General features: G+C 36.9%; 53 protein-coding genes (2 of these 53 running past the window's edge). 40 read left to right on the top strand and 13 right to left on the bottom strand.

Features of this window, described 5'->3' with window-relative positions; all coding sequences use genetic code 11:
* The 5 genes from nagA to J7E77_RS07490 form a co-directional block, all read left to right on the top strand.
* Nucleotides 1–555: the 3' end of an N-acetylglucosamine-6-phosphate deacetylase gene (nagA, locus tag J7E77_RS07510; RefSeq protein WP_214713326.1), read on the top strand. It extends 645 nt beyond the left edge of the window; the window shows 555 of its 1,200 coding nt (coding positions 646–1,200); the start codon falls outside the window, past its left edge; the stop codon is at nt 553–555.
* Nucleotides 552–1,307 (top strand): glucosamine-6-phosphate deaminase, encoded by a 756-nt coding sequence (nagB, locus tag J7E77_RS07505; protein ID WP_214713325.1) that lies wholly within the window; start codon nt 552–554, stop codon nt 1,305–1,307. Before nagA ends, nagB begins: the two co-directional genes overlap by 4 nt.
* A 24-nt stretch (nt 1,308–1,331) precedes the next feature.
* Nucleotides 1,332–2,054 carry a GntR family transcriptional regulator gene (locus J7E77_RS07500; protein ID WP_214713324.1) on the top strand — a complete coding sequence of 241 codons (723 nt, stop codon included), beginning with the start codon at nt 1,332–1,334 and terminating at the stop codon, nt 2,052–2,054.
* Nucleotides 2,055–2,075: 21 nt separating this feature from the next.
* Entirely contained in the window at nt 2,076–2,813 is a 738-nt protein-coding gene (locus J7E77_RS07495; RefSeq protein ID WP_214713323.1) for an SIS domain-containing protein, read from the top strand.
* 156 nt (nt 2,814–2,969) lie between these two features.
* The gene (locus J7E77_RS07490) at nt 2,970–3,971 is read left to right on the top strand and encodes a CAP domain-containing protein (protein WP_308160461.1); all 1,002 of its coding nucleotides are present in this window, start codon (nt 2,970–2,972) and stop codon (nt 3,969–3,971) included.
* Nucleotides 3,972–4,016: 45 nt separating this feature from the next.
* Here J7E77_RS07490 and J7E77_RS07485 read toward each other — a convergent pair whose 3' ends face one another.
* Together J7E77_RS07485 and J7E77_RS07480 are read right to left on the bottom strand one after the other, a co-directional pair.
* Nucleotides 4,017–5,084: an ATP-binding protein gene (locus tag J7E77_RS07485; RefSeq protein WP_308160459.1), complete on the bottom strand. Its 1,068-nt coding sequence runs from the start codon at nt 5,082–5,084 to the stop codon at nt 4,017–4,019.
* A gap of 330 nt (nt 5,085–5,414) precedes the next feature.
* A complete protein-coding gene (locus tag J7E77_RS07480; protein WP_214713321.1) occupies nt 5,415–6,941 on the bottom strand; it encodes a diguanylate cyclase domain-containing protein in 1,527 nt (508 codons plus the stop codon).
* A gap of 484 nt (nt 6,942–7,425) precedes the next feature.
* On the opposite strand from J7E77_RS07480, the gene J7E77_RS07475 reads away from it, so the two are divergent.
* Nucleotides 7,426–8,835, top strand: a complete 1,410-nt coding sequence (locus tag J7E77_RS07475; RefSeq protein ID WP_214713320.1) for an MFS transporter — start codon at nt 7,426–7,428, stop codon at nt 8,833–8,835.
* 370 nt (nt 8,836–9,205) lie between these two features.
* Entirely contained in the window at nt 9,206–10,588 is a 1,383-nt protein-coding gene (locus J7E77_RS07470) for a glycoside-pentoside-hexuronide (GPH):cation symporter (protein WP_214713319.1), read from the top strand.
* A 73-nt stretch (nt 10,589–10,661) separates the two neighbouring features.
* On the opposite strand, the gene J7E77_RS07465 is transcribed toward J7E77_RS07470, so the two are convergent.
* Nucleotides 10,662–11,855, bottom strand: coding sequence for an ROK family transcriptional regulator (locus J7E77_RS07465; protein ID WP_214713318.1), 1,194 nt, complete (start codon nt 11,853–11,855; stop codon nt 10,662–10,664).
* Nucleotides 11,856–12,114: 259 nt separating this feature from the next.
* On the opposite strand from J7E77_RS07465, the gene uxaC reads away from it, so the two are divergent.
* From uxaC to J7E77_RS07430, 7 genes are all read left to right on the top strand, one after another.
* A complete protein-coding gene (gene uxaC / locus J7E77_RS07460; RefSeq protein WP_214713317.1) occupies nt 12,115–13,518 on the top strand; it encodes a glucuronate isomerase in 1,404 nt (467 codons plus the stop codon).
* 73 nt (nt 13,519–13,591) lie between these two features.
* Nucleotides 13,592–15,004: an NADP-dependent phosphogluconate dehydrogenase gene (gene gndA / locus J7E77_RS07455; protein WP_214713316.1), complete on the top strand. Its 1,413-nt coding sequence runs from the start codon at nt 13,592–13,594 to the stop codon at nt 15,002–15,004.
* 237 nt (nt 15,005–15,241) lie between these two features.
* Entirely contained in the window at nt 15,242–16,177 is a 936-nt protein-coding gene (locus J7E77_RS07450; protein WP_214713315.1) for an AraC family transcriptional regulator, read from the top strand.
* Nucleotides 16,178–17,065 (top strand): sugar phosphate isomerase/epimerase family protein, encoded by an 888-nt coding sequence (locus tag J7E77_RS07445; RefSeq protein ID WP_214713314.1) that lies wholly within the window; start codon nt 16,178–16,180, stop codon nt 17,063–17,065.
* Between the two features lie 2 nt (nt 17,066–17,067).
* Nucleotides 17,068–18,228, top strand: coding sequence for a Gfo/Idh/MocA family protein (locus J7E77_RS07440; RefSeq protein WP_214713313.1), 1,161 nt, complete (start codon nt 17,068–17,070; stop codon nt 18,226–18,228).
* Nucleotides 18,229–18,295: 67 nt separating this feature from the next.
* Nucleotides 18,296–19,300, top strand: coding sequence for a Gfo/Idh/MocA family protein (locus J7E77_RS07435; RefSeq protein WP_214713312.1), 1,005 nt, complete (start codon nt 18,296–18,298; stop codon nt 19,298–19,300).
* 2 nt (nt 19,301–19,302) lie between these two features.
* Entirely contained in the window at nt 19,303–20,163 is an 861-nt protein-coding gene (locus tag J7E77_RS07430; protein WP_214713311.1) for a sugar phosphate isomerase/epimerase family protein, read from the top strand.
* Nucleotides 20,164–20,668: 505 nt separating this feature from the next.
* Here the strand turns inward: J7E77_RS07430 and J7E77_RS07425 are convergent.
* Nucleotides 20,669–21,850 carry an ROK family transcriptional regulator gene (locus J7E77_RS07425; protein WP_214713310.1) on the bottom strand — a complete coding sequence of 394 codons (1,182 nt, stop codon included), beginning with the start codon at nt 21,848–21,850 and terminating at the stop codon, nt 20,669–20,671.
* 232 nt (nt 21,851–22,082) lie between these two features.
* On the opposite strand from J7E77_RS07425, the gene J7E77_RS07420 reads away from it, so the two are divergent.
* From J7E77_RS07420 to tkt, 8 genes are all read left to right on the top strand, one after another.
* On the top strand, nt 22,083–23,351 hold the full coding sequence (locus J7E77_RS07420) for a nickel pincer cofactor-dependent isomerase, group 22 (protein WP_214713309.1): 1,269 nt from the start codon (nt 22,083–22,085) through the stop codon (nt 23,349–23,351).
* 22 nt (nt 23,352–23,373) lie between these two features.
* Entirely contained in the window at nt 23,374–24,144 is a 771-nt protein-coding gene (locus J7E77_RS07415; RefSeq protein ID WP_168245983.1) for an SDR family oxidoreductase, read from the top strand.
* Between the two features lie 88 nt (nt 24,145–24,232).
* Nucleotides 24,233–25,036, top strand: a complete 804-nt coding sequence (gene larE, locus J7E77_RS07410) for an ATP-dependent sacrificial sulfur transferase LarE (RefSeq protein ID WP_214713308.1) — start codon at nt 24,233–24,235, stop codon at nt 25,034–25,036.
* A gap of 152 nt (nt 25,037–25,188) precedes the next feature.
* Nucleotides 25,189–26,661 carry a gluconokinase gene (locus tag J7E77_RS07405; protein WP_214713307.1) on the top strand — a complete coding sequence of 491 codons (1,473 nt, stop codon included), beginning with the start codon at nt 25,189–25,191 and terminating at the stop codon, nt 26,659–26,661.
* A 24-nt stretch (nt 26,662–26,685) separates the two neighbouring features.
* Nucleotides 26,686–27,444, top strand: a complete 759-nt coding sequence (gene larB / locus J7E77_RS07400) for a nickel pincer cofactor biosynthesis protein LarB (protein ID WP_214713306.1) — start codon at nt 26,686–26,688, stop codon at nt 27,442–27,444.
* Complete coding sequence (larC, locus tag J7E77_RS07395; RefSeq protein ID WP_214713305.1) at nt 27,441–28,286, top strand: nickel pincer cofactor biosynthesis protein LarC; 846 nt, start codon at nt 27,441–27,443, stop codon at nt 28,284–28,286. The genes larB and larC overlap by 4 nt, the downstream gene beginning before the upstream one ends.
* 47 nt (nt 28,287–28,333) lie before the next feature.
* On the top strand, nt 28,334–28,810 hold the full coding sequence (gene larC2, locus J7E77_RS07390) for a nickel pincer cofactor biosynthesis protein LarC2 (RefSeq protein WP_168242344.1): 477 nt from the start codon (nt 28,334–28,336) through the stop codon (nt 28,808–28,810).
* Between the two features lie 65 nt (nt 28,811–28,875).
* Complete coding sequence (gene tkt, locus J7E77_RS07385; protein ID WP_214713304.1) at nt 28,876–30,888, top strand: transketolase; 2,013 nt, start codon at nt 28,876–28,878, stop codon at nt 30,886–30,888.
* A gap of 49 nt (nt 30,889–30,937) precedes the next feature.
* On the opposite strand, the gene J7E77_RS07380 is transcribed toward tkt, so the two are convergent.
* The 3 genes from J7E77_RS07380 to J7E77_RS07370 all read right to left on the bottom strand — a co-directional run bounded on the left by J7E77_RS07380 (nt 30,938) and on the right by J7E77_RS07370 (nt 33,771).
* Nucleotides 30,938–31,216, bottom strand: coding sequence for a hypothetical protein (locus J7E77_RS07380; RefSeq protein ID WP_214713303.1), 279 nt, complete (start codon nt 31,214–31,216; stop codon nt 30,938–30,940).
* Nucleotides 31,217–31,226: 10 nt separating this feature from the next.
* Nucleotides 31,227–32,507: an ArsB/NhaD family transporter gene (locus J7E77_RS07375; RefSeq protein ID WP_214713302.1), complete on the bottom strand. Its 1,281-nt coding sequence runs from the start codon at nt 32,505–32,507 to the stop codon at nt 31,227–31,229.
* A 157-nt stretch (nt 32,508–32,664) separates the two neighbouring features.
* A complete protein-coding gene (locus J7E77_RS07370; RefSeq protein WP_214713301.1) occupies nt 32,665–33,771 on the bottom strand; it encodes a metallophosphoesterase in 1,107 nt (368 codons plus the stop codon).
* Nucleotides 33,772–34,009: 238 nt separating this feature from the next.
* Here J7E77_RS07370 and J7E77_RS07365 point away from each other — a divergent pair, with 238 nt between their 5' ends.
* Nucleotides 34,010–34,351 carry a cupin domain-containing protein gene (locus J7E77_RS07365; RefSeq protein ID WP_214713300.1) on the top strand — a complete coding sequence of 114 codons (342 nt, stop codon included), beginning with the start codon at nt 34,010–34,012 and terminating at the stop codon, nt 34,349–34,351.
* Between the two features lie 36 nt (nt 34,352–34,387).
* Here J7E77_RS07365 and J7E77_RS07360 read toward each other — a convergent pair whose 3' ends face one another.
* Complete coding sequence (locus tag J7E77_RS07360) at nt 34,388–36,547, bottom strand: MMPL family transporter (RefSeq protein WP_214713299.1); 2,160 nt, start codon at nt 36,545–36,547, stop codon at nt 34,388–34,390.
* Between the two features lie 284 nt (nt 36,548–36,831).
* On the opposite strand from J7E77_RS07360, the gene J7E77_RS07355 reads away from it, so the two are divergent.
* The 10 genes from J7E77_RS07355 to J7E77_RS07310 all read left to right on the top strand — a co-directional run bounded on the left by J7E77_RS07355 (nt 36,832) and on the right by J7E77_RS07310 (nt 47,021).
* Nucleotides 36,832–37,773, top strand: a complete 942-nt coding sequence (locus J7E77_RS07355) for a DNA-binding transcriptional repressor DeoR (RefSeq protein ID WP_214713298.1) — start codon at nt 36,832–36,834, stop codon at nt 37,771–37,773.
* A 130-nt stretch (nt 37,774–37,903) separates the two neighbouring features.
* Entirely contained in the window at nt 37,904–38,578 is a 675-nt protein-coding gene (gene deoC / locus J7E77_RS07350) for a deoxyribose-phosphate aldolase (protein ID WP_214713297.1), read from the top strand.
* A gap of 24 nt (nt 38,579–38,602) precedes the next feature.
* A complete protein-coding gene (locus J7E77_RS07345) occupies nt 38,603–38,773 on the top strand; it encodes a DUF1427 family protein (protein ID WP_214713296.1) in 171 nt (56 codons plus the stop codon).
* Nucleotides 38,774–38,798: 25 nt separating this feature from the next.
* Nucleotides 38,799–39,197: a cytidine deaminase gene (locus tag J7E77_RS07340; protein ID WP_214713371.1), complete on the top strand. Its 399-nt coding sequence runs from the start codon at nt 38,799–38,801 to the stop codon at nt 39,195–39,197.
* 115 nt (nt 39,198–39,312) lie between these two features.
* Complete coding sequence (locus J7E77_RS07335; protein ID WP_214713295.1) at nt 39,313–39,825, top strand: DUF3189 family protein; 513 nt, start codon at nt 39,313–39,315, stop codon at nt 39,823–39,825.
* A 13-nt stretch (nt 39,826–39,838) separates the two neighbouring features.
* Entirely contained in the window at nt 39,839–40,642 is an 804-nt protein-coding gene (gene proC, locus J7E77_RS07330; protein ID WP_214713294.1) for a pyrroline-5-carboxylate reductase, read from the top strand.
* Nucleotides 40,643–40,889: 247 nt separating this feature from the next.
* On the top strand, nt 40,890–41,312 hold the full coding sequence (locus J7E77_RS07325) for a response regulator (RefSeq protein ID WP_214713293.1): 423 nt from the start codon (nt 40,890–40,892) through the stop codon (nt 41,310–41,312).
* A 1-nt stretch (nt 41,313) separates the two neighbouring features.
* Complete coding sequence (locus J7E77_RS07320; protein WP_214713292.1) at nt 41,314–42,351, top strand: HEAT repeat domain-containing protein; 1,038 nt, start codon at nt 41,314–41,316, stop codon at nt 42,349–42,351.
* 3 nt (nt 42,352–42,354) lie between these two features.
* Nucleotides 42,355–43,767: a glycosyltransferase family 2 protein gene (locus J7E77_RS07315; protein WP_214713291.1), complete on the top strand. Its 1,413-nt coding sequence runs from the start codon at nt 42,355–42,357 to the stop codon at nt 43,765–43,767.
* Nucleotides 43,764–47,021: a hypothetical protein gene (locus tag J7E77_RS07310; protein WP_214713290.1), complete on the top strand. Its 3,258-nt coding sequence runs from the start codon at nt 43,764–43,766 to the stop codon at nt 47,019–47,021. Before J7E77_RS07315 ends, J7E77_RS07310 begins: the two co-directional genes overlap by 4 nt.
* 42 nt (nt 47,022–47,063) lie before the next feature.
* On the opposite strand, the gene J7E77_RS07305 is transcribed toward J7E77_RS07310, so the two are convergent.
* The 3 genes from J7E77_RS07305 to J7E77_RS07295 form a co-directional block, all read right to left on the bottom strand.
* Nucleotides 47,064–47,651, bottom strand: a complete 588-nt coding sequence (locus J7E77_RS07305; protein ID WP_214713289.1) for a YitT family protein — start codon at nt 47,649–47,651, stop codon at nt 47,064–47,066.
* Between the two features lie 134 nt (nt 47,652–47,785).
* A complete protein-coding gene (locus tag J7E77_RS07300) occupies nt 47,786–48,793 on the bottom strand; it encodes an inorganic phosphate transporter (protein WP_214713288.1) in 1,008 nt (335 codons plus the stop codon).
* Between the two features lie 11 nt (nt 48,794–48,804).
* Entirely contained in the window at nt 48,805–49,422 is a 618-nt protein-coding gene (locus tag J7E77_RS07295; RefSeq protein WP_088085931.1) for a DUF47 domain-containing protein, read from the bottom strand.
* A gap of 326 nt (nt 49,423–49,748) precedes the next feature.
* Between J7E77_RS07295 and J7E77_RS07290 the strand changes: the two genes are divergently transcribed.
* Complete coding sequence (locus tag J7E77_RS07290) at nt 49,749–50,006, top strand: GlsB/YeaQ/YmgE family stress response membrane protein (protein WP_214713287.1); 258 nt, start codon at nt 49,749–49,751, stop codon at nt 50,004–50,006.
* A 57-nt stretch (nt 50,007–50,063) separates the two neighbouring features.
* Here J7E77_RS07290 and J7E77_RS07285 read toward each other — a convergent pair whose 3' ends face one another.
* Entirely contained in the window at nt 50,064–50,987 is a 924-nt protein-coding gene (locus J7E77_RS07285; protein WP_214713286.1) for an RluA family pseudouridine synthase, read from the bottom strand.
* 107 nt (nt 50,988–51,094) lie between these two features.
* Between J7E77_RS07285 and J7E77_RS07280 the strand changes: the two genes are divergently transcribed.
* Nucleotides 51,095–51,481 carry a YhcU family protein gene (locus J7E77_RS07280; RefSeq protein ID WP_214713285.1) on the top strand — a complete coding sequence of 129 codons (387 nt, stop codon included), beginning with the start codon at nt 51,095–51,097 and terminating at the stop codon, nt 51,479–51,481.
* A gap of 204 nt (nt 51,482–51,685) precedes the next feature.
* Nucleotides 51,686–53,428, top strand: a complete 1,743-nt coding sequence (locus tag J7E77_RS07275; RefSeq protein WP_214713284.1) for a phospho-sugar mutase — start codon at nt 51,686–51,688, stop codon at nt 53,426–53,428.
* A gap of 148 nt (nt 53,429–53,576) precedes the next feature.
* On the opposite strand, the gene J7E77_RS07270 is transcribed toward J7E77_RS07275, so the two are convergent.
* Entirely contained in the window at nt 53,577–53,831 is a 255-nt protein-coding gene (locus J7E77_RS07270; protein ID WP_088085936.1) for a YhdB family protein, read from the bottom strand.
* A 149-nt stretch (nt 53,832–53,980) separates the two neighbouring features.
* On the opposite strand from J7E77_RS07270, the gene J7E77_RS07265 reads away from it, so the two are divergent.
* The 4 genes from J7E77_RS07265 to ribD all read left to right on the top strand — a co-directional run.
* A complete protein-coding gene (locus J7E77_RS07265) occupies nt 53,981–54,967 on the top strand; it encodes a M14 family zinc carboxypeptidase (protein ID WP_214713283.1) in 987 nt (328 codons plus the stop codon).
* A 92-nt stretch (nt 54,968–55,059) separates the two neighbouring features.
* Nucleotides 55,060–56,475 (top strand): SpoVR family protein, encoded by a 1,416-nt coding sequence (locus J7E77_RS07260; protein WP_214713282.1) that lies wholly within the window; start codon nt 55,060–55,062, stop codon nt 56,473–56,475.
* A 127-nt stretch (nt 56,476–56,602) separates the two neighbouring features.
* On the top strand, nt 56,603–57,355 hold the full coding sequence (locus tag J7E77_RS07255) for a GTP cyclohydrolase II (protein WP_214713281.1): 753 nt from the start codon (nt 56,603–56,605) through the stop codon (nt 57,353–57,355).
* Nucleotides 57,348–57,671, top strand: partial view of a bifunctional diaminohydroxyphosphoribosylaminopyrimidine deaminase/5-amino-6-(5-phosphoribosylamino)uracil reductase RibD gene (ribD, locus tag J7E77_RS07250; RefSeq protein ID WP_214713280.1) — the beginning only. It continues 783 nt past the right edge of the window; 324 of the gene's 1,107 nt are visible here — the first part of the coding sequence; its start codon is at nt 57,348–57,350; the stop codon falls past the right edge of the window. Before J7E77_RS07255 ends, ribD begins: the two co-directional genes overlap by 8 nt.

Raw genomic sequence — 57,671 nt, 5'->3', positions numbered from 1 at the left:
GAAGCCATTGATGCTGGTGCAAACCACGTAACCCATCTTTTTAATCAAATGAGGGGGCTGCATCACCGTGAACCCGGTGTCGTGGGTGCAGCTTTTTTACGAGATGAATTAAAAGCTGAAATTATCGTGGATGGGGTGCATGTTCGTCCGGAAATGGTAAAACTTGCTTTCAAACAAAAGCAAAGTGAAGGGTTAATCTTAATAACCGATTCCATGCGGGCGAAATGTTTGAAAAATGGTAAATATGATCTTGGTGGTCAAGAAGTAACAGTAAAAAATGGAAAAGCAGTCCTTGAGGACGGAACTCTTGCTGGAAGTATTTTGAAAATGGGGCATGCAGTAAAAAATATTATTGCTTATACTGGCTGTCCACTTGAAGATGCAATTGAAATGGCTTCCGTGAATCCAGCAAAGCAGTTGAATATTTATGATCGGAAAGGCAGTATTGCTGTTGGAAAAGATGCAGACATTGTCATTCTTGATGAAGAAATGGAAGTTTATATGACACTTTGCCATGGGTCGCTTGCATTTAAAAGGGAGGAAAACTCAAAATGAGGATTATTGAAGTAAAAGATTACCAACAAATGAGTAATAGAGCGGCTGAATTTATCATTGAAAAGGTAGTTCAGAATCCAAGTATTAAACTTGGATTGGCAACAGGTGGGACACCAATCGGAACCTATAAAAGTCTAATCGAGGATCACAAAATGAATGGGACCTCTTATCAGAAAGTAACCACTTTTAATTTGGATGAGTACATGGGACTATCAGGTGATAATAAGAACAGCTACCGGTATTTTATGAATAACCAACTTTTTAATTATATTGATATGAATAAAGCTAAAACAAATATTCCAAGCGGAATTGCTGCTGATTTTCAAGAAGAATGCAATCGTTATGAAGATTTAATTGCTAAGCATGGTGGCGTTGATTTACAAATTCTCGGAATTGGCAGTAATGGGCATATTGGATTCAATGAACCAGGAACTTCCTTTGGTTCCAAAACGCATATTGTAAAGTTAGCACCTTCGACCATTCAAGCAAATGCAAGATTTTTTAACCGAATCGAAGAGGTTCCTACTAAAGCGATTACGATGGGGATTTCAACCATTATGAAAAGCAAAGAAATTCTTCTACTGGTTTCAGGTGATAAGAAAAAAGAAGCACTTTTTAGACTCTTAAACGGCGAAATTAATGAAAGTTTTCCTGCATCCGTGTTGAAAAATCACCCTTGTGTTACAATTATTGCAGATAAAGAGGCAATAGCAGATCTAAAGGTTCACTATAGCGCAAAGGTGCCAATGTAAAGGAAAGGATGCAGTTGGAGGAAAATGATTAATAAGAATTCTCCCATTCCAATTTATTATCAACTTGAAGGATATATCAAAGAGTTAATTGAAAACGGCGAATTGCGACCTGGTGATTCTCTTCCTCCTGAGAGAGAATATGCGGAGAAATATCAAATTAGCCGGATGACCGTTAGACAGGCCTTTACACAGTTAGTAAATGAGGGCTATTTATATCGTTTGCAAGGAAAAGGAACATTTGTTGCAGAAAGAAAAATCGAACAGCCCCTTCAGGGATTAACAAGTTTCACAGAAGATATGAAGGCAAGAGGATTGGAACCAGGGAGCCAATTAATCCACTTTGAAATTATTCCGGCGACAAAACAAATAGCAGGTCAGCTTTTGATTTCTGAATATGGACCCGTATATGAAATCAAACGGATTCGTATGGCAGATAGTGTCCCAATGGCCTTAGAAACAAATTATATTTCAGCAAATCTCGTTAAAGGACTTACGGAACAAATTGTAAATAAATCCCTATACGCACATATTGAAGGACAGTTAGACTTAAAAATTGATAGCGCTTCTCAGATTATTGAATCATCAATTGCCAGCCAAAGTGAGGCAAATTATTTAAAGATCACCAAAGGGTCACCAGTTATGTTAATCCAAAGAAATACTTTTCTTAAAGATAATACCCCGGTTGAATTTGTTAAATCTGTATATCGTGCGGATCGTTACAAGTTTATGATTCAGATGAAACGCTGAAAACAAAGGAGATTATTTACCTTGTTCAATCTTTATTTTTCTAAGCTTAAAGAATTATTAAGTTTAATCGAAAAAGATGAAAATGAAAACCTCAAAACAGCTGCAGAGAAAGTGGCCCAGTGCATCCAAAAGGATGGGATTGTTCATGTTTTTGGTTGCGGACATTCCCATATGCTTGGGGAAGAACTATTTTACCGAGCTGGAGGATTGGTTCCAATTAATCCAATCCTAATAGAAGATTTAATGCTGCATAAAGGGGCGGTTCGCTCCTCTCAATTAGAAAAAGAAAATGATTTTGCAGAACAATTCATGAAAAATGTTAAGATTCAACCTCAAGATATTGTCATTGTCGCATCAACCTCTGGCAGGAATCCTGTGCCAATTGATGTGGCCGAGATTGCTAAAAATAAAGGTGCATTTGTCATTAGCGTCACATCGTATGTTTATACAAAAACCGTGAAGTCAAGACATAAAAATGGTAAATATTTGTATCATACGGCTGACCTTTCCATTGATAATCATATTAAAGTGGGTGATGCATTAATGGAGCACGAGTCAATTGGTGTAAACTTTGGTTCAGGTTCAACGGTTGTAGGGACAGCAATTGTTAACGGAATAATGGTTGAAGCCATCAGCCTAATGATTGAAAATAATTTTGAACCGCCAATCTTTAAAAGTGGCAATGCAGATGGTGCCGAAGAACATAATCGAGATCTTATTAACAAATATAAAGGCCGAATTCCGATGCTGGAAAATTGACCCTTAAAAACAAGCCGACAGTTTCAATAGTTGGTTTTTTTTGTGGAAAATTGTTATTATGCCCGATTATTAAATACGTTTATTTTCCATCAATACTTTCTTTGAAAAACATTAACACTATAAAAGTAATATGAATTTCAGAAGGAGGTATTTCGATTGATAAAAAAACCAGTTGGGTTACTGTTAACAGCGGTCTTAACAATGGGCCTTGCTGCTTGTAATAACAATGATAATAAAGAGATAAATGATCAAGGGTCAAATCGTATAGGAATGAACACGAATAACAGAAACAATACCCCTTATATGGATGTACGTAATGGGAGAGATGATGGGATCGACCACAATGGTCCTTTAACTGAGGATTATACGAACAATAATAACAGCGAATCTGATTCTGATGTAAATTTTTATAACAATAAACGAAAAAACAAGAAGAATTACAACAACAATGATGATATGATTTCTGCATATCAAACAAATTTGAACAGTAATCAATACCCTCATACAAGAGCGGTATTAATCCGAGATGCAAAGTACCAGTTTATTCGTCTCGATCCTAGACTAGGTAATTTGGCACTCCAACAGATCCAACCTTATATTCAGCAGCAAAGACCGAATGGACAAGCACCAGTCCAACAACAACCGGCACCAATTCAACAGCAACCAGCACCAATTCAACAGCAACCAGCACCGAAGCAACAACGGCCAGCACCACCACAAGCCCAACCGGCACCAAAACAGCCAGCTGCTACACAAAATAATGCACCTGCCACTGGGACAGTTAGTCAATACGTACAACAAGTAATTGACTTAACAAATGCCCAACGCAGTAAAAACGGACTTCCAGCTTTAAAGGCGGACACACAGTTAAACAGTGTTGCACAGAAAAAATCGTTGGATATGCAGCAAAAAAATTATTTTTCACATACAAGCCCTACCTATGGATCACCATTTGACATGATGAGAGACTTTGGCGTGACTTATAAATCTGCAGGTGAAAATATCGCACAAGGACAACGAACGCCACAAGAAGTAGTAACTGCTTGGATGAACAGTGAAGGGCATCGTAAAAATATCTTAAGTTCAAATTTTACTCATATTGGGGTAGGATTTGAAGCGACAGGCAAACACTGGACCCAAATGTTTATTGGTAAATAAAGTGAAAACAAACCGACAAAAGTTAATCTTCTGTCGGTTTGTTTTTTAAATGATAATATTTTCTTTTTTCATTATCGACGAAATCGTTGGAAATTTAAAATGAAAAGTGGTTCCCATTCCCACTTCACTTTCAGCCCAAACCGTACCATCCATTGCACGTGCAATGCTGTAAACCACCATCATACCTAAGCCTGTTCCATTTTTTCCTTTTGTGGAATAAAATGGTTCTCCTAATCGCTCCAGCTGTTCTATGGTCATTCCAACACCTGTGTCCTTCACACTAATGGTTACATTGTTTTTACTATACTCCGTTGTGACAGTTAAATAACCTCCATTAGGCATTGCTTCAATCGCATTTTTGAGGACATTCACAAAGCATTGCCGGAATTTCTGGCCATCCCCTTTTATGAATCCAATCACTGAAAAGTCTGTGCTAATCTCGACTGAATTTTGATTGGCTAAGGGCTGAAGTATATTTATTAATTGCCGTAATTCACTTTTTACATTTAGTTCCTCAAATGCCTCAAGCGATGGTTTTGCAAAGGTTAAATAATCTTGGATAACCCGTTCAGCCGAAATTAACTCCTCTTTTACAATCGATAAATATTCTTTCCGTTTTTGCCTTGAAAGGTAATCATCTTGAAGGAGCTGAACAAACCCGCTAGCTGCAGTTAGTGGATTACGAATCTCATGGGAAATGGCCGCTCCCATTTGTTCGACTGCTTTTAATTTTTCAGCTTTAATCAGCTGTTGCTGCATTTCATTATTTCTTCTAACAAATTCAATCCCATAGGAAATGATCCCAATTCCGAGAGAGGGAATGAATAAGAACGCAGTCCATGCATCCAGCCAATAGGAATGGGGATGGGCGAAGCTCATCCCAATGACTGTCACTATGCCGAGGATCATTCCCAAACATACTGTCACGAAAATGCGGCGTGCTGGCACTTGCTTTAAAAACCAAGGATATAATCGCCAAAATACTACTGTGAGAGGTACATAAAACATAATGGTTTGAAAAAAGCCTGAATCAAAGCCATAGAAACCCCGTATGATAATAATTGCTCCTATAAGAATCGGGCCAATTCCAACATAAAGGGCCCCCAAAACCAAAGGAATAATCCTTAAATCATATCTGGCATAAGGAATCGGATTGTATGAGAAATTGATACATAACCATAACATAGCAATAAAAAAAATCGTAAGTGAGGGTTTGGATAGGGTGAATTTTCTAAAATTATCGAAAAAAATTAAACAAAAAAACAATAAAATAATATATATTGAGAGGTTTAAGAAAAGATGTTTCGTAATTTCCATTGTCTCACCATCCAAAAAGGGCTGATAGGAAAATTTTACATGTATTTTCCGCATTATACAACAAAATTTGCATAATATTTAGAAAAATATGTTTTGAATTGATAAAAAAAGGAAGGCTTGTATTATTTACAAGCCTTCCATGCTTAAATGAGAAGATGAAATTGTATTTCTACCTTTTGTCTTAGATAAATATAATGCCGAATCAGCCATTTGAATTAATGCTTGCGGTTTTTCTAAAGTTGTTGGAACCATTGTGGCAAATCCAATACTTAACGTAACAATATCAGCAATGTCAGAACTAATATGAGGAATTTTAAGTAACTTAATTGTCTCCTGAATTTGATAAGCAATTTTCATCCCTTCCTCCATGGTGGTAGAAGGAGAGATGAGAGCAAATTCCTCACCTCCATAACGGCAAAAAGTATAATGAGAGTTAACAGCCATTTGATTGTTAATAGCTTGTGCAATTGATTGTAAGCAAAAATCTCCAGTTAGATGGCCGTATGTATCATTGTATTTTTTAAAGTAATCAATATCAAACATAATTAATGTGATTGGCGTATGACTTATAGAAGAATTAGCCCATGCTTTATTAAGTGTTTCGTCAAAATATCTTCTGTTGGCAATCCCTGTTAGTCCATCTAAGTAGGATAGTTGATTGAGTAATTGATTTGCCTCTTGTAGTTTTTGTTCGGTAAGTTTTCGATCAGTAATATTTCTTGATACAATAATGACTTTCTTACTTCCATCTTCTTCGAAATGAACGCTTTTTAAAGTAGATTCAATCCAAACATAATCTCCTATATTCGTACGGTACCTGTAGGTTGATTCAGCCCCACCCTCATGAAGTGCTTTTTCAAACATGTCTTTTGTTTGTACAACATCATCTGGATGAATAAAAACCTCCATTTTTTTTCCGAGAAGTTCAGGATACTCAAAATGAATAATTTCTTTTACAGCGGGTGAAATATAAATATATTCGGCTTTTTCGTTGTGCATTGTAATCATGTCACTTGAATATTCAGCTATGAGGCGAAAACGTTCTTCTGTTTCCTTCAATTTCATGACATTATGCTTTAATTGATTTTGTACTTCGTATGACTTCACCACGAAAACAAAAAAATGATAAGCAAAAAAACCACCAATGAGAGAAATTAAATAATGTATGGTTAAAACACTTTTGAGCATTTGGAAGTTATCAATTCTGATAATGAAAATGATTGAAACAATTAATAAACCAATCAGATTCATTATGAAAGCCTTTAAAGTTCTGGAATAGTTTAATGTTGCGATTCCACCACAGAGGATGCCTGTTAATACAGCCCCGATTGCTCCCAATAAGGAAGATTCATTCATACCAAAAAGAAGGATTCTTCCTGCTGCAATAAGAACAGCAGCCAATAATGCTGGGATATACCCACCGAAAGTTGCTGCGATCACTATTGCCAAATGGCGTAGATCAGCAATCGTGTTTACGTTAATTTGAATGCTAAACGACATTAAGATATTCCCTAGAACTCCAAAACAAAATCCCCAATATAATTTTGAGGATAGCGGAGAGGAAGAATTAATTGGCTTATCTTTAAATAACACTCCCATAATAGAAAAGGAAGCAATTAATAGTGAGGCATTTGAAACAAAATCTTTTAACATGCATACTCTCCTGGAATAGTGAATAAAGTTCTTAGAGCTATTGTGCAATATTATTTCATAAATTATTTGCATCTTTCCAATTATACTATGAATTAGATATTTATGACAAAGTTAGATTAAAAAAGGCTCCCTTGTGACGTTCTTGAACAGTTAGTGTCAATTTTTTTTTAATTACATCAATATACTACTTCTGACTACAAACTATCTTAAGCACTTAATCACGTAAGAGAAGGGACCTTAATATTTGGAAAAATTTTTTATTAAACGCTTACAAAAATCTGTTGACTGAGTAAATAGTCGATGATAAGATACAACTATACTAATTAATTAGTTCAATAAACTAATTAAAAGAAATGCACTAATATTTTTTTAATAATCTTTGAAAGGGATTTCAAAGTACTGAAGGTTCAAAAAGTTTTAAGGATTTAAAGGTATAGGTAATCGGGTTAGATTAAAAACTAAATGCATAATGGAGGGGTCAAAAATGAGTCAAACTGCAAAAAAAGCCGCTGTAGTACAAGGTTCTGCAAATGAATTTAGAAAGTTTGGAATGAAAGACAAACTTGGTTATATGTTTGGTGATTGGGGGAACGATTTCTTCTTTGTTCTAGTTGCCGCATTCTTAATGGTTTTTTATACAGATGTCTTTCATATTAATCCTGCAGCAGTCGGTGGATTATTCTTACTTGCCCGTTTGTGGGATGCAGTAGCAGACGTATCATGGGGCCGTTTTATTGATACAAGAAAAGCAGGGAAAAATGGCAAATTCAGGCCTTGGATTTTTAGAATGTCTTTCCCGCTTGTTATTTGTGGTGTTTTAATGTTTGTTCACATTCCAGGAATGTCAGATGGATTTTATCTTGCTTATGCTTACGTAACATATATTATTTGGGGAACACTATATAGTACAGTTAATATTCCTTACGGATCAATGGCTTCAGTTATCACAGGCGATCCTGTTGAACGTACAGCACTATCAAGCTGGAGAACATTAGGTGGAAACTTGGCTGGTTTAATTATTAACGTGGTTGGCCCTATGATTTTGTTTGTTAACAACAAACCAGATGCTAATCGCTTCATATTAGCTGCATTAATTTTCGGTGGACTTGCACTTGCTTGTTATATGGCTTGTTATAAATTATCGGTTGAACGAATTGTAATGGATGAAACAACTAAACCAAAAGTGAATTTGGGACAAACAATGAAAGGTCTTGGAAAAAACAAACCATTAATTTGGTTCCTCATTGCTTCATTATTGTTCTTGGTTTGCTTTATGCTAATTGGTGCAGTAAACGTTTATCTATTTAAAGATTACTTCGGAAATGCGAAAGCACTAAGTATGGTTGGTCTTCTTCAAGCTATTGCAGTATTTGTAGGTATGCCATTTGTTAAACCATTAGTTGCGAAATTTGGTAAAAAAGAAGTGGCTTCTGGTGGCTTATTAATAGCAACAGTTATATATGCGATTTTGTACTTCCTTCCAAATTTAACTGGAACACAATTTATTGGTGTATTAACAATTGGGATGTTTGGTTATGGAATTTTCAACCTTGTCATTTGGGCTTTTGTTACTGACGTTATTGATTATCATGAGTATTTAACTGGTTTACGTGAAGATGGAACCGTTTACTCGATTTATTCTATGGCACGTAAAGTTGGTCAAGCAGTAGCTGGCGGCGTTGGTGGTGCAGCAATCGCAGCTGTTGGTTATAATCCAACTCTTAAAGCACAAACAGCTGATACGCTTCAAGGAATTCATACACTTGGAACTCTAGTACCTGCAATCATACTTGCTGTTGTGTTCCTAATTATTGTATTCTGTTATCCATTAAACAAAAAACGTACAGCGCAACTTACAGCTGATTTAGCTGAAAGGAGAAAAGGCAAACATTAATTCAATATTACCAGAAGGAAGATAGCTAACATCTGTTAGCTATCTTTTTTCATTATAAGATATCGTACTAGGTAATATTGGCTCCGATTTCATGCGAATCGGAGCCTTTTTTGTTATTTCATGAACTTCCTCCTTGATCTTTGCTGGATAAATGTTTATAAATGGGTTGGACAGGATGATAAACGCTTACAAATTATTATTGACGAAATTTGTCGACGGTGGTATTCTATCAATGAAGTTAATTTGTTAGTTTAATAAACAAATTAAAGAAACCTTTTTCAAGTTTAATATTCCAACCATATAGTCTTTGTAGTTTTGAAAAGGGTTACAGGTAAAACACATTTAATTAATATAAAAGGAAGAGGGAGACATGATGGAGAATAGTGCCCAAAAAAAATTAACCTTAAAAGAAAAAATCTCCTATGGTTTAGGTGATGTGGGTAATGGATTTATGTTTGATATGGGGCAAATTTATTTGCTTAAGTTCTATACAGATATTTTAGGAATATCTGCTTATTGGGGCGGCCTCGTATTTTTAGTATCAAAGATTTTTGATGCATTTGCAGATTCCTCAGTAGGTGCTTTTGTGGATAAACGGAAGGTAGGTAAACGAGGTAAGTTCCGGCCGTTCATCTTATTTGGATCGATTCCGCTTGCCATTATGACTGTCATTTCTTTCATGGCACCTGACTTTTCAGATACAGGAAAAATTGTTTTTGCTTTTATAACCTATATGGCCTTTGGGTTGTCGTATTCCATTGTTAATATTCCTTATGGATCACTCGCAGCTTCCATGACCCAAGATTCTGTGGATCGGGCATCTCTTGGATCCTTCAGAGCTATTGGCAGCCAATTTGCAATGCTTATTTCTGGGATGGTTGTTATCCCAATTGTTTTATATTTTCCAGATCAAAAATTAGGATATACCGTGGGAATCGGTTCGATGGCGTTAATTGGGGTCATATTCCATTATATTTGCTATCGTAATACAAATGAAAATGTGATTAGGGTGCCTAAAAAAGAAGAAGAAAAGCTTCCGATGTCGAAACTCTTCAAATTATTGCTAAGTAATAGACCGCTAATTGCTCTATGTTTCGTTTGTTTGTTTATGGTTGCAGGGAGTAACCTACGCACGGCTGTTCAGTTATATTACTTACAATATAATTTAGGAAATCCAGGTCTTATGTCTTTGCTTTCATTTACTAGTATTGGAATCGCTGTCATTGGTTCATTTTTTATTCCAGCACTTGTTAAAAGACTTGGAAAAAAGAAAACATTTATTATCGGTCTTTTTATTGGAGTTGCCGCGGATGTTGCGAACTTTGTTCTACCAGCTAACGTACCGACTTTCCTTATATTACTTACCATTGGAAGCTTAGGTCTTAGCTTTGCACTAGGTTTACCATGGGTAATGGTTGCGGATGCAGTGGATTATCACGAATGGAAAACAGGACAACGGACAGAAGGGATTGTATATTCAAGTTACAGTTTCTTCCGTAAACTAGCACAGGCGTTAGCTGGTTTTATTCCTGGCGTTGCCCTTGGATTAATCGGTTATGTTCCAAATGCAGAGCAAACTGCTGGCGCACTCCTTGGTATAAAAGGGCTAATGTTCCTCGTTCCAGCCGGACTAAACTTAATTGCTGCGGTTATCTTAATTGTTCTGTATAATTTAACAGAGGATCTTTATAAAAAGATTGTTGATGAACTTAAAGAAAAACAAAAGGTGAATGATAGTTTAAAAAGTGCGTAATGAACATCGATAAAAACCCCTTTTAGCACTAGCTAAAAGGGGGTTTTTCCTTGAAAGAAGGGGTAATCAAGTTCTAAATGAGTACGCTTCCAATTCGATTGGATTTTATCTCATAAGGTAAATTTAACATCGGGACATCAAGAAAATGTTTGATAGCAAGTGCACATGCCCCAAGGACACAAGATTCTTTCCCGATAGTAGAGATCATTAATTCCCGGTAATGACTAATTGAAGAATTTAGATTTCCACTAATTTTATCGAGAGAGTCCGGATACATACGCAGCAGTTCACTATCAAGCACGAGTACGTCTGGATTATACATGTTAATCATATTATTCAATCCAATGGAAAGATAGAAAAGGAATTGTTCCATCAATTCGTGCACTTCCACATCGCCTTCATTAAGCCACTTTTGAATATGTTCGTAAGTTAGATTCTTTATTTGTCGTTTTTCAGATAAATGTTCAAAAATGACCGATTCCGAAGCATATTTTTCCCAGCAACCCTTATTTCCACAATTGCATGGTTTACCTTGTGGAACAACAATCATATGACCTATTTCACCAGCATATCCGTCATTTCCTCGGAAAAACTCATTGTTCATCATCATACCTAGGCCGATCCCAGAATAGAGGGTGGCACATAACAAGTTGTCTGTTTCATGGTGCGCAAAGACCCTTTCGGCAAAAGAACTTAGATTTGCATTATTTTCAAGGTAGATAGACGTATCAAATTCTCTTTCTAAATCACGCTTGAGATTAATATCATGCCAATTAAACCGTGGAACATAGTGGATCTCTTCGTCTTTTGTGACCAGACCATGGATGGCAATAACAATTCCTACAATACCATAGCGGCTCGTAGTGCAATCTGTTTTGAACTTTTTGATTTGTTGAATTAAAAGAGGAAGAATCTCTGCATAATTTGAAGTATTTATTTCGATAATATTAGATGAAACAGGACAGCCAAGAAGGTCTGATAATGTAAATGATATTTGACCATAATCAAGGTCAATACCAAGTGCATAGCCAACTTGTCCGTTCAATGAGAGCATAATCGGCTTTCTTCCAACCGAAAAATGCTCAAGCTGTGTCTCTATAATAAGCCCTTCTTCTAATAAGTCTGCAACTTGTGCTGAGATGGTTGCTCTTGTTAAGTTAGTGGCTTTGGATAGATCTGCTCTCGAAATCATTCCTTCTTTAACAATTTCTCTAAGGATTAAAGAGCGATTAATTTTTTTTATATATGCCGCATCACCCGTAACCATTTTTATCCTCCATTTCGTGCATTCCTTTGTTTATATTCTTATTATATCAGTTCTTTCATTAAAAGGTCGTTATTATTCTATTAATTCCTAAATAGTTAATTGACTAAACATATTAAACATGATAAATTAGGAATGTAATTAATTTGTTTAATAAACAAATTAAAAGAGAACGATCTGATAACAAATACTTATATATTTCTGTAAGGGGTTACAGATGTGCATTAACCGTATGAATTTCTATCTAAAGGAGAGGTATTCGATGAAAAAATTTATGGATCAACACTTTTTGTTAAATACAGATACTGCAGTTAAACTGTATGAAAATGCCGCAGCATCTTCACCTATTTTTGATTTTCACTGTCACTTAGATCCGGAGGAAGTTTGGGAAAATAAGTCTTACGATAATATTACTCAAATCTGGCTTGGTGGGGACCATTATAAATGGCGAACAATGCGCATGCATGGTATCGGAGAGCAATACATTACCGGAGATGCGGGTGATTGGGAAAAATTCGCAGCATGGGCAGAGACAGTTCCACATTTAATTGGAAACCCAGTATACCATTGGACGCACTTAGAATTAAAAATGGTCTTTGGTATTGATAAAGTATTAAGTCCTGAGACAGCTCGAGAAATTTGGGAAGAATGTAATGAAAAGTTACAGACGCCTGAATTCAGTGCAAGAGCTTTAATTGAGAGATCAAATGTAAAGTTTATCGGAACAACGGATGATCCAATCTCAACATTAGAATTCCATCAATTACTGAAAAATGATGAGACCTTTAAAACAATTATTGCTCCAACATTCCGTCCGGATGGTGCGCTTTTTATTGAACGTCCAACTTTCAAAAGCTGGATTGAAAAATTGGCGGATGTTTCAGGCATAAAAACGGATTCCTTAGATGGATTTTTAACAGCTTTGAAACAAAGAGTAGAGTATTTTCATGAAAATGGGGGCCGTGCCTCAGACCATGATATTCAAAAAATGGAATATGTAGAAACAACCAAACAAGAGGTTGAAGCGATTTTCAATAAACGTATTAGCGGTGAACAACTTACAAATGATGAAATGATTGCCTATCGTATTTTCCTCTTAAAAGAACTTGGAAAAATGTATGCAGAAAAGCAGTGGGTCATGCAGCTTCACATGGGAGCAATGCGAAACAACAACACAAGGATGAAGGAATTGCTTGGAACAGATGTAGGATTTGACTCAGTTGGAGAAGCTAATATGGCTGAGGGGCTATCCCGATTCCTTGATGCCCTTGATCAGGAAAATGCACTTCCTAGAACTGTATTATTTAACTTGAACCAAAAAGATAATGTAGTCTTAGCTGGAATGATGGGTAACTTCTATGAAGAAGGGATTCCAGGAAAAGTTCAATTAGGCTCAGGCTGGTGGTTTTTAGACCATATCGATGGTATGGAGAGACAAATGAAGGATTTTGCAAATGTCGGATTACTCAGTCACTTTATTGGTATGCTGACAGACTCTCGAAGTTTTCTATCCTATGCACGTCATGATTACTTCCGCCGAATTCTATGTAACCTCCTTGGCGAATGGGTTGAAAAAGGGTTAGCGCCGAATGACATGAAGCAAATGGAGCAAATGGTAAAGAATATTTGTTTTGATAATGCCGAAAAATATTTTTTAAGACGCTAAAAAGCACTTTTTAATTGTATTAATGAAAGAAATATGGTTATCTAAGTAGTATTAATAATGAAAGAGGGATAGTATGTCTAAACAACAAATTGGTGTGATTGGTTTAGCTGTTATGGGTAAAAACCTTGCCCTAAATATCGAAAGCCGTGGTTATTCTGTCGCTGTATTTAATCGTTCATACGATAAAACAGAAGAGTTTTTAAAGAATGAAGCAGAGGGAAAAAACTTTGTAGGTGCACGTACTGTTGAAGAATTCGTTAAATCTTTAGAAAAGCCTCGCAAAATTTTATTAATGGTTAAAGCTGGTACTGCAACAGATGCAACCATCGACTCTTTAAAGCCATTTCTTGAAGAAGGCGATATCCTAATTGATGGTGGGAATACATTCTTCCAAGATACAATCAGACGTAATAAGGAACTAGAGACAGCAGGATTCCATTTCATCGGAACTGGAGTTTCAGGTGGAGAAGAAGGCGCATTAAAAGGTCCTTCTATCATGCCAGGCGGTAAAGAAGAGGCTTATAACCTTGTTAAACCAATCTTAGAAGCCATTTCTGCAAAAGTAGAGGGCGATCCTTGCTGTACGTATATTGGTCCAAATGGTGCTGGTCACTATGTGAAAATGGTTCATAACGGAATTGAATATGGAGATATGCAGTTAATCTGTGAAGCTTATTTTATTTTGAAAAATGTCCTTGGTTTAGATGCAAAAGAGCTTCATGAGGTCTTTGCTGAATGGAATAAAGGCGAATTAGACAGCTATTTGATTGAAATTACGGCTGATATCTTTACGAAAGTGGATGAAGAAACTGGTAAACCAATGGTTGACTTAATCCTCGATACAGCTGGTCAAAAGGGTACTGGTAAATGGACAAGCCAAAATGCTTTAGACTTAGGTGTTCCACTTCCAATTATCACTGAATCTGTATTTGCCCGCTTTATTTCAGCAATGAAGGATGAGCGTGTTAAGGCAAGTCAGGTTCTTAATGGACCAGAAGTTAAGGCGTTTGAAGGCAATAAAGAAGAATTAATCGAAGCAGTTCGTAAAGCATTATATATGAGTAAAATTGTTTCTTATGCACAAGGTTTTGCACAAATGCGTGCTGCCTCTGAAGAATACGATTGGAATCTTCAATACGGTAATATCGCGATGATTTTCCGCGGAGGCTGTATCATTCGTGCACAATTCTTACAAAAGATTAAAGATGCGTATGATCGCGACCCTGAATTAAGAAACTTATTGTTAGATCCATACTTCAAAGAAATTGTTGAAAACTATCAACAGCCATTACGTCAAGTTCTTGCTGTGGCAATTGAGCGTGGTATTCCTGTACCGTCATTCGCTAGCGCGATTGCCTATTATGACAGCTACCGTACAGAAACTTTACCAGCTAATCTGTTACAAGCACAACGTGACTACTTTGGTGCTCACACCTATCAACGTGTTGATAAAGAAGGAGTATTCCATACACACTGGATGGAATAAGCAGTTTGATTTGGACCACTTTCAAAAGAGACAAAACTAGCTCAACAGGAGCTGGTTTTGTCTCTTTTTTTAATAGTCGGTTGTCTAAAATTCATTATTAAAAAGCAATGTGAGTCAAAAAATAACTATTTTTAAGCAGTTTTAGAGAATGATTTTGGTTTCTAAGTGCAATATAATAATAGTATGTTCAGTTAACAAATTAATTTGTTAACGCTTACCTATAAGGGTGTGAGAGTAATGGATGAGTGGAATACATCTCCTAACAAAAAGAAAATAATGGATGAATGGATAAACGCATTCTACCGAGCACAAGGTATGGAGTCCAATATATTTAATTTTCACTCACATCAAGAATATGAGATCTATTTTTTTCATTCGGGTGATTGTAAGTATTTAATTAATAATAGGATTTATGAATTACAGCCAGGTGATATCATTCTTTTGGATGGTATGACATTGCATAAACCGAACCCGAGGACAGGCAGCACGTATACAAGGAGTATTCTTCATTTTTCACCTACGTGGCTGCAAGAGTTATTGACAACTCTTGGAATCCCAAATTTGTTAGATCCTTTTAAAAAACTTAACAATTGTTTGCTGCGAACACGATATGATGAAGCGGGACAATTTGTTGATGGACGGATAAAGGAAATCGCCGCGTCGTTGGAACAGATTAATGAAGAAATGCAACGAACCGGCAAGAAAAATGAACTATTAGAAGCCGAAGTGAAACTTGAGTTAGTTCAATTGTTGTTAGGAATTTTTAAAATGAGTCAAAAAGAGTTATCTCAAGTAACAACTAAAAAGACTGAAAAGGAACATCATGCAGAGGCCATTGCGTCTTGGATTAATGAACACTATAGCGAAAAAATAAGTTTAGATCGAGTGGCTGCAGAGTTGAATCTGAGTAAGTATTATGCTTCGCATGTGTTTAAGGAAGTCACTGGCTTTACGGTGATGGAATATGTGATGGGATGCCGGCTCAATCAGGTGAAATATTTGTTGGAAATGGAGCCTGATCGAACGCTAACAGAGGTGTCACGGGTAACTGGCTTTGAGAGTGTTGCCCATTTTAGTCGGTATTTTAAGGAGAAGGTGGGCACCACACCGTCACGTTATCGTAAAAATAAAATTACTAGCAACATTACTGTGAAAAAGGGGGAACAGACCTAAATGAATAAAGACTTAATGATCTCAGGCTTTTCAGATGAAATCTCTTCTGATTTTGATACCCAGCTTGAAGTTGTCTCAAATCTTGGTATGCATTATCTTTCTTTACGCGGTATTGATGGGAAAAATATTGGTGATTATACTGTTGATGAGATTAAAGAAAATGTACAACCACGGCTTCAAAAGGCAGGTATCGGTGTTTCTTCAATAGGGTCGCCTATTGGCAAGGTGTTCATTAACGATGAAGATGGATTTGCCAATCAAAAGATCATGTTGGACACGCTTTGTCAAATTTCCAACTTATTAAATTGTCAATATATCCGTATATTTAGCTTTTATATTCCTAAAGGCGACAATGCCGACCAATATCGTGAGGAAGTCATTAGTAAGCTCAAGGAATATGCCGCCATTGCAGAAAAATACAATGTTATTTTACTACATGAAAATGAAAAGGATATCTTTGGTGATATCGGAAGACGCTGTCATGAGATTTTAACAGAGGTTGGTTCTCCTTACTTCAAAGGGATTTTCGACTTCGCTAATTTCGTACAGTGCGGTGAGGACACTCAGGAGTGTTACGATCTCTTAAAGAATGAGATTGTTTATATACACATAAAGGATGCTGTAACATCTGACAGTCAAAATGTTGTCTGTGGGACTGGAGAAGGGAAAATACCTGAGCTGCTGAAACAATTCATTCAAAGCGGTTACAAAGGCTTCTTAACGCTTGAGCCACACCTCGTTCTCTTTGATTCACTAAAGGATTTAGAACTTGAGGATGCAACTGAGATTATAAAAGACAACAAGGGGCTGGATGGTGCCGGCGGCTACAAGCTTCAATATGAAGCACTTTTAGAAATTCTTAAAACAATTGAAAGCGAGGAGAAGTAATAATGGAACAAGTTAGATTAGGGATTATTGGTTTAGGTGCAGAAGGCGGTATGTACGCTAATTTCATTTCTGAAGGCAAAGTTAAAAACATGGTGATTGGTGCGATTTGTGATAATGATCCTGCTAAAAAACAAGTAGCGCAAGAGAAGTATCCTGGTGTTCCTTTCTACGATAATTATATCGATATGATGGAAAGCGGTGACGTTAATGCGGTCGTTACAACTGTTCCGCATTATCTTCATCCTGAAATGGGAATCGAAGCACTAAAACGAAACCTCCATGCATTAGTGGAAAAACCAGCTGGTGTTTATACAAAACAAGTTAAAGAGTTAAACGACTTTGCAGCAACAAAGCCTGAAGTTAAGTTTGCCATCTTCTTTAACCAGCGTACAAATCCACTTTATAAAAAAGTAAAAGAAATTATTGATAATGGTGAGATTGGCAGCATTCGTAGTACCAACTGGATTATTACTACTTGGTGGAGACCTCAAGGGTACTACAATCAAAGTGAATGGAGAGCAACTTGGGGCGGAGAAGGTGGAGGTGTCCTTGTAAACCAAGCGCCACACCAAATTGACTTGCTTCAATGGATTTGCGGCATGCCGAAAAAGGTTTATGCAAAAGTAAAATTTGGCTCTCAAAGAGATATTGTTGTTGAAGACGATGTGACAGCAGTATTTGATTATGGAAATGGTGCTACTGGTGTATTTGTAACTCGTACACACGATGTAGTGGGGACTGACCGTCTAGAAATCCTGGGCGATAAAGGAAAAATTGTGGTAGACGATAGTAAGAAAGTAACCATCAAGCGCCTGAAGAAATCTGAAAATGAAATGAGCAATTCCATGGATATGTCAGATGTTATGAAGCTGTTTATGGGCGGCGGTGCAGGTGATATTTTCACTGAGGAAGTACTTGATTTTGGCAATGTTTGGGGCGAACAGCACATTGCTGTATTAGATGACTTTGCTTCTGCGATTGTAGAAGGTACTCCATTATTAGCACCTGGCAGCGACGGCATTAATGGTGTTAGACTTGCAAATGCTATGCACCTGTCAGCCTGGTTAGGCAAGGAAGTGGAAATACCATTTGATGAAGATTTATTCCTAGAAGAATTAAATAAACGGATTGCAGAAGAAGGTAAATATCCGGTTAGAAAGTAATCAAACACATGAAACGAACTCATCGCTAATACAGCTTTGAGTTCGTTTCAAAAAAGGGGAGAAGCTCATGCTAAAAGTAGCAGTAATAGGGCTTGGAGATATTTCAAAAATTCATATTCCAGCTATACAAGCGAACCCAAATGCTGAGTTAGTGGCAGTTTGTGATCTTGATGAATCATTAAAAGATAACGTACCTGGGGTAAATTTTTATCGAGATTATCACGAGATGCTTGAAAAAGAAAACCTTGATGTTGTCCATAATTGCCTGCCTCACTATCTACACTATCCTATAACAAAAGCTTGTGTAGAAAAGGGTGTTCATGTTTTTCAAGAAAAGCCGTTGGGCTTGAACACGGAAGAGGGACAGGCACTCGTAAAACTAGAGGAAGAACACAGTGATGTTAAAATCGGTGTGTGTTTACAAAACCGTTATAATGAGTCGTTTGAAATGCTTATGGAGATTGTCAAAGGCGGCGAATATGGCAAGGTCACAGGAGTTAAAGGATTGGTGGCTTGGTATAGACCAAAAGCTTATTATGATGTGAAACCTTGGCGTGGAAAAATGGCGTATGCCGGGGGCGGTTCCATGATCAATCAATCCCTCCATACACTGGATTTAATCCAGCTAGTCGGCGGAAAAATAGAATCAATAAGAGGTTCAGTGGACCAATTATTGGATTATGGGATTGAAGTGGAAGATACTGCTTCCGCACATATACTCTTCGAAAACGGTGCAAGAGGATTATTTTTTTCAACCAATGCCAATCCAGAGAACTCCAGTGTAGAGCTTGAAGTATATCTTGAAAAGGGTAAATTCATCATTAAAGACAGCATTCTCACAAGAATAAATGAAGAGGGAAAAAAGGAAGAATTGGTAGAAGATGCTAAGCTGCCTGGCTCAAAATTCTATTATGGTGCCAGCCATGCGAAAACGATCAATCAATTCTATAACTGTATTTTACAGGGTACTCATGATTATGTTCATGCAAAGGATGCGGTCGTATCTATTCAAATGATTGATGCCATTCGACTTTCTTCAGAGACAAAACAAAGTATTAAGATGGAGGGATAACCATGAAAAAAGGTAAAATCGGCGTTCAAATGATGATGCTTAAAGGCAAAGTGGAAGAACTAGGTGCTTATGAAACAATGAGAAAAGTTAGTGAGCTTGGATATCACGCTGTTGAAGTATCTCAAATACCTATGACTCCAGAAAACGTAGCGGAATTAAAAAGGGCGAGTGTAGATTTTGATATCAAGATTGCGGCTCTTTCTGCCGCTGTAGAGCCAATGTTGCCTGGAATGCCTGGCGAAACATTGACAAGTGATTTTGAAAAAATAGTTAATGATTGTAAGACACTTGATTGTAATTTCTTACGTATTGGTATGCTTCCGTTAACATGTATGGGCCATAAAGATAAAATCATGGAATTTATTGAAAAGGCAGAAGTAATGGCTCACAGATTAGCTGAGCATGGAATTGAATTGTATTACCATACTCATCATTTAGAATTTCAAAAATATGATGGTGAATATTTGTTAGACATTATTAAAAATAACACCACTAAGCTTGGATTTGAATTAGATGTTCACTGGATTCAAAGAGCAGGCGTAAATCCTGTGGAGTTTGTTAAGGAATATACAGGTCGTATTTCACTCTTACATTTGAAGGATTATCGAATTGGACAAATGGATTTAAGTGAAGTTGACTTCAAAGATATGGCTAAATTCTTTGACAAATTCACGAATACGATTGAATTTGCAGAACTCGGTGAAGGAAACCTTGATATCAAAGCGATTACTGAAGCCGGTCTTGAAAGCGGTGCACAATATTTCTTGGTAGAACAAGATGATACGTATGGTCGCGATCCATTTGAATGCCTAGCAATTTCAGCTAATCACCTGAGAAAACTAGGATTTGGCGAATGGTTTTAAAATTAAAACGACCGAAAAAAGATATGAAGTAAATTGGGTGTCAGGCACTATGGTGTCAGGCACTTTCTTTTTTTTTAGGCTGTGTTATAGGACAATGTTGATTTTATAGCCAAGTTGATTGGAGCGGAAATCAACAGCCAAGTTTAAAAAGCCAAAAAAAAACCCAATTCACATTTTATTTACGTGAATTGGTTCTGACAGGTTCAGATAGATGAAATGGAATGTATTCACCATGTTTTTCAATTTGTTTAACTACTAAATTAATTAAATGTTTCATTACAATTCCTCCTAGTAATTTGATACTCTTATTATCATTTATTATCAAAATTTAAACAAACTCACTGAAAACGGAAACAAACAGGATGAAAACGGGAACATTGGTTATGAAAGTGTTCACATCATCTTTTTTCTTATAATTACGTCGATTTTCTCGCTATTTCATTCATTCCAAATAAAAAGGAAAAAGCCCTCTGGAATGAAGGCTTATAGTTACTTTTTGCTTATTCTATTTATCGAGAAAGCTTTCCTCACACGAAGTTAAACAAAGCTCTGAAACCCCTAAAAAGTTTTGAATGGTCAAAGCACAGGCACCCATGATACACGCCCTTTTGCCAAATTCTGAGATCAACAATTCCGAATAATGACTAATGGAAGAAGAGAGATGGGCTTTAAGTTCTTCAGCTGCATTAGGATATAAACGAAGGATTTCACTATTTACCACTAAGATTTCAGGATTATAAAGGTTAATTAAATTATTTAATCCAATAGAAAGATACATAATAAATCGATCTATCTCTTTGAGGAAAACAGGGTCATGTTCATTGATCCGATTTTGAAAATCTTCAAGGTTGAAAGCTATTTCTTTTTGATTTTCAGCAAATTGGGTAATAAAACTCAATTCGGAAGCGTATTGTTCCCAGCATCCCAAATTTCCGCAACGGCAGGGGAGTCCATTTGGAACGACAATCATATGCCCAATCTCACCTGCGTAACCGTGGAATCCTTTGAATAATCCACCATTGATAATAAATCCAAGACCAATTCCAGAATACAAACTGACAGATAATAGGTTGTTACTTTGGTGGTGTTTATACACTTTTTCCGCAATGGAGCATAAGTTGGCATTATTTTCGAGGTAAACATTGACTCCTATTTCATTTTCTAAGTCTTTTTTTAAGTTTTTGTTTCGCCAACCGTGTTGAGGGACAAAATCAATTATTTCATCTTTATTCACAATTCCATGAATTCCAATGGTAATACCAACAAGACCGTAACGAGTATGGGCGAATTTAAATTTATAACAAGTAATCTGTTCTATTAATAACTTAAGAATGACATCATATTCAGATACTTGTATTTCAATTATATCTGTCTGAATAGAAGTACCAATTAAATCTGATATGGTAAAAGTAATTGAATTTTTATCTAGGTCAATTCCCAGGGCAAAACCTGCCTCTCGGTTAACTGAGAGCATGATTGGCCTTCTCCCCAAACTTTTGTGTTCCTGTTGTGTTTCAATAATTAATTCTTTGTCCAATAAATCTGATACCTGTACAGAGATCGTCGCTTTATTTAATCCTGTAATTTTTGCAAGCTCTGCTCTAGATATCAATTTATGCTCAACAATTTTACTTAAGATTAAAGACTTGTTCATTTTCTTGATAAATGCTGCATCTCCTGTGAGCATAAAGAACCTCCTTGCATTTTTAAAAGGAAATAAGTTATTAATATTGACGTAATTTAGCCATAATGATATTATACAGGTAATTAGTTTGTTTGGTAAACAAATTAATGAATAATACTTTTTTTTAGTTTCTTTTGTAAGGGATTACAGGGGATTTCATTATAGCCTCATCAATACATGGAATGTAATAGAATGAGGAAAACTTTAATAGGTAAAAAAAAGGAGTGATACAAACATGGGTATCCTACAAGAATTATTAAAAGATATTCCAGTTCCTAAAATGGCAAAGGTCAAAGTTCACTTTGATAACACAAAGATTGATGACCTTGGTACTACGCTGAAGGAACAATTACAGCAAGTACATATTCAGAAAAAAGTACAGCCTGGGATGGAAATTGCGGTTGCTGTTGGCAGCCGCGGACTTGATCGCCTCGTTGAAATTACTGAGGTAACGGTCAAGTTTCTTAAAGATTTAGGAGCTAAACCTTTCATTGTACCAAGCATGGGGAGTCACGGGGGGGCGACTGCAGAGGGTCAACGCGAAGTTTTAGCGCATCTTGGTGTAACCGAAGAAAGTGTCTGTTGCGAGATTCGATCTTCAATGGATGTAGTAAAGATTAGTGAGCTGCCGAATGGATTACCAGTCTATGTGGATAAATTTGCATCAGAAGCGGACGGAATCGTTGTTATTAATCGTGTGAAACCACACACAGCTTTTCGTGGACCAGTAGAAAGTGGAATTATGAAGATGATTAGCATTGGATTAGGAAAGCAAAAAGGGGCAGAGGCCTGTCATCAAATGGGATTTAAATATATGGCAGAAAATGTCCCAGCCATGGCAAAGATCATCATGGAAGAGACCCCCATACTTTTCGGAGTTGCAACAGTTGAAAATGCATTTGATAAAGTTGCAATTATTGATGTACTTACTCCAGAAGAGATTATTAATAGAGAACATGAACTTCAAAAACAAGCAAAAGAGTTATTGCCAAAGCTTTTCTTTGATCAATTGGATGTCCTTGTAATAGATGAAATAGGTAAAAATATTAGTGGGGATGGTATGGATCCGAATATTACGGGACGTTACCCAACACCGTATGCATCTGGTGGACCTGAAGTTAACAAAATGGCGGTGCTCGATGTAACACATCAATCAGAGGGTAATGCCAATGGCGTAGGAACGGCTGATTTTACAACACAACGGCTAATAGACAAGATGGACAAAGAAGGAACTTATGCAAATGGTTTAACTTCAACCGTTGTTGCTCCTACAAAAATTGCTACGACATTACCAAACGATAAACAAGCGATCCAAGCGGCTATTAAAACATGCAATATTCTAGATTTTAGAAACGTCAAATTAGTCCGCATTAAAAATACATTAGTGTTAAGTGAAATTGAAGTATCTGAGCCTTTACTTGAATATGTAAAACAGCATCCAAATATGGAACTAAGTTCAGATCTTTATGATATTCCTTTTAATGAAAATGGAAATTTATTTTAACAGAACAAAGGAGAGAAGAATGATGTCAAATTTATTCGATTTAAGTGGAAAAGTTGCAGTCGCAATTGGTGGAAATGGTGTATTGGGTTCAGCAATGGCAAAAGGCTTGGCTTCTCAAGGGGCAAAAGTTGCGATTGTAGGACGTAATCTTGAAAAAGCAGAGGAAGTTGTCAAGGAAATTGAAGAGAACGGCGGGGAAGCAAAGGCGTTTTCTGCAGATGTTAGTTCAAAGGATTCTTTAGTTAACGTTGCGAATGAAATTGAACAATGGTCCGGCGGCTGGGACATTCTTTTAAATGCACCAGGTACAAATAGTGCTACACCATTTTTTGAACTTGGTATGGACGAATGGGACAAAATTATGGATATAAATTTAAAAGGAATTGTGTTAACCTGCCAGATTTTTGCAAAGAAAATGATTGAGCAGGATAGAAAAGGAAGCATCATTAATATCTCATCTGTTTCCTCAACAACACCACTTTCAAGAGTGTTTACTTATTCCGTATCAAAAGCAGGCCTTAACAGCGTTACACAGTTTCTAGCACGTGAATTTGCTCCAAATGGGATTCGTGTTAATGCAATTATTCCAGGGTTTTTCCCTGCTGAACAAAACCGAAAAATTTTAGATAAAGAACGCATTGAATCAATCATGCGACATACCCCAATGAATCGTTTTGGTGAGGCGGAAGAGTTACAAGGTGCTACTGTTTGGCTTGCCTCTGAGAAAGCGTCAAGTTTCGTAACAGGAACTCTCGTTCGTGTTGATGGCGGCTTTGGCAGCATGACTATATAATCCAAGGTACACATAAATCTACAGCTCAATAAATAAATTAACAATGGCTGACTTTAAATTGGATGAGGGATAGGGGGAGAAAAGGACCATGCTAACAGAGAAATACGAAAAATTAACGTCTATTCTCCGAGAAATGGAATCCGTGGTTGTAGCATTTTCAGGAGGAGTGGACAGTACATTTCTATTAAAGGCTGCTGTGAACGCATTAGGTGCTGAACATGTTCTCGCCATTACAGCAGACTCTGAAAGCTACCCTTCTAGTGAGCTTGAAGAGGCAAAAGTACTTGCAAATCAAATTGGTGTCAGGCACCAAGTGATTGAAACATCTGAACTCGCAATCCCAGGATACGCGGAAAACAATAAAAATCGTTGCTATTTTTGTAAAAGCAGTTTATTTGATCACATAATTCCAGTTATGGAAGAAAAGGGCTTTCAAAATGTAGTTTATGGTGTCATTGCTGATGATATGAATGAATTCCGACCAGGTATGCAAGCCGCTAAAGAAAAGGGGATACGCGGTCCACTCCTAGAAGCTAATCTTTTTAAACAGGAGATCAGAGAACTCTCCCGGGAATTTAGTTTGCCGACATGGGATAAACCATCTTTAGCTTGCCTTTCTTCAAGAATTGCCTATGGTGAATATATTACAAAAGAAAAGCTGACGAAGGTTGAAAAAGCTGAAGCTTATTTAAAAACATTAAATATTCATCAAGTACGGGTCCGAACACATCAGGATATTGCAAGGATCGAAGTAGAACCTAATGATATGAAGGAAATTCTTGAAAATCATGACTCGATCGTGCAAGCACTTCAAGGCTATGGTTACAAATATATCACGTTAGATTTAATTGGATATCAGAGTGGAAGCATGAATAAGGTGTTATCTGAATAGCTTTCTGCTCGGCAAATTAGCTTAGGAGTGTACACTGAAAAAATGGCTTTGGATCATCCAAAGCCTCTTATTTTAACGATAATATAAATAGCAATAAAGGATCAAAATAAACTCCAATATTACTTATTGTTATGTGAAAAGGAAGAGGAAGTATGTCAAGAGAAGTTGTAATTGGACTTGATATCGGAACTACAAGTGTTAAAGCATGCGTATTTGACTTACAAGGCAAATTAATCGCAGAAGCCGAGAGAATGAACACATTCAATTATCCACAGCAAGGATGGGTGGAACAAGACCCCATTGAGATTGAACAATCAGCTGTACAAGCAATCAAAGAGGCGATCCAAAAAGCTGGTATTGAGAAAAATGAATTAATTTCAATCGGGTTTTCAGCTGCAATGCATTCACTGATTTGTGTAGGTGAGAATGGCTGTCCAATATCTCCGGCCTTAATTTGGGCTGATGGAAGAAGTTATCTACAAGCAGAATCAGTGATCGAAACAATGGGTAACGAGGTTTATTCAAACACAGGAACACCGGTTCATCCAATGACACCATTCGTTAAGTTGTTATGGATGAAAGAAACAAAATATGAACCCTACCTCCAAGCAAAGTACTTTATGTCGATTAAAGAGTATTTACTACAATGCTGGTTTAATCAGCGGGTTATTGATTATTCGATGGCATCTGCGACAGGTTTATTTAACCCTGCCACACATACTTGGAATCAAACATTATTATCTCTATCGGATATTCATGATGGTCAGCTTTCAAGAATTGTCCCTCCAACTGAGATATTAACAGGGATTAATCCACAAATTGCGGAAGAAATGGGAATTGACCCGGAACTTCCTTTTGTGATTGGTGCTGCCGATGGCCAATTGGCTAACTTGGGAATTGGAGCGATTCTCCCTGGTGAAGTTGCGGTTTCAGTTGGTACTAGCGGGGCCATCAGACAAATCACAAAAGGCGTTAAGATAAGTGAAAATCAAGAAACCTTTTGTTATTCCTTTACTGAAGATTTTTCTATCATTGGAGGTCCAACCAATAATGGCGGGATTGCCTTACAATGGTTAAAAGACCTTTTGAACGACCAAAGAGACTTCTCCGAATTCCTTGCCGATGCAGAAAAGGTTCCGCTTGGCGCAGACGGAATCATCTTCCACCCTTATTTAAATGGCGAAAGAGCGCCGATTTGGAATCAACGGGCAAAAGGGAATTTCTTTGGATTATCTGTAACACATAAAAGAGAACATTTTATCCGAGCTGTTCTAGAAGGAATCACTTTTAACCTCTTTCAAATTGGCAAGGCATTAGAGAGGTTAGCTGGGAAACATCAAAAGATATATGCTAACGGTGGTTTATCCAGATCTCCATTGTGGCTGCAAATGATGGCAGATGTATTCGATGCGGAAATTTATGTGCCTGAGAGCTATCACAGTGCAGCATGGGGAGCAGCTTGGACAGCTTTAGTGGCTACTGGTAAAGTAAATTCATTTGAAGAGATTAAAAAGAATATTCCAATGGGTAAAGCAATCGTTCCTATTAAGGAAAATAGTGAAAAATATAGAATTATATATGAGAACTATGAAAAATTGGCAAGTGGAATGACAAAACATTTTTGAAGTGTATATTAAGGGGGAGAACGAATGCTTGAAGAAATTTTAGAGCAGGTTCAAAGAGGTACCCTAAGTGTTAAAGAAGCTAAGGAGCAATTAGCAACATTTGAAAATTTAGGATTTGCTAAAGTTGACCATCATCGTAAGAAACGTCAAGGATTCCCAGAGGTCGTGTACGGTGAAGGGAAGACGACTGAACAAATTGTTTCAATTATTCAAGTGTTACGAGCTCGAAACAACCAAGTACTCGTCACACGTATTTCCAAAGAAAAGGCAGAAATTGTCCAACGTTCTTGCCCTGATTTTATCTACAAAGAAGAAGCACACATTCTTTTTTGGAAAGAGGACCATGCGAATGAGGGGGATCCACAAGGGTATATTGCTGTGATTTGTGCAGGAACCTCGGATTTAAGGGTTGCAGAAGAAGCTGCAGTGACTGCTGAAGTATTAGGAAGCAAGGTCCATCGTATCTATGATGTCGGTGTTGCTGGAATTCATCGCCTGTTAAGCCATGCTGAGGAAATTCAAAATGCCACGGTTTCCGTTGTAGTTGCAGGTATGGAAGGGGCACTTCCCAGCGTAGTGGGCGGACTTGTATCACATCCTGTAATTGCAGTCCCAACAAGTATTGGATATGGGGCAAATTTTAATGGACTATCTGCCTTATTAACCATGTTAAATTCATGTGCTTCCGGGATTAGTGTCGTGAATATTGATAATGGGTTTGGCGGGGGATATAACGCAGTATTAATTGATCAACTTGCACAAAAAGGGGCCAGAAAAAATTGAAAACACTTTATTTTGATTGTTTTTCAGGTATCAGCGGTGATATGGTCATTGGAGCCCTTATCGATGCCGGAGCAGATCCCAATCGGTTAGTAGAAGAATTAAAAAAACTTCATATTGATGATGAGTATAAGTTGACATGGACAAAGTTAGTAAAGAATGGGATTACAAGTACCAAATTTGACGTGGTGTTATTGAACAATGCTCATGACCATACACACGACCATAATCACGAGCACGATCATGACCATGAGCACGATCATGACCATAATCATGAACAAGATCATAATCACCATCATCACAGTCATAGCCACGAACATGAGCACCATCATCATGAGCACCGTGCATATAAGGATATTGTTGGATTAATTGAGAGTGCTGGTTTTGCTGAGCCAGTGAAAGCAATGGCTTTAAAAATTTTTAAAAGAATCGGTGAAGCAGAAGGACATATCCATGGAATTCCACTAGAGAAGGTCCATTTTCATGAAGTAGGGGCAGTAGATTCGATTATTGACATTATCGGAGCTGCTATCTTAATTCATCAATTAGAAATAGACGTAATCAAGTCATCACCCATCCCAGTAGGAACTGGACGTATCCATATTGACCATGGTATTTATCCTGTCCCTGCACCGGCCACTCTTGAAATTTTGAAAGGTGTACCAATTGAACAATCGGACATTCGCTTCGAGCTCACTACTCCAACGGGGGCAGCGATTGTCGCTGTACTGGCAGAAGAATTTTGCCCCATACCATCCATGAAGGTTACATCCATTGGTTATGGTGCTGGAACGAAGACCTTTATAAACCATCCCAATGTGCTCCGTGTCATCATTGGGGAATAGTAAAAATAGCTCTTAAATCCTTTTTATGAAAGAAAGGAAATGATTTAATGGTCTCTCATCATCCTCCCAGCAATGAGCATCTTGATGATCAGATGGTCAAAATGGAAGTTAATCTCGATGATATTCCTGGAGAATGGCTAGGCTATGTGATGGACTTGCTGTTTGAGGCTGGCGCTAATGATGTCTTCTATACCCCGATTTATATGAAAAAGAATAGACCAGGCGTATTGCTTCAATTGCTTTGCTCGATGAAACATATAAATACAATGAAGGAAATTCTTTTTAAGGAAACCACCACACTAGGAATACGCTATTATCCGTTAACAGTACACCGGTTAGAAAGAATGTTTAGGAAGGTTACAACTGAGTGGGGTGAAGTGACAGTAAAAGAAGGAATTTATGAGGGACATGTTGTGCAAAGAGCTCCGGAGTTTGAGGAATGCAAAAGCATTGCACAACTACATAACATTCCCTTGAAAAAGGTTTACGAAATGGTTTGGAAGGCTTTGGGTAATGAAAACTAAGCCTTTCAAACTGCTCTATAACAAGGTTGATATACAATATTAATAGATTTGGAGTGTAATAGCACATGACAACATTACTTAATGAAACAAAACTTGATCAATTAGCCATAAATACGATTCGTACTTTATCGATTGATGGGATCGAAAAGGCCAACTCCGGTCATCCCGGCATGCCAATGGGTTCAGCCCCAATGGCTTACACGCTTTGGGCAAAAGAAATGAATCATAACCCAGTGAATCCTAAATGGTTTAACAGAGACAGGTTTGTTTTATCAGCAGGTCATGGATCAATGCTTCTATATAGTTTATTACATTTATTTGGTTACGACGTAACCATTGACGATTTGAAAAACTTCCGTCAATGGGGAAGCAGAACTCCTGGTCACCCTGAATTTGGTCATACTCCTGGGATAGAAGCAACTACAGGGCCATTAGGACAAGGGGTTGCTATGGCTGTGGGGATGGCAATGGCGGAAAGACATCTTGCAGCTACATACAATCAAGAGGGATATACAATAGTTAATCATTATACTTATGGTATTTGTGGAGATGGTGATTTAATGGAAGGTGTATCTGCTGAAGCAGCATCCCTGGCAGGTCATCTTAAACTTGGAAGACTAATTGTTATGTATGATTCAAATGACATTTCATTAGACGGAGATTTGCATTTATCTTTCTCTGAAAGTGTGGAGGATAGATTTAAAGCCTATGGATGGCAAGTGATTCGTGTAGAAGATGGAAATGATACTGATGCTATTCAAAAAGCATTACAAGAAGCAAAAACTGAGTTGAATCGCCCTACTTTAATTGAGGTTAAAACCGTGATCGGTTATGGTTCTCCAAATAAAGCTGGTAAGTCTGCTTCCCATGGGTCTCCACTTGGGAAAGAAGAAATTAAGTTAACAAAAGCTGCATATAATTGGGAGAATGAAGAGCCATTTTTCGTTCCCGAAGAAGTAAAAGAGCATTTCAAGCAATTTACGCTAGATGGCCAACTCAAAGAAAATGCTTGGAATGAATTATATGCGAGTTATAAGAAGGAATACGCAGAGCTTGCTAAGCAATTTGAAGCCGCGATCATTGGAGAGCTTCCGGCAAATTGGGAAGAAGCCTTACCTGTTTTTACGGAAGGAGAAAAAATCGCAACTCGCGTATCATCGGGGAAAACACTGAATGCGGCAGCCAATGTTGTCCCACATTTTATCGGGGGGTCTGCTGATTTAGCAGGATCGAACAAAACACTTATTACATCAGAAAAAAATTACTATATTGATAGCTATGCAGGTCGCAATATTTGGTTCGGAGTGCGTGAATTCGCAATGGGTGCCGCACTAAATGGGATGGCTCTTCATGGCGGCGTTAAAGTATTTGGTTCTACTTTCTTCGTATTCTCTGATTACTTACGTCCAGCAATTCGTCTAGCTGCCTTAATGAAGCTTCCTGTTACTTATGTGTTTACACATGATAGCATCGCTGTAGGTGAAGACGGACCTACACATGAACCAGTTGAACAGCTAGCAGCATTACGTGCAATGCCGGGAATTTCCATTCTTCGCCCCGCGGATGCGAAGGAGACTGTTGCCGCTTGGAGATTAGCAATGGAAAGCACAGATACGCCAACAGCCCTTGTTTTAACACGTCAGGACTTACCGACATTAGCGCTTTCACAACAAACGGTTTATGAAGGTGTTAAAAAAGGTGCATATGTTGTTTCAGAAGCAAACGGCAATGCTAACGGTTTATTGCTTGCAACAGGATCAGAAGTGTCCTTGGCGATGGCAGCTCAAAAAGAGCTTGAAAGTGAAGGGATTTTTGTATCAGTTGTAAGTATGCCAAGCTGGGATCGTTTTGAGAAACAATCGCTTGAATATAAAGAATCAATCCTTCCTAAAAATATTAAAGCACGTCTTGGTATTGAAATGGGTTCGTCAATTGGATGGAGAGAATATATTGGGGACAATGGCAGTGTCATTGCCATCAATCAGTTTGGGGCATCTGCGCCTGAAAGTATATTACTTGAGAAGTATGGTTTCACAGTTGACAATGTCGTGAAATGCTTTAAGGAGCTTAAAAATTAAGACGTTAAACGATAATAGAAATGGCTGCCAGATTGATGGCAGCCATTTTTTAGATCCATTTAATCTCTTTCACTATTTGTTGTCTAAACAACTGGATGATAAATTCATTATAAAAGTCTTTTCTAACGATTATTTGAAACCGATTATTCGGGTGAATATAAAAATGGATATCAGTTAGGATGTTATTTGAATCAAAATACCCACGAATTTCTTCGATTTTTTTCTTCCATTTATTTTCAACAAAAGTAAGGGTGAATTCAAAATCATCGCCGTTAGCAGTTTCCTTTAAGTCGAGAAGCTGTTCGTTATATTTATACTCCACTTTCATCATACGCCCCCTAAATTAAATATCTTAGATAAATGTAAACCGTACAGATTATGATCGATAAAATCATTAATGGGAAAGAAATTAACAAGAATTTACCAAAAGTAATCGGATGACCTTCCTTCGCTGCTAGCCCGGCAACAATAACATTGGCACTTGCACCAATTAATGTTCCGTTTCCGCCAAGACATGCCCCTAATGATAGACTCCACCAAAGTGGTTCTAAATTATTTATTCCGAGTTCTCCCATATCTTTTATCATAGGAATCATTGTTGCAACAAATGGGATATTATCAATAAAGGCAGATGCGATTGCACTAACCCAGAGAATTAGAATCGATGTTGATGTAACATCCCCCCCGGTAAGGTGGACAGAGTAATCTGCTAATAACGAAATCACCCCTGTTTCAATTAATCCTGATACCAAAACAAATAGACCGATAAAGAAGAAAATGGTTGTCCATTCAACTTTTGAAAATGCTTTATCTAAATATTTTTCCCCTGTTAAGAGAAGAAGCAGAAAGGCACCCGCCAATGCAACGGTTGCGGATTCGATGTGTAGCAGCTGATGCAAGAAGAACCCCAAAATAGTTAGCGAAAGGGCAATTAATGATTTGATTAATAATTTTTTATCCGTTATTTCTTCCTTTTCATCTAAGTCCATTAGATTGGCCTTTAGTTCGTCTGTTGTTCTAAGCTGTTTCCGATAAATGACTGCTAATATTCCGATATTAACAAATAAGATAAAGAATGATATGGCTGTAAGATTATTAATAAATGCCATAAAGGTAAGTTCTTTCACGGCGCTACCAAGCATTATATTCGGAGGGTCACCAATCAGTGTCGATGTTCCTCCAATATTTGAAGCAATAATTTCAGTAATTAAAAAAGGTATCGGATTTACTCGTAATTGTCTAGTAATACTGAATGTAACAGGAACCATTAATAGAACCGTTGTCACATTATCTAAAAAGGCTGATCCTAATGCAGTGATGATTCCTAGCGCCAGCAAAATTTTTAATGGATCTCCTTTAACTTTTTTTGCAGCCCAAATTGCTATGTATTTGAACAGACCAGTCTCAGAAGTTATGGCAACGATAATCATCATACCAGTCAGCAATCCGAGTGTGTTAAAATCGATATGATGAAGTGCCTTTTCCTGCCCAACAATTCCTAGTAATACCATCATAATTCCGCCGGTCATGGCAATGATCGTGCGATGGATCTTTTCTGTGACAATAAATGCATAGGTAATTAAAAATACCCCAATTGCGATTAGTGCTTGAGTTGACATGTTGCGACCTCTTCTCCCAAATATTTTATCCACTTCTTTAGTGAAAAATGACAAAAAGGAGCCTGATTGACAGACTCCCCCTAATAAAAACACCATATATATATTCTACATTATTTTATAAAATTATACTTTGGATGTAAAGAAAATATTTTGACTATTAAAGCCCCAATTTTTTAATAAAATCTACCGTTTCCTGATGCTCAGGTTTAACTAACTTATATAGTCCTTTATCCTTCCTTACAAGAGAGTTTCCTGACTCATCAGCAATGGGTCTTGTTAAAGATGTCCCTTTTACTACCTTCCACGTACCATTGCTTTTTTGGATTCTGAGATCAATAATCCCAAGACGGCTTCCAAAAGCCCCTGCCATTACAACAGGCTTTCCATTTATTTGTCCCATTTTTATGTCGGTATGAGGAGAATTTTTAAAAAAAGGTCCTGGGAAGACACTATGTGAATGTCCAGCTAACACGGCATCAATTCCAGGGATTTTTGTTAAATAATAGACAGCATTTTCTGATTCAGCATTATATGGCTCGTAGCTGATTCCTGTATGGGCAAGGGCGACAATGATATCTGCTCCTTTAGACTTCATGATTGGTATAAATTCTTTCGCTGTATCAACAATCGGTTTTGCAGTAATCTTCCCTTCAAGATTCGCCTTATCCCATTTCATGATTTGTGTTGGCATAAATGAGATGACCCCAATCTTTAGTTCATGTTTTCTTCCTGTTTGGTCAACCACATTCCTTTTTAAAATAACAAAGGGGGTAAAATAGGGTTCATTCTTTTTAACAGAGAAAACATTTGCATTGATGACTGGCATTTTGGCACCCTTTATGGCGGCATTTAAGAAATCTAGTCCATAATTAAATTCGTGATTACCAATGGCAACCGCATCATAGTCCAAAAAATTAAAGGCACGATAAACTGGATGTATTTTTCCTTTATGAATTCCCCGAATTCTAGCTAAATACTCTCCAAGGGGATTTCCCTTAAGGTGGTCTCCATCATCAAACAATAAAGAATTTTGGACTTCATTCCTTGCAGTACGGATAAGTGTAGCTGTCTTTACAAGTCCAATTCGGTTGTCTGCTTTTGTTTGATAATAATCATAATTGATTAAAGACGCATGCAAATCTGTTGTTTCTAGGATACGTAAATCAACTACTCCTTGTTGATTTGGTGTACTCTCTGCAATAGACAAAAAGGAAGTTTGCGAAAGACATAAAAGAAAAAGGATAAGAAAAGTTTTTTTATGCAAATAGAATACCTCCTTAAGAATCTGACTTTAAAGGTATTCTTAGTATTCATATTTCTAATAGAATTATGACTCTTTTTGACAATCAAGTGAAATGTGACATGGGTCAAAGCGGTTTGAGCTATATTTACCATATAATATAATAAAATTGTGAAATATACACAAAGTGATTACGTTCACTTAGTTGAAAATCATTTTCAATTAAGATAGAAATATTAAGATCAACAAGGAGGAGTTATGAATGGAAAAGAATTCAGTTAAAGCATATATGGAATATAGTGAAGAAAAATTCACAAAAAGAATTATTTACAAAAAAGGTGAAACGACTGCTTTTGTATTGAACTTTTTACCAGGGCAACAACTGCCAACACATAAGCATCCAGGAACAGAAGTTTATATTTATGTCGTAGCAGGCAGTGGTACCATGATCATTGATGGGAAAGAATCAGGAGTATCAGAGGCAGATTTGATTCATGTCAATAGCGAAGAAGAAATGTCTTTTAATACTAGTGGAAAAGAGCCGGTAAGCTTATATGTGGTTTTAAGCAAAATTCCAAATGAACTTTATTCTAAGAACATATAAACTATGAAAAGCTAATTAACGTAAAAGCCAGCCAAATTACGCTGGCTTTTTACTTGATCTATGTAGTCTTTTATTTTTTTTGCCAAAAAACCACCAGTTCCAATCGCCAAGCAACTTCATCAAGGCTGGCACCAAGACCATTCTCACAATCGTCGCATCAATGAAAATTGCTATGGCAATTCCCACCCCTAATTGCTTAACAGGCATAACCCCAGTAAAAGCAAACGCACCAGTAACGACAATCATAATGGCAGCGGCTGAGGTAATAATTTTACTGGTATAAGTCAAACCAGAAATTGTAGCCTCACTATTATCTCCTGTTTTTAAATAGAATTCCTGTATTCTCGAGATGAGAAATACTTCGTAATCCATTGAAAGACCAAAAACAAGTGTAAAAACAAACACAGGTAAAATTAAGGCAATATCAACTGGTGTGATTCCTAAATGACCTTTCTGGAAAATCCAGACAACAATTCCGAAGGTGCAGCCCAGGCTTAACACATTCATTAGGATGGCTTTCAATGGAATAAGAATCGAGCGGAAAGCTGCCATTAATATTACAAACGTAGAAATGACAATCAATAAGAATCCGTAGGGAGCTTTTTGGAATATTTCTGAAAAAATTTCTTGCTCAAATTTTATGGGTCCGCCAAATGAAGCTTTTAAGCCTAAATCTTTATTAGACCAATCCGTTACCCATTGTCTTGCTTTAGAAGAATGTTCGCCTGTTTTTAAATACACCTCTATAAGCATTTTATTATCTCTAATATAGTAATCATAAATAGGAGCCATCTTTGCATTTTTTCCAATGGTGAGGACTTGATAAAGTTGGTCCACATCCTGTAATCCTGTGGCTGAAAATGGTGAGTTTATAGAATTTACGAGCCTCTCGTTATCAAGTTTTTTTATCACTTCACTTACTTTTTCAAGATTGCTGCCTTTTGTTTCTAGGACCATCGTCACTTTTTTCTCATCACGCTGTTCTTTTGCCACGAAGTGATCCTTAAATACTTCCAAGGCAGTTCGTGAAGGATAATTTGGCGGCAGAGATTCAGTACCAGGAATTGCTAAAACCATTTGTTTAAGAGGTATCAATCCTGCCAAAAGAATAACGAGGGCTGTAACTGTCATAAGAATAGGGCGCCTCATCACAATCTTAGCAAATCGGTACCATATACTTGTTTGCTCGTCTGCCAAGGGCAGTATACTTAATTTGTTGATCTTGGTTCCCAATATGGCAAGCAATGCAGGAAGAAAGGTTAATGCACAAACGGCAGAAATTAACACTACGGTCATCCCGCCTAGCGCAACATTTTGAAAGATATCAATTTTGATAAACCAAAGAGCCGATAAGCCAATAAAAACACAAAGGCCAGAAAAGATGATGGATCGTCCCGCGGTTGAAACTGTTATTTCAAGTGCAGACTGAATGGATTTGGTTTTTAGTTCTTCTTTATATCGATTGATAAACAATAAAGCAAAATCAATACTCAGTGCCAACCCGATCATTGGAACAATATTTAATATAAAAATGGTTAAATCAGCACCATAACTAAAAAAGTAATTGGTTCCCATTGTACATAATATCGAAACAACACCGATTACAATCGGGAGAGAGGCAGCAACAAGACCTCCGAACGCTAGGATAAGAACGATTAAGGCAATCGGCAAACCGATCATTTCCGCTTTTGCTAAATCTTCCTGACTCGCAGTATTTAGGTCTTGAACAATAATTGGTTCACCAGTCATTGTGACCTTTAAGCCCTTTTTATTTTCAAGTACATCTTTTAATTGGTTAATTTCTTTTCCAAGACTCTCCGCCTTCTTGTTAAAAGTAAGAACTCCATAGGCATAATTATCCTTTACCATCCCGTCCTGATCGAAAGGAAGAATCATTTGTTCACTGTCATGAATAGCCGTTATTTTTTCAAATATATCTTGAATGAACTTCCTGAAATTCTCGTCACTAACCGTTTTATCCTTTTCGAACACAAGGATGATGGAGGATTTAGAATGTCCAAATTCTTGTTCGAGGAGTTTACGTGTATGATTGTATTCGCCTTTATACTCAAAACCATTTCCGCTAAGAACTGAAGGTAATTTTAATGCAAAAAATCCTAATAACAGGATCACAAAAGTCCAAAATACGAGTACCCATTTACGTTTTTGGTATATATATCCGCCTAATTTCTGCAAAGTATCGCCTCCTCAAAAGGAATCATTTTCCTTATTTTATTATACAGAAGAACTGATGATTAGCGGATGCCTTTTTCATGCCTTTTTGTATTGTCAACAACTCAGATAAATATCTTAATAAATGTTCCCCATATTAGATGATGAAAATTCACCGTCCTAATAAAGCCAACTTTTAAATATATTGAAATTAAATTCAACATGGTGTTTACAAATGTAAATTATAAATGAAATCATTTGTTTTTTTTGTTACAATTAAGAAAATATTAAAACATAGGGTGATAGCAGTGGATCGTGAAAAATTAGCGAAAGTCATTGAAGCAGCAAAGTTATATTATCTATTGGATTATAATCAAAATGAAATTGCCAAGAAGCTCGGAGTTTCCCGCCCTACTGTATCCCGTCTGTTACAGCAGGCGAAAAGTGATGGTATTGTCCAAATCAATATTTTGGATCCTACAGAAGATGTTGAGAATCTTGCGATGCAGCTTGAACAAAAGTTCAATCTTAAAAAGGCGGTTGTCGCTTCGATTCCACAATATGAAGATCACATCATAAAGAATTATCTAGGTGAAAAAGCTGCCGTTTATCTTGATGAAATTGTCAAGGATGACGACATAATTGGGGTGACTTGGGGAACAACTTTATACCATGTTGCGGTTGAACTCAAGCAAAAATTTGTAAAAGGGGTAAAGGTTGTTCAATTAAAGGGCGGTGTTAGCCACGCTGAAACAAATACGTATGCATCGGAGATTTTATATCTTTTTGGCAAGGCCTTTCATACAACCCCCCATAACCTACCGCTTCCTGCAATTGTCGATCATGTCGTTGTAAAACAGGCAATGGAGGCTGATCGTCATATTCGAAAAATCCTCGAGCTAGGAAGTCAGGCCAATATTGCTCTCTTTACGATTGGTCCAATTAAAACCGACTCTTTATTATTTCAGTTAGGTTATTTTACAGAAAGTGACTTGAAGTCTCTTTATGGAAAGGCAGTCGGTGATATTTGCTCGCGTTTTTTTGATGAATCTGGAGAAGTATGCAACGAGAGCCTAAATGAAAGGACACTGGGAGTAAATCTTAATGAATTAAAGAAAAAGGACCATTCCATTCTTGTAGCCGGAGGTCCGAATAAAATTGAGGGAATTTATGGAGCATTAAAAGGCGGGTACGCCAATGTGCTCATAACGGATCAATATACAGCACAATTCTTGCTTGATAAGAATTAAAAAAAATTAATTTTTACATTTGTTCAAATATGCATTTACAAATGTTCAATGTGTTTGATATAGTTACATTGTGATAAGTGCCATTAAAATCTTTATATTAATATACAGGAAACAGGGAGGAAGATTGGTTATGACTCAAAATGTTGTTAGAATGATTGATCATACATTATTAAAAGCAGATGCAACAAAAGAAGAAATTGGAAAATTAGTTGAAGAAGCGAAAAAATATTTATTTGCATCGGTGTGTGTAAATCCTACTTGGGTAAATTTTGCAGCTAAAATGCTTGCAGATACCCCAGAAGTGAAAGTATGTACAGTCATTGGTTTCCCGCTTGGGGCCACTACATCAGAAACAAAAGCATTTGAAACAAAAAATGCCATTGAAAACGGTGCAAATGAGATAGATATGGTGATTAACGTCGCTGCGCTTAAAGATAAGCAGGATGATTTGGTTGAAAGAGATATCGCTGCAGTTGTGGGTGCTGCAAAGGGAAAAGCATTGGTAAAGGTAATCATCGAAACTTGCTTGTTAACAAAAGAAGAAAAAATAAGAGCATGTGAAATTTCTGTAAAAGCCGGGGCAGACTATGTAAAAACTTCTACTGGTTTTTCAACAGGTGGTGCAACAGTCGAGGATATTCGCTTAATGCGCCAAACAGTCGGACCTGAAATTGGCGTAAAGGCTTCTGGTGGGGTTCGCAGTCGTGAAGATGCAGTTGCAATGGTAGAAGCTGGAGCAACTCGCATTGGTGCAAGTTCTGGTGTTTCAATCAGTAAAGGTGAGCAATCCTTAAGCAATTACTAAAAATACTATTGTGAGGTTTATTTGATGAGAGACGTATTAATGGCATTAATTGCCGGATTAATAGTTGGTATGTTGTTTAAATTTTTAAAGCTTCCGTTACCTGCACCTCCAGTATTTTCGGCTGTCGTTGGGGTTTTCGGGGTGTACTTTGGCGGCGTGCTGCTTGAATGGATTACAAAAATAGTTCAGCATTAAATTTCCTTGGCGGAGCGTGAACATGATGGAAAAAAACAATCTTATAGTTGAAGCGAATAAAGCGAGAGAATTTGCCTATGCCCCCTATTCAAAATTCAAAGTTGGTGCAGCCCTATTATCAAAAGATGGTCAAGTTTATCATGGGTGTAACATTGAAAATGCAGCATACAGCATGACGAACTGCGCTGAACGAACGGCTTTGTTTAAGGCATACTCTGAGGGTGTCACACAATTTGATTCGCTCGTTGTTGTGGCGGATACTGAAGGACCAGTTTCACCTTGTGGGGCTTGCCGTCAGGTGATTTCAGAACTTTGTGATGCAGAAATGGAAGTAGTGCTAACAAATTTAAAGGGTGATATTTTAAAACTCAAAGTAAAAGACTTACTTCCAGGAGCATTTTCACCTAAAGATTTAAATAAATAAGTAAAAGAAGTTTATCCATTTGTGATAAACTTCTTTTTTTTGCTTTGGTCTGTAACAAGAATTGGCAGTTGCATTAATGTGCATAATATACATAGTAAAAATAAAGGATGATACCATGATTTATATCTATAATGATTTTGGTGGGACACATACAACTTCTTTAGCTGCAGCCTATCACTTAAAACATTTACCACAATCTGAACGGAAACTTACGAAAGAAGAAATATTAAATGTGAAATATTTTAATAAATTAACAAAAGCCGATTTTGGGAAAATTATTTTCCATGGGATCGATGAAGATGGACATTCTGTATACACTATCGGCCGGAAAAGGAACAAATATGTGGTTCCTGCATTAAAAGAAATGTGTTTATTGCTGCAAGAGAAATTTAAATTTGATGAGAAAATTGTCTTCTCCAATACTTCACCAACGGTGCCTTTTGCAATGTCCATGGGGGGATTTTTCTCTAGAGGTTTAAAAATTGATTTTATCGGTGTGCCGTTATTAGTTATTGGTGCAAAACAATGCTGTGATAATATATATAGGTTGGTTGAAAATACAAAAGAAATAGGGAGAATTACGTACGCAGAAAATATAATCGTACTGGAGAATGAAATGTATAAATAGGTGGGGAGTTAACATGAAGAAAAAAATAGGTTTTATTGGAGCTGGAAAAATGGCTCAGGCTATGATGGGGGGAATTGTAAATTCACAAATGATTCCAAAAGAAAACATCATGGCTAGTGCGAATACAGAAAAAACGATTGAAATAATTGAACGAACATACGGTATTATTACTTCATTAAATAATAGGGACGTTGCTAGGTTTGCTGACGTACTCATACTTGCTGTTAAACCTGATCTCTATGACACTGTCATAAAAGAAATAAAAAATGATATAAAGCAGTCTGTAATCATTGTAACGATTGCAGCCGGAATTACATTAATAGATATTGAACAGTCGTTTGGATTCCAAGTAAAGGTTGTTCGAACTATGCCTAATACACCTTCTGTGGTCGGAGAAGGAATGAGTGCAATTTGTGCAAATGAATATCTCTCCGAAAACGAGATAAATGAGATAGAGAGTGTGTTCCACTCCTTTAGTAAAACCGAACGTCTAGATGAAAAACTAATGGATGCCGTACCTGCAATCAGTGGTTCCTCACCAGCATATGTTTATATGCTAATAGAAGCTATGGCAGATGGAGGAGTAAGGCAGGGAATAGCTAGGGATCAGGCTTATCGACTAGCTGCTCAAGCCGTACTGGGTGCAGCAAAAATGGTTCTTGAGACTGGAAAACATCCTGGTGAACTTAAGGATAATGTATGTACCCCAGGCGGTGCAACGATTGAAGCAGTTGTTACCCTTGAGGAAAAGCAATTTAGAGGATCGATATTGGCAGCAATGGACAACTGCACAAATAAAGTAAAAAATCTTTTATAAAGCAGCACTCACGGGATCCAATTTGATGGATCCCTTTTTTCTACTTTCAAAATTGGGGAAATTCGACAAAAATTATTATTTTTCGACACTTTCTGTATTTTACGCGTGACACACGGTTTTATTAATAATAAACTTTAGATACATTCAAACTGTTAGAAAAAAAAGGAATAGTAAAAGCAAAGAATCAAATACTGAGAAGGTCTGTTCATCATAAGTGAATGATTTTCAATCAGGGAGTAGAGCGTTTATGGGCTTAATTAATGAAATTACGAAAAAAACCTTGTTCATTTCGGTTATTGATGACGATGCGATTATTCGAACAATACTAATGAGAATACTTAAGGTAATGGATTTTAATCATTACGAACTGAACCTTGAAGCATTTGAAAATGGTCTACAATTTTTTGAATCCAAGCGCTTAGCGGAAAAAGGAGATCATTTTTTAATACTAGATGGTGTCATGCCTGTCATGGATGGAATCGAAATCCTCCAGAAAGTAAAAAAAATAGAAAATAGAAGAAATATTCATGTCCTTATGTTGACAGGGAGAAAAAGTGAAACGGACATTGAACGTGCATTAAAGCTTGGAGCAGATGATTATATGACCAAACCTTTTAGTATTAAAGAACTTCAATCTAGGATAGAACGGTTAATCAAAGGGATGAAATAGAATGCTGAGAAATGAGTTATTTTTCCTAACAATTCTAACGATAACCATTTTAGGGTTATTAATGGTTTTACTAATATACTTAACGATAAGAAAAGCAATAGATATTAAAAACAGAAAGGCGATTGAACAATATATAGAAAATTATCAATCCATCCTTTTTACGATGCTTATGGAGGGAGGATATTCTAGGGGAATGAATCCTAAATCAGTTCTTGAACGGAAAGCCACCGAAAAACTTCTAAGCATGTATAGTAAAGTTTTAGAGGGCGAGGATGAAAAGAAACGTTTATCAGAATTAGCATCCATGTATTTAGCAGAGTATTATCATAGGCAGCTTAAAAGCAAAAAGTGGAGTCACCGGATGAACACCCTCTATCATATTGAGGATTTCAAACTAAGCCTACTTATCGATGATATACATAAGCTATCCCAGAAAAAACGAATTTCCCATGAAGAACTTATTCATACCTTGAGAATCCTAGCTTTATTCCAATATGAAAGTTTATTTGAAATGCTGACAATCCACTACAATTCTTTATCTGAATTCGAGTATCGTAATATCTTAATACGCCTCGAACAACAACAATTTGAACAGTTTATTCTACATTTTCATAAAAGCAGCCCACCATTACAAAAAGCAATTCTTGATGTAATTTCGATGAAAAAAGAGATTAATTATCTATCTTTTCTTGAAAATATTTTTTCTACCTATAAAGGGGAAATCAAGCTGAGAGCCTTAAAGGCATTATCGGAAATTGGTTATGTAAAAAATTCAGATCCCTATTTAGAACTTCTATATTCCACCAAGTGGGAAGAAAGAATGGTAGCCGCTAAACTTGTGGGTTCATTAAAAGAAGTAAAAGGTATATCGAGATTGATTGAACTTTTACATGATCAAACATGGTGGGTTCGATCGCAGGCCGGCCAAGCAATCTGTCAATTTCCAAATGGGCACGAGATTTTGCGGGAAGTATTTGAAACATCAAAGGATGCATTTGCCAAGGACATGGCCTGGGAATGGCTTCATAAAGGGGTATAAATAATGATAATTTTGCAATGGGGAGATGTTGTAACTGTTTTTGCTTGGTTTATAGCAGTTTATATGGTAGTTGTCATTTCTTTCTACTCCGTTATTTTGGTTATTTCCTTTTTTCAGCTTCGGAAGGAATACCAACTAGACAGAGTTCAAGCTTATGAAGACTACTCGGATGAATTTTATACCAAACCTGTTTCAATTATCGTACCTGCTTATAATGAAGAAGCAGGTATTGTACAGAGTGTGCGCTCATTATTAAGTGTTAATTATCCTACATTTGAAGTGGTTGTGGTAAACGATGGGTCAACTGACCATACACTTGAAAAAGTGATTGAACACTATGGTATGAAGGAAATAAAAAAAGTGGTTAGAAAACAGGTGGAAACAAAACCAATTGGCAGGATTTATCAGTCAGACGTTTTATCAAATTTGTTTCTTATTGACAAGGAAAACGGGGGAAAAGCGGATGCGCTTAATGTCGGTCTTAACTTTTCCCATTACCCTTATTTTTGCTCTTTAGATGGCGACTCAGTTCTTGAGCCAGATGCCTTTTTAAAGGTGATGAAGCCTATAATAGATTCAAATGAAGAAGTTGTTGCCTCAGGTGGGAGTGTTCGAATCGCTAATGGCTGCCAAATCATTAACGGACATATTCAAAAAATCGGGTTATCCAATAAACCATTGGTCGTAATGCAAATCATCGAATATTTACGAGCTTTTTTGATGGGGAGAATTGGCTTAAGCCGTCACAATCTTTTATTAATCATTTCTGGGGCGTTTGGTGTTTTTTCCAAGCACTGGGTGATTGCTGCAGGTGGTTATAAAACAGATACGGTTGGGGAAGATATGGAATTAGTCGTGAGAATCCATAGACTCTTAAAAGAAAAGAATACAAAGAAAAAGATTGTGTATGTTCCTGACCCTGTTTGTTGGACTGAGGTTCCTGAAGACATTACATTCTTACGCAGGCAGAGGAGACGCTGGCATAGAGGACTGTTTGAAAGTTTATGGACTCATAGAAAGATAACATTTAATCCAAAATACGGATCGATTGGTCTTATATCTTTTCCATACTTCTGGATTGTTGAGTTTTTGGGTCCAGTTATTGAATTATTAGGATATCTTTTTATGATCCTTTGTTTATTTTTGGGCGGGATCTATGTTGAATTTTCTATTTTGTTGTTTCTTCTTTCCTGTTTATATGGGTCTATTTTTTCAATGACCGCTGTTCTTTTAGAAGAATGGAGCTTAACAAGGTATCCAAAAATAACAGATATCATCAAGCTATTTTTATACTCTTTAACTGAAACTATATGGTACAGGCCTATGACTGTACTCTGGCGATGTGAGGGAATATGGCAAATGATAATCGGGGATAGAAGTTGGGGAGAAATGAAGAGAAAAGGTGTTTCCGAATGAAAAATCCCATCAATTTAATCATTTATACAATTCTTTTTTTTATTATTTTGACATGCCCTTTTTGGTTATGGCAAATTCAGCCTGTGAAAAAATTAAACGTGTTAATTGTCGACAAGACTGTGCCAAATCCTTCCTACAGAGAACATAAGGGGCTTGTTTGGATATTAAACAATGCTAAATATTATAAAAATGGACAAAGACCTTATTCGGTGATCGATGACTATAAGGGGTTTGAACCAAAAGAAGGACAGAAATATACGATTGCCCCCCTGCCTAAGGACTTAAAAAAATATGATGTTGTCTATTTAACAGACCAATACGGGGTTTATAAAGAAGAGTTTTTCGGACAGAATCTGTCGGGAAAAAGGTCCGCAAAAATATACGGCGGACTTAAATCAAGCGAAGTCAATCTAATTGAAAAAGCACTTATCCAGTCAAAAGGAAAAACATTAATAGCTGAATTTAATACCTTTGCGAGCCCTACATCAGAAACCGCCAAAGCTGAGATTTCTAATTTACTAAATGTAGAATGGTCTGGCTGGATTGGACGATTTTTTTCGGACCTTAAAAGTACGGAAGTACCTGAATGGGTAAAGGAGAATTATGAGAAACAAAATAAGAAATGGTCCTTTACTGGTGAGGGATTCGTTTTTGTCAGTAAAAATAATCATGTAGTTGTAATAGGGAAAAAGGATGTTAATGATGAGGGGCTTCTATTTCAATTAACAGATAAAGGAATGAAACATTTTACACGCGATATTCATGGGAAGTATACCTATTGGTTCGATATTATTGATGCTAAAGATAAAGATGAAATATTAGCAGCTTATCAGCTGCCAATATCAAAGCAAGCAAAGGAAACGCTTAAAGAATATGGGATCCCAACCCATTTTCCTGCAGTTATTTATCACGAAAATGCTAAGTATTCCTCCTATTATTTCTCAGGAGATTATGCAGACGAATCAGAAGTTCCTGAAATTTACCAAACAAAGGGCTTGGATACATGGAAAAGGAATGTTGGAGCAAACGAGTCTTTTTATTGGGAATCATACGTTCCAATGATGAAGGACATCTTAGAAAATGGCTTGCACCACATAGCGAATCAAGAAAAAGTAGAAGTGACAGACCATGATGGAATAAAGTCAAATAGCCAAACAGGAGATTCCTATATACAGGTTCAAAAGAATGGAAAATGGGAGAATCTTTTAATCAAGGGCGTAAACATGGGGATTGGAAAGCCAGGATATTTTCCTGGGGAGACGGCAATTACCAAGGAAGAATACTTCCGATGGTTTAAAGAAATTGGCGCAATGAATGCCAATGCCATCAGAATTTATACGCTTCACCCGCCACAATTTTATGAAGCCTTTTATGAATATAACCAAATTGCTAAAAAGCCGCTCTTTCTATTTCATGGTACATGGGTTAATGAGGAAAATCTCATCCAAACCCAAGACGCCTTTGCCAAAGTTAATCTAGAGGATGCGAAGCTGGAAATTAAAAATATGATTGATATTATCCATGGAAAGGCTAAGCTTCCTGAGCGGTCTGGTCATGCTTCTGGTGTTTATAAATATGACATTTCAAAATATGTCCTCGGAATAATTGTCGGCACAGAATGGGATCCTGCGATGGTTATGAACACAAATGAAAAGCATTCAGCTATCGGTCAATTTTCAGGGGATTACTTTAAAACGGAAAGAGCAAATCCCTTTGAAGTATGGCTGGCTGGTTTAATGGACTATGCCGCTGATTATGAAGCCGATAAATTCATGTGGCAGCATTCGATGAGTTTTACTAACTGGTTAACTACAGATATGTTAAAGCATCCTGCGGAACCGCTTGAGAATGAGGACATGGTATCGGTTAATCCCAATCATATTAAAGCATCCAAGTTGTTTTCTTCAGGTTTATTTGCATCCTACCATGTATACCCATACTATCCTGACTTTCTAAACTTTGAAGAGTCGTACCTTAACTATGTTGATAATACTGGGAAGAAAAACAATTATGCCGGCTATCTGAATGAACTGCGTGCTGCCCATCAAATGCCAGTACTTGTAGCTGAATTTGGTGTGCCAGCTTCTAGAGGCTTAACCCATAAGAACGCTTATGGGATGAACCAAGGGTTTCATTCGGAAGAGGAACAAGGGAATATTAATAAGTATTTATATCAATCGATTGTTTCAGAAGGATATATGGGTGGGCTTGTCTTCGCCTGGCAGGATGAATGGTTTAAACGAACATGGAACACTATGGATTTTGATAACCCAGACCGAAGGCCATACTGGAATAACATGCAAACAAATGAACAGCATTTTGGTTTAAAAGGTTTTGAACCAGTAAAAAAGGAACAAGAAATCATTGTTGACGGTGTCTCTAAGGATTGGGACTTAGCTGGAGTTAGGAATAGTTATCTTACAAAAGATAAGAAAGACACTTTAAAGGAAGTTCGGTTTTCTTCGGATAATGGGTATTTGTATTTTCTTCTAAAATATATTCGTCCCGTTGATTTTAGTAACCAAGGAACTTTCCTATTACTCGATACCATCAATAAGCAAGGGCAAACTAATATACCATTAGCAGGTAAGAGTTTTATAAAAACAGACTATGGAATTGATTTTTTAATAAAACTTACAGGAACTAATAATTCCAGAATCATGGTTGATAGCTATTATGATACATACTATTATCAGTATGCTCATCTGTTGAAGTTGATTGACGAGCAATCATATGTAAGCAAGAAGAATAATGGAGTGTTTCATCCCATTAGACTTGCCCTTAATAAGGAATTAACGATACCTACAACAAAGACAATCATTCCTTTTGAGGGATACGAAACTGGAAAACTGAAGTTTGGGAATGCCAATCCCAAAAATAAAGAATTCGACTCGTTAACCGATGTAAGTATTAGTAAGGATAAGAAGGTTATCGAAGGAAGGATTCCATGGCAGCTATTAAATGTGAAAGACCCTAGTTTAAGAGAAGTAATGGGAAATGTGTGGGAAAGTGGCTTGGCAAGCAGCATTGAAACAAGCGGAATTAGGATGGCTATTGTGACAACAGAGAATGGGAAGGTCCAGCAGACATTCCCTAATATAACTAATAATCAGCTGCATCAAACCGATTCATTTTTCTACAGTTGGAAAAAGTGGGAGGAGCCAGCCTTTCATGAACGGTTGAAAAAATCTTATGGAATCATGAAAGAGGCCTTTCGAACGACGGAAATTAAGGATGGTAAGAATAAAAATTAAAACGCTGGCTCAGAACCAGCGTTTCTTTTAAATCTTTTTTTCTCAATAGTAAGGAAAATGCTCATTATTATTACCACTAACAGTTAAGGTAGTCATAAAGCCGACACATATGATCGTAAGAAGGGAATAAAAAAAATTTTCTAAACCGACTATTTGAATGCCGCTCGTTATGACTAGACCATCGATTAAGAATATAATGATACCTACATTTATTGAAGTAAATTTGGTTAGAATCTGTGCGAGTAAATCAGTCCCACCCGTACTTGTTTCATAACGAAGCATAAGACCGATGCCAATGCCGACAAGTAATCCACCAATTATTGTACTTGGTAATATACCCAATTGTATTTTACCGTTCATAAATGAAAGAAAATCAATACAAAACGAAGAAATGATAAGTCCGTGGAGGCTATAGTAGAAGTATCGTCGCTCAAAAAACCAGGCTAAGACATATAAAGGTAGACTTAAAAGGATAATACTTAGACCAGTCGGCCATCCGTAAAAATAATGAATGAGTAGCCCTAAGCCGATTACCCCTCCGTCTAGCAAGTGATAGGGAACTAAAAATCCATTTACCCCAAGACTCAATAGCAAACTCCCAAGCAGCATAGCTGCAATTTTTTCCTTCACAATCTCACCTCAAAACTTGTCCTCTAACATAAAAATATGAAAGTTCGAGGCATTTAGAAGTGGTATCACCAAAAAAAATGACTATTATAAAGGATTAAAAAAATAACCAGGAGAAAAAATTCCTGGTTATTTTTTTAAAAGAAGATATTCAGAATAAAATAAATGATACCTGCTAACAAGGAAGTTATTGGTAATGTAATGACCCAGGTAATTAACATCCGCTGAGCAGTACCCCATTTTACTCCTTTAAGACGATGCGAAGCACCTACACCAAGTATCCCTGAAGAGATGACGTGTGTAGTACTGACAGGTAAGTGGATGTAGGTGGCCCCGAAAATGATCGCTGCACCGGTTAAATCCGCTGCAACACCATTAATCGGACGGATCTTCATAATTTTCCCGCCCACTGTTTTAATGATCTTCCATCCGCCAATCGAGGTACCAAGTCCCATTGCAATCGCACAAGAGAGCTGTACCCAAAAAGGAACCTCATCAGTATGCAGATAACCATTAGCTAACAGAGCCATGGTGATAATCCCCATGGATTTTTGTGCATCATTTGTTCCGTGTGAATAGGATTGTAATGCCGCAGTAGCAATCTGGATAAAACGAAAGTTTCGGTTTGTCTTTGTTAAATTGAAGTTCTTAAACACGACTTTAAAAATGCTGTAAACAATATACCCAACTGTGAAAGCTAAGATCGGTGATAGGACTAATGCTTCAAGGATTTTTATAAAACCTTCTGCTTTTATTACGTCAAATCCTTTGGCAGCAATAGCCGCACCAGCAATAGAACCAATAATTGCATGGGAAGAGCTGCTTGGAATACCGTAATACCATGTGAGTAAGTTCCAAATAATAGCCGATAGCAGCGCCGCAAAAATAACAATTGATCCGGTATGACCACCAGTTAGTGAGAATGGATCAACAATATCCTTAGATATGGTTTTGGCTACACCTGTGAATGTCAAAGCACCAACAAAATTCATTACGGCTGCCAGCAAAATTGCTTGGCGTGGCTTTAGGGCTTTTGTTGATACAGAGGTAGCGATTGCATTTGCAGTATCATGGAATCCATTTATAAAGTCAAATGCAAGGGCACCAATTACAATTAAAATCGTTAGAATTAATACAACGCTCATATTTTTGCTCCTTAAGCATTTTTCATGATAATGGTTTCAAGTGTATTAGCAACGGTTTGGCAATAGTCTGCGATATCTTCAAGATTTTCGTAGATTTCTTTATATTGAATGATACGGATTGGATCTTTTTCAACCGTAAATAAATTTTTAATCGACTGGCGTAAGATATTATCACAGTTGGATTCATAATCTTTTATTTTAATCGCATGTTCTCTTATTTGTTGTAACTTTTTATTTGAAAGCAGTTCAACCGCTTTGTCAATTTCATGAACACTGGCTTGAATAGCATCCACAAATTTCTTCATATAGTCATCTGCATTCGTAATGGAGTACATTTCAAATAATGCCGCACATCCTTCAAGGCCATCCAGAACATCATCCATGCTCATCGCTAGATGAAGAATGTCTTCACGTTCAATTGGAGTGATGAAAGCATCATTCAATTCTTTGATTACTTCGTGAACGAATGTATCTCCTTTGGTTTCCAGTTCTTTCATTTTCTCTGAGAAAATTTTCAAATCACTCACATTTTTTAATTTATAATCAGTGAAGAAATTTGCACTTTCTTTAAGGTTCGCAGAAATATTACTAAGTAATGCCATAAATTTATCAGTTTTTTTGAATGCCATGTAATTACCCCCATTTTAATTTAAAGGTCTTGTAGACCAACTTAGATATTTTATCTGAAAAATGTCGAAGAAAGAAACAAATTCTATGTAACTTTACAAAAACTTAACATTAGAATTTTTTGAATAGTTCATTTTTAAGATGGAGACCTTTTTACTTTTACCTAAATTCATTGATTTATGTATTAAAGGTAGGTTGTAAGATTTTTTCTTTTCTGAGTATAAAAATGAAAATAGGGTACTTTATAGGTACAGGTAGCATGAAAATTAAGTTACTTTTCCAATACTGCCTGAGACAAATAATTGAATACTAAAAAGGAGTGTTCTAAATGAGTTTCATTTGGGCATTAATTATTGGTGGGATTATTGGATGGTTAGCAGGCCTTATCGTTGGAAGAGATATACCGGGCGGCATCATTGGTAACATCATAGCTGGATTTGTTGGGGCGTGGCTTGGGACAGCGATTTTAGGTAACTGGGGGCCGCATGTGGCTGATTTTGCAATAGTACCTGCAATCATTGGTTCTGCAGTATTGGTCTTGCTGCTAAGCTTCATTATGAGATCCTTTAGAAGAACCGATAAATAACCATTGAAAAAGCCTCCTAAATCAGGAGGCTTTTTCAATGGTTTTTGGTTCAATAACCTAAATTGAATATATGTCAATATCTTTAAAAATAGCAGGTTGATCTAAAAATGGAGCATGGCATACAATTTTATTCTGAGTAAATGGGTGAATCAACTCAAGCTTTGCTGCATGGAGTGCTTGTCTTTTAATAATTGCTTTCCCGCCATACAAAGTATCTCCAACTAAAGGATGTCCGAGATGACTTAAGTGAACTCTGATTTGATGGGTTCTCCCAGTATCGAGCCAACATTTAACATAGGATTGTTGTTTGTCTTTGTCTGTCTTTAAGACCATATAATGGGTAAGTGCCTCTTGACCTGTTGGAGAAACTCTTCTTTTGGTTGCATGATGGCGGTCACGGCCGATTGGATCCTTAATTGTTCCGCTTCTATGTTTAACTATCCCATGGACCAAAGCAATGTAGGTTCTTTTAATCTCCCGTTTTTCGAGCATATTGTCCAAAATAGCACCAGCTAAAGCATGTTTAGCAAAAAGGATGGCACCTGATGTATCGCGATCTAATCGATGAACCTGCCGAATGTTTCTTATTTCCCCATTTGATTGCAGATAATATTGCACCGCATTAACAAGGGTATATAGATCTGCGTTTGGGTCATTCGGATGGGTATTCATAAATGGCGGTTTGTTAAGAACCAATACATGGTCGTCCTCATAAAGGATGTCAACATCTATATAGTTTGGTGTGATTAGTAGTTCTTCTTCCTCAAAAAGTTTAACTTGCAGCTTCGAACCATGACTAAGAGGGATATTCCAGTTAGCCTGGTCTCCATTTAGTAAAACCTTATTTTCCATTCTAAAAGAATGAGTTAATTTTTTGGGGGCTCCCCATACGTTTCGAAAAATATCAGCAATGGTTCTTCCATTCCATTCCAATGGAACCGTTAGTTGAAACCATTCACCCATTCGCATTGTTTTTAGCATTTAATTCTCCTTCAGGTTATAATTACCACCGTAAATACAGTCTTTGTTATGTTATTCTTATGATATACAATCAGACAGAAATAAGCGATGGCAAAGGTGGGTTAAAAGTGAAAATTGTTTTTGCCTCCACACCAAGTCAGGAAGAAGAAATTAATGAACTGGTGAGGTACATCTATTCGAATATTTTTCCTCTCTACTATACCGATGAGGAAATTAATCAATTTGAACAGTTAAAGGTTTTGCATACATCTGAAGATTTTAACACATTAAAAGATGCCTTTCAGGTAATGACAAGTATTCAAACATTAATCTCTATTCTTGAGGCCTCTCAACTTGATGTTCAGTATACATTATTATTTAATAAGAATGTTGAGACCTTACAGGAATTTGGATTATTTTTTCCATTTGAATATGAACATTTTGAAGTGGCAAAATGTATCAGAGCAAACATGCTAAGTATCTATTCTAATGCTGATAATGAGTTGCTAGTATAATGAAAAAAAAAGTCTGCAAAATTGCAGGCTTTTTTTTTTTTTCTATTAGTAATGAGTAATTTTAAGGTAATATAGTAAAAGGAAAGAAAATAACAATTTTATATTACTGCAAAATTTGTCGGTTAATTTCAGTAGATTTTTAAAGGAGTAACAAACCTGAAATTAGAAACAATATAGAGTAGACAGAAACTGGAGGGGACACCTATGGATTGGAAGAAGAAAGTAAAAAGTTGGATAGAATTTGAAGGATTAGATGCTGAATTAAGAAATCAATTAACAGAAATAGTGAAGAATGAAGGGCAGCTAGAAGAGGTTTTTTATAAGAACTTAGAATTTGGAACTGGGGGTATGAGAGGCGAAATCGGTGTTGGTACGAATCGAATGAACCTTTATACTGTACGCAAAGCCTCAGCTGGTTTAGCGGGATACATAGAAAACCAAGGTATAGAAGCGAAACAACGCGGTGTTGTGATTGCTTTTGATTCCCGTCATAAGTCACTAGAATTTGCAATGGAGGCCGCTAAAACGTTAGCCTCAAAAGGAATCCAAACATATGTATTTGAAGAATTAAGGCCTACCCCTGAATTATCATTTGCGCTAAGATATTTAAATGCCTTTTCAGGAATTGTCATCACTGCAAGCCATAATCCGCCTGAATATAACGGATTTAAGGTATATGGTTCAGATGGCGGCCAACTTCCGCCAGATGGAGCAGACAAGGTTATTGCCAAGGTAAATGAGATCGAGAATGAATTACTAATTGAGGTTGATAGTGAAGAAAACTTAAGAGCTGCCGGATTAATTAAAACGATCGGTGCTGAAATTGATAATGCTTATATTGAGAAATTAAGAACTATTTCAGAGAATCCAAACCTTGCTGAAGAAACTGATATTAAAATCGTCTTTACCCCTTTACATGGGACTGCTAATAAGCCTGTCCGTGCTGCTTTATCTGCATTGGGCTATAAAAATGTAACAATCGTTAAAGAACAAGAACTTCCAGATCCGGAATTCTCGACTGTAAAAAGTCCTAACCCTGAAGAGCATGCAGCCTTTGAATTGGCCATTCGTGATGGAAAAGAAGTAGGAGCGGATCTTCTCATTGCTACAGATCCCGATGCCGATCGATTAGGTATTGCTGTGCGCAATCCTGAAGGAGAATATGTTGTTCTTACAGGAAACCAAACAGGTGCTTTGTTACTTGATTACATTATCACACAGAAAAAGGAAAAAGGAACACTCCCGGAAAATGGAGTTGTTTTAAAAACTATTGTTACATCAGAAATTGGCAGGAAAATTGCTACAGCTTATGATTTAGAAACAGTTGATGTCTTAACCGGATTTAAATTTATCGCTGAAAAAATTAATGAATATGAGACCACTGGCAATTTGAAATTTCTATTTGGATATGAGGAATCCTATGGCTATTTAATTGGCGACTTTGCTAGGGATAAGGATGCAGTCCAAGCGGCTCTACTAGCAACCGAAGTGTGTGCTTTTTATAAGAAACAAGGAAAAACCCTCTATCAAGGAATGATGGAAGTATTTGAAAAGTATGGTTATTACCAAGAAGGCCTACGTTCCTTAACCTTAAAAGGAAAGGAAGGGGCGGAGACAATCCAACAATTATTGGCTTCTTTCCGATCTGAGCCAATTACGAGTCTTGGAAACTTGACCACCTTCACGACTGAAGATTACTTAACAAGCATCCGTGTAAAGAATAAAGGAGAAGAAGAAATTGATTTACCAAAATCGAATGTTTTAAAATATACTTTCGAGGATGGTTCATGGGTTTGTTTAAGACCATCAGGAACAGAGCCGAAGGTGAAATTCTATTTTGGAGTCAATAGTAAAAGTTTAGAAGAAAGCAAGATAAAACTAAAATCGATTGAAAATGATTTTATGGCTTTAGTTGACGATAAAATGAAAATGGTTCAAGAAATTTAATCCAATCTTAATACGATCTAAGAACCTCATCATGAAAAGAAAAAAATAAAACACGGCTTCCATTTCAGGAAGCCGTGTTTTTTTTGGTGGAATTCTTTGGTCCGGTTGTAAAAAGTTTCTCAGGCAGAAATTGAATTCACTTATCATTTTAGGAAAGACTATACATCGGTATCTCATTAGGGTCAGGCTCTACGGTTTCATTCGCATGGTCAATGTAGCGAAGAAGGTTATATAGTTTGGTTTCAATTACACTGTAATCACGTTCGAAATTGTAGGCATGCAGGAATTGTTCAATTCTTTTTGATAAAAATTGGTCTTTTGTTCGTACCATTAAAATCAGCAAATTATCCCACTCAGATCGATGTGTATAATATAAAGCTCGATCATAATCCATTTTATTCATTTGTTTTATCTCCTCCTTATTAGGAGTTGAGATTATTGTATGATATTTTGACGATAACTTTCACAGCAAATGTTGGACACCCATTGTTTACGCGGTTTTCAACATTTACCTGTATATATTCTTGTCATTATGAACAAGGCGGAGGCGCTATGGTTAAAATTATAATTTGTGTCATGCTCTTTTTATCCCTACAACTGGAAAATGTCGCAAGCGCTAAAATTGTCAAAGCTGATAGACCGTATACTTATGAAATGTTAGAAAATGACCTTTCAATAATTAACGAAAAGTATCAAGAGAAAATAAAAATCAAATCGATCGGAACGTCTCACTTTGGGCGGGATATTTGGGCAATTAAGCTCGGAAAGGGCAAGAAAAATGTGGTTTTGATAGGCTCGCATCATGGGCGGGAGTGGCTGACAAGCTTAATGTTAATGAAAATGCTTGAGTCTTATGCAGCTTCCTATGAGGAGAAGGGCCTTTTCGGATTTAAATCCAATCATATTCTTAATGAAGTATCATTATGGTTTGTGCCAATGTTAAATCCAGATGGAGTGGCCATTCAACAGAATGATCTTAAAAATTTTCCATCTAAACATCAGAAACTTTTGGTGAAAATAAATGAAGGATCAGATAACTTTAAACGATGGAAAGCAAACGGCATGGGCATAGATTTAAATAGGCAATATCCAGCTGGGTGGGAAAGTCTTAATCCTGATCCTGTTTCACCCTCCTATAAACTTTATAAAGGAAAAAAACCATTAGAATCAAAAGAAGCACTCTCCTTAACGAAATTTATTAAGGAAATTAACCCTTCAATTGCAGTTGCTTATCATACAGCGGGAAGAGAAATTTATTGGAATTATAAAAATGGCAAGCATCTTACACGTGATAAACTTGTTGCTAAAAAAATTTCGAAATTAACCGGCTATAAATTAGCCAAACCTGAAAAAAACGCAGTGGGAGGCGGTTTCACGGATTGGTTTATCACTACTTATCACAGACCGGCCATGACAATTGAAATTAGTTATTTAGTTGGCGAAACAAATCCCCCCATCTCAATTTTTAAACAGGAATGGAAACGGAATCGACATGTTGGCTTGAAACTTGCTGTGGAAGCCAAGAAAATCTCTGATTAAAGCAATACTTGCCTATTGTTTTTTCTATCTTGTTTCATCATTCCCCTTTTTACTTCATACATTGTGGTAAGAGGAAAAGGGGGAATGGCAAAATGAATGTGGAAGGTCGTAATTCACTTGAATATGCGATCAGTGAAATCACTGAAATAGCAACCGGGTTTGGTTTGGATTTTTATCCAATGCGTTATGAAATCTGTCCTGCCGAAATTATTTATACATTTGGGGCTTATGGTATGCCAACCCGATTTTCACATTGGAGCTTCGGCAAGCAATTTCACAAAATGAAACTTCATTATGATTTAGGGCTGAGTAAAATTTATGAATTAGTTATCAATTCAAACCCATGCTATGCTTTTTTGCTTGATTCCAATACACTTATTCAAAATAAACTAATTGTTGCCCATGTTTTAGCACACTGTGACTTCTTTAAAAATAATGTTCGTTTTCAAAATACAAAACGTGATATGGTCGAAAGTATGGCTGCCACGGCAGAAAGAATTCATCAATATGAAGTTCAATATGGTAAAAAAGAAGTGGAAACCTTTTTAGATGCGGTATTGGCTATTGATGAACATATAGACCCATCGCTTATGAGGCCTAAGTTATCTTGGTCCATTGGAGACGACGAGGAAGATGATGACCTAGAGCTTCAAGTAACAACGCCATACGATGATCTGTGGAGATTGGATGAAAAAGATAAAAAGGAGACCAATCAACCGCGGAAAAAGAAATTTCCTCCAAGGCCAGAAAAGGATCTGTTGCTATTTATTGAAACATATAGCAGAGAGTTAGAGGATTGGCAGCGGGATATCTTAACAATGATGCGGGAGGAAATGCTCTACTTCTGGCCGCAGCTTGAAACGAAAATAATGAACGAAGGCTGGGCTTCCTATTGGCATCAACGAATTTTACGGGAAATGGATTTAACGAGCGGTGAGGCAATCGAGTTTGCTAAATTGAATGCGGGAGTTGTACAGCCATCAAAAACGGGCATTAATCCTTATTACCTTGGAATAAAGATTTTTGAGGATATTGAAGAACGCTATAACAATCCAACGGAAGAGATGAAGCGAAGAGGCGTGGTTCCAGGATCAGGGCGGGAAAAAATGTTTGAGGTCCGTGAAGTAGAATCCGATATATCTTTTCTTCGCAATTACTTAAATAAGGACCTTGTCATGCGAGAAGATATGTATCTTTTCCAAAAACAAGGAAGAGACTACAAAATTGTTGATAAACAATGGGAACAGATTCGTGATCAACTTGTAAATATGCGCGTAAATGGAGGTTTCCCTTACATCACTGTCAATGATGGCGATTATTTAAAAAATGGGGAACTATATCTAAAACACTGGTATGAAGGGGTGGAACTCGACGTTAAATATCTAGAAAAAGTTCTTCCATATATCCAACAGCTTTGGGGCAGACCTGTTCATATCGAATCGATGATTGAAGATAGAAAAATGTTATTTTCTTATGATGGTAAAGGAGTCCATCGTAAATATTTGTAATTTCTTGAGGCTATCTTGTACTATCAAGATAGCCTATTTCTATTTATGCGTAATAGGAGAGAGGAAATCATTTCATGAATGTATTTGTTAATGTAGTTAAAACTATTCTTAAAAAGGGGATAAATAAATGAAACAAGCTCTTAACTCTAAAGTTCTTTCAGTTTTAGAAGACAAAATTCAATTAATAAAAACAGAAAAAGGTGCGATATATTTAGTAGGACCGATCCGGCTTCCCGTTAATTTATACGGAGAAACAGTTAACTTCAAATGGTATTGTTGGCTAAATTGTGATGAGGTAACAGAGGATTTTGAAAGAATTATTGATAAGTTATCTTCTGCGAATTTAGCAGAGTTTCAACAATCAAGCGTTTTAGTATATGGTGACTTTGAATATGAAGATGATGTCATTATTAGAATGCATTCCATCTGCCATACGGGCGATATATTTGGAAGCAAGCGATGCGACTGTGGATTTCAATTAAAACAATCAATGAAAATGATCTCCGAACATGGAACAGGGGCATTATTTTATCTAGCAAATCACGAAGGAAGAGGAATAGGCTTATTCAGTAAGGCAATGGCCTATGTTCTTCAAGAAAACGGCTATGATACGGTCGAAGCAAATGAAGGCCTTGGTTTTGTCGATGATTCTAGAAACTATGGGGATGCTATTCAAGTCCTTAAAGCATTACGCTCTAAACCAGTCACACTTATGACTAACAATCCAAAAAAATTGGAAGCATTAAAAAGTGCTGGTTTAGAGGTAGCAGGCAGAAAGCCTTTGTGGGGAGATGTATCAGAGTATAACGAAAAATATCTGCAGACAAAAGTAAATAAGTCAGGTCATATAGGAGATAAGGGGACTTGTCCAAATGACTAACCATGAATTCTATATGGAGTTAGCTCTAAAAAATGCTAGTGCAATGAAAGGCCAAACAGACCCAAATCCACTAGTAGGGGCTGTGATTGTGAATGATAACCGAGTAGTGGGAATCGGAGCCCATTTAAAAGCTGGCGAGCCTCATGCTGAGATTCACGCTCTCCGTATGGCTGGCGAAGCAGCAAAAGGCGGAACCATTTATGTTACATTAGAACCATGTTCCCACTATGGCAGGACAGGCCCATGTGCTGTTGCAATAGTAGAAGCCGGTATTAAAAGAGTCGTAATTGCCACACTTGATCCAAATCCTGTTGTG

Source organism: Bacillus sp. ISL-77 (assembly GCF_018613105.1).
The sequence above is the reverse complement of the archived record's forward strand: the minus strand, read 5'-3'. Positions and strand labels throughout refer to the sequence as shown.

What these genes read in the sequence shown, in the direction of transcription:
- nagB (WP_214713325.1), top strand. Translation starts at nt 552, where the DNA reads ATGAGGATTATTGAAGTAAAAGATTACCAACAAATGAGTAATAGAGCG.
- J7E77_RS07500 (WP_214713324.1), top strand. Translation starts at nt 1,332, where the DNA reads ATGATTAATAAGAATTCTCCCATTCCAATTTATTATCAACTTGAAGGA.
- J7E77_RS07480 (WP_214713321.1), bottom strand. Translation starts at nt 6,941, where the DNA reads ATGTTAAAAGATTTTGTTTCAAATGCCTCACTATTAATTGCTTCCTTT.
- J7E77_RS07475 (WP_214713320.1), top strand. Translation starts at nt 7,426, where the DNA reads ATGAGTCAAACTGCAAAAAAAGCCGCTGTAGTACAAGGTTCTGCAAAT.
- J7E77_RS07470 (WP_214713319.1), top strand. Translation starts at nt 9,206, where the DNA reads ATGATGGAGAATAGTGCCCAAAAAAAATTAACCTTAAAAGAAAAAATC.
- J7E77_RS07465 (WP_214713318.1), bottom strand. Translation starts at nt 11,855, where the DNA reads ATGGTTACGGGTGATGCGGCATATATAAAAAAAATTAATCGCTCTTTA.
- uxaC (WP_214713317.1), top strand. Translation starts at nt 12,115, where the DNA reads ATGAAAAAATTTATGGATCAACACTTTTTGTTAAATACAGATACTGCA.
- gndA (WP_214713316.1), top strand. Translation starts at nt 13,592, where the DNA reads ATGTCTAAACAACAAATTGGTGTGATTGGTTTAGCTGTTATGGGTAAA.
- J7E77_RS07450 (WP_214713315.1), top strand. Translation starts at nt 15,242, where the DNA reads ATGGATGAGTGGAATACATCTCCTAACAAAAAGAAAATAATGGATGAA.
- J7E77_RS07445 (WP_214713314.1), top strand. Translation starts at nt 16,178, where the DNA reads ATGAATAAAGACTTAATGATCTCAGGCTTTTCAGATGAAATCTCTTCT.
- J7E77_RS07440 (WP_214713313.1), top strand. Translation starts at nt 17,068, where the DNA reads ATGGAACAAGTTAGATTAGGGATTATTGGTTTAGGTGCAGAAGGCGGT.
- J7E77_RS07435 (WP_214713312.1), top strand. Translation starts at nt 18,296, where the DNA reads ATGCTAAAAGTAGCAGTAATAGGGCTTGGAGATATTTCAAAAATTCAT.
- J7E77_RS07430 (WP_214713311.1), top strand. Translation starts at nt 19,303, where the DNA reads ATGAAAAAAGGTAAAATCGGCGTTCAAATGATGATGCTTAAAGGCAAA.
- J7E77_RS07425 (WP_214713310.1), bottom strand. Translation starts at nt 21,850, where the DNA reads ATGCTCACAGGAGATGCAGCATTTATCAAGAAAATGAACAAGTCTTTA.
- J7E77_RS07420 (WP_214713309.1), top strand. Translation starts at nt 22,083, where the DNA reads ATGGGTATCCTACAAGAATTATTAAAAGATATTCCAGTTCCTAAAATG.
- J7E77_RS07415 (WP_168245983.1), top strand. Translation starts at nt 23,374, where the DNA reads ATGTCAAATTTATTCGATTTAAGTGGAAAAGTTGCAGTCGCAATTGGT.
- larE (WP_214713308.1), top strand. Translation starts at nt 24,233, where the DNA reads ATGCTAACAGAGAAATACGAAAAATTAACGTCTATTCTCCGAGAAATG.
- J7E77_RS07405 (WP_214713307.1), top strand. Translation starts at nt 25,189, where the DNA reads ATGTCAAGAGAAGTTGTAATTGGACTTGATATCGGAACTACAAGTGTT.
- larB (WP_214713306.1), top strand. Translation starts at nt 26,686, where the DNA reads ATGCTTGAAGAAATTTTAGAGCAGGTTCAAAGAGGTACCCTAAGTGTT.
- larC2 (WP_168242344.1), top strand. Translation starts at nt 28,334, where the DNA reads ATGGTCTCTCATCATCCTCCCAGCAATGAGCATCTTGATGATCAGATG.
- tkt (WP_214713304.1), top strand. Translation starts at nt 28,876, where the DNA reads ATGACAACATTACTTAATGAAACAAAACTTGATCAATTAGCCATAAAT.
- J7E77_RS07380 (WP_214713303.1), bottom strand. Translation starts at nt 31,216, where the DNA reads ATGAAAGTGGAGTATAAATATAACGAACAGCTTCTCGACTTAAAGGAA.
- J7E77_RS07375 (WP_214713302.1), bottom strand. Translation starts at nt 32,507, where the DNA reads ATGTCAACTCAAGCACTAATCGCAATTGGGGTATTTTTAATTACCTAT.
- J7E77_RS07365 (WP_214713300.1), top strand. Translation starts at nt 34,010, where the DNA reads ATGGAAAAGAATTCAGTTAAAGCATATATGGAATATAGTGAAGAAAAA.
- deoC (WP_214713297.1), top strand. Translation starts at nt 37,904, where the DNA reads ATGACTCAAAATGTTGTTAGAATGATTGATCATACATTATTAAAAGCA.
- J7E77_RS07345 (WP_214713296.1), top strand. Translation starts at nt 38,603, where the DNA reads ATGAGAGACGTATTAATGGCATTAATTGCCGGATTAATAGTTGGTATG.
- J7E77_RS07340 (WP_214713371.1), top strand. Translation starts at nt 38,799, where the DNA reads ATGGAAAAAAACAATCTTATAGTTGAAGCGAATAAAGCGAGAGAATTT.
- J7E77_RS07335 (WP_214713295.1), top strand. Translation starts at nt 39,313, where the DNA reads ATGATTTATATCTATAATGATTTTGGTGGGACACATACAACTTCTTTA.
- proC (WP_214713294.1), top strand. Translation starts at nt 39,839, where the DNA reads ATGAAGAAAAAAATAGGTTTTATTGGAGCTGGAAAAATGGCTCAGGCT.
- J7E77_RS07325 (WP_214713293.1), top strand. Translation starts at nt 40,890, where the DNA reads ATGGGCTTAATTAATGAAATTACGAAAAAAACCTTGTTCATTTCGGTT.
- J7E77_RS07320 (WP_214713292.1), top strand. Translation starts at nt 41,314, where the DNA reads ATGCTGAGAAATGAGTTATTTTTCCTAACAATTCTAACGATAACCATT.
- J7E77_RS07315 (WP_214713291.1), top strand. Translation starts at nt 42,355, where the DNA reads ATGATAATTTTGCAATGGGGAGATGTTGTAACTGTTTTTGCTTGGTTT.
- J7E77_RS07310 (WP_214713290.1), top strand. Translation starts at nt 43,764, where the DNA reads ATGAAAAATCCCATCAATTTAATCATTTATACAATTCTTTTTTTTATT.
- J7E77_RS07300 (WP_214713288.1), bottom strand. Translation starts at nt 48,793, where the DNA reads ATGAGCGTTGTATTAATTCTAACGATTTTAATTGTAATTGGTGCCCTT.
- J7E77_RS07295 (WP_088085931.1), bottom strand. Translation starts at nt 49,422, where the DNA reads ATGGCATTCAAAAAAACTGATAAATTTATGGCATTACTTAGTAATATT.
- J7E77_RS07290 (WP_214713287.1), top strand. Translation starts at nt 49,749, where the DNA reads ATGAGTTTCATTTGGGCATTAATTATTGGTGGGATTATTGGATGGTTA.
- J7E77_RS07285 (WP_214713286.1), bottom strand. Translation starts at nt 50,987, where the DNA reads ATGCTAAAAACAATGCGAATGGGTGAATGGTTTCAACTAACGGTTCCA.
- J7E77_RS07275 (WP_214713284.1), top strand. Translation starts at nt 51,686, where the DNA reads ATGGATTGGAAGAAGAAAGTAAAAAGTTGGATAGAATTTGAAGGATTA.
- J7E77_RS07270 (WP_088085936.1), bottom strand. Translation starts at nt 53,831, where the DNA reads ATGAATAAAATGGATTATGATCGAGCTTTATATTATACACATCGATCT.
- J7E77_RS07265 (WP_214713283.1), top strand. Translation starts at nt 53,981, where the DNA reads ATGGTTAAAATTATAATTTGTGTCATGCTCTTTTTATCCCTACAACTG.
- J7E77_RS07260 (WP_214713282.1), top strand. Translation starts at nt 55,060, where the DNA reads ATGAATGTGGAAGGTCGTAATTCACTTGAATATGCGATCAGTGAAATC.
- J7E77_RS07255 (WP_214713281.1), top strand. Translation starts at nt 56,603, where the DNA reads ATGAAACAAGCTCTTAACTCTAAAGTTCTTTCAGTTTTAGAAGACAAA.